Here is a 55,077-nt window from a genome sequence, read left to right as displayed (position 1 = left end):
GCGGCGCTCCTCGGCGTCGCCGTCCTGTGTGACAGAGAGGTTCAATGACGGTGTTGCCTGCCACTCAAGACGCCGGTCGAAATTTCAGCTAAAACAAAGTTGTTTACGCATGAACCGAGCCGACGGAGGTATCAGTGACGGACAGGCAGGAACGGATTCGCCAGCGAGCACACGCGATCTGGGAACAGGCAGGCAGGCCCGACGGGGCGCATCAGCAGCATTGGGATCAGGCTACCGCCGAAATCGACGCAGAAATCGCCACGAAAGAGAAGACCGCCAGCCGGCCGAAGCCGACACCACGTCAGCCTAAGCCGGCACCCGCCGCCAAGGAGGGAAGCAAACCCCAGGCGCGACCACGCAAAACGTGAACTCGAGCGGATTTGATTCCAACGCTGGATCTCGCGGTTGGTCGGGCCCATCGTCTTGGCGCTCCTGCACGTCGTTCCGTGATCGGCAGCAGAACCAGTCCTGACCGGTCCCGCCGCCGCAAGCCCACCCGCGATGGTAGGCCCGATTGGTGCGGCTAACTACTTCCCGCAATTGTTGTCGTTGACAGTCGGTGAAACCGTCCCGGCAGGTTTGTTGGACGCGTCGGGTTGGGCTCCTTGCGGGGTTGCAGGGCAGTTTTCATCCGCATTGGAGTTCATGGCACCCGTCGTACCCATCGTGCTGCTGGTCGTGCCAGGGTCAATACCGTTCGGTTTGGGCTGGACGACGATGCTCTTCTCGCTGCCAGGCGCATTGTTGTCCGACCCGGTGTTCTGGGCCATCGCCGCGGTCGCCAGACCGGTTGCAAGTATTGAGGCTGTCAGGATTTTCGTAAGCATGCTGATCTCCATCATTCGGTTGTCATCGTTTGGCACTACAGAGAAAACAACCCTGGTGATGGAAAGGTTCCGGCAAAAATGACGCAGCACGGTGAAGCAAACCCGCGCAGCGCGGACCTTCTCGGCCCATTGTTCTATTGCCGTAGGTAGGTTTGATGTTGTGGTTTGCAGATTAGGAATTCGCCTTCTTTTGGCGGCCGACCGTCGCGACGTTCGCCTGTTGCGGCGCCATCAGCTGAGTCACGCATCGCTTCAATCGGTAGAGGTCATCATAAAGTAAAACTTTCGGAAAATTTCACTACAAATTTCACGCGGCTGTTATTTCAAAATATACCATGGGGCCAGCGAGTTGATCGGCAAAGAAACCGATCATCTTCTTGCAAATTAGTAGGTATGCAACCGGCGACGTCGCGGGCTGTTCAGCGCAACTACAGCAAGGAGAGTGTTATGACCGGCATAATCAAAACAATCACCGATGCGGTGGCAGGCAGCGCAGTTATTTTCATGCTCTCGATGCCCGTGAATGCCGCGGACGGAATTGCCGTTGGTGTTGGAACATCCATCGGCGGCAACGGCGGCATCAAAGCCGGCCTCGGCGCGACGGCTGGCGGTCGCGGCGGCATCAACGCCGGTGCCGGCGCGACGGTTGGCGGCAGCGGCGGCATCAAGGCCGGCCTCGGTGCCTCTGTTGGCGGTCGCGGCGGCATCAACGCCGGTGCCGGCGCGACGATTGGCGGCAGCGGCGGCATCAAGACAGGCCTCGGTGCCGCGGTGGGCGGCAGCGGCGGCATCAACGCCGGTGCCGGCGCGACGATTGGCGGTTCCAGTGGCATCGCCGCGGCCGCCGGCGCATCGGTCGGGGGCAGAAGCGGCATCAACGCCGGTGCCGGCGCGACGATCGGTGGTCCCAGTGGCATAGCGGCGGGCGCCGGGGTAGGTATCGGCAGCGGCGTTAACGCAGGCGCCGGGGTCAGGGTCGGCAGTGGCATCAATGCCGGCGCCGGTGTCGGGATCGGTGGTGGAAGCAATCCGAGCAATCCGTCCAACCCGGGCAGCCCGTCCAATCCCAGCAATCCCAGCTTGCCCCAGGTCGTTGCCGACATGTCGGGCGACAAGTTGGCCAGGATGAAGAAGCGCTGCGTTGACGTGCTCAGCAGCGAAGGCACTTACGACAGCGATCTGCGCCAATTGTGCCTGCTGATCGCCCGCCGCTAAGGCGAATACATCGGATGAAATGTCGGACCGGGCCGAGAGGCCTTCGTCCACCAAACCTCCAGCAGTCCAAAGCCCGCCATTGCGGCGGGCTTTTTGCCGAGCACGTGTGCGGCAGCATGGCTGGCTCACAAGAGCACGCGCCTCAATGCGTTTGACGGCCAAGATCCGGCGAAGCGGACGCTCCGTCTTCCAGGGAGTCCCAGCCCACTGCGGGGCTGCTTTGCGTCAGCTGAGGGCACGCAAATTCCGCCAGATCGGTTTCCGCGAAGCCGTCGAACTCGATAGCCGCCCCGTAGAGCTGGGCTGCTTGCATGACGAGCCATTCGATGTCTTCGCGCGCAACATTCTCGGCGAGGTTCTGCAGTCGCGCGGCTTCGGCGACAGCAGTCAGATTGATAGCAATCCCGGACCGCAATGTAGCCCGAACTCGGGAACTGACGTCTTCGTGCAGACGAACCGAAAATCCGTAGCGCATGGAAAAAACCTTCCCTTCAGGAGCGGTTTGTCCCTCGAGTTCTACCATGCGCCCAGGTCCCGTGATTGGCAAGCGAAATTCCTTAAAAACTCGTTTTATGTCAAATAGTTAGAGTATTTTGTTGATTACCCATTTGATGCTTGATCCGCTTCATCGGACTTCTGCATGACTCGCTCATCTGAGGGCCTTGACGCATTCTGCTCACGTACCTACTTCTACAGAAAATTAGGAACATACTAACTCAGCTGCATTTAGGCTGGTATGATTGGAGGCCGAGATGTCCGAACTGGAACGCCCGGAACGATTGCAGATCATGCTGACCGTCGATGAACTGGCGGCATTGGAGAACTGGCGCTTCGACAAGCACATGCCGAGCCGGTCGGCCGCTGTACGTGAGCTTTTGAGGCGAGGTCTCACAGCCGATGGTTTCCTGACGGCGGCGCGTGGGACCAAGTCGCGCGACTTCGGCATTCTGCCGCATTCTGCAGATGGTGACGGGGCAGTCGAGGGGTCTTCCAGCAGCGAACAGTGACATCTCCAGCGACCCCGTTCGCCCGCCGCACCTCGTATGGCCTTCACGGCCACTGGGTATCATCAAGCAGCTTGGTCTATCTGTGTGGCCCTCCGCCGTCGGTTGACAGAGCTGGCTTTGCAGATACATTGCACAGGATTATACAGGTGCAATGAACAGGTATGCTTATGGTCCGCCGCGTGGTTCCATCGTCTCCCGGCACGGGCAAGCCCGAACAGATCGCCACCGTTCTCGAACAGGAAATCCGCTCCGGTGTCCTCGGCTTCGGCGACCGGCTGCAAAGCGAGAACGAGCTCGTCCAGCGTTTCTCCGTCAGCCGCAACACCGTCCGTAAGGGCCTCGAGGAACTGTCCAGCCGCGGGCTGATCACCACCAAGGTCGGCATCGGCTCTTTCGTCACCTTCGATGGCAAGCCCGTTGATGACTCAATCGGTTGGTCGCGGGCGCTCGCCAACGCCGGCGCAAATGCCGAGACGCGGACGCTGCGGCTCGAGGTGATCGAGGACCCTGATCTTGCCGCACTGCTTGGTATAGAAAACCCGTTTTTCATCGCTGTCGATCGGGTGCGCACCAATGCCAGCGACGGCCACGCTATCTCCATTGAGCGCAGCCGCCTGCCATTATCACCCGAACTGGAGGACGTGCCGTTACGCGGACTGCGCGAAGGCTCGCTCCACCAGACGCTCCGCGGCGCCGGTCTCATTCCAGACCATGGCGAGGAATGGGTCGGCATCGAAATGCTCAACCCAGAGGACGCCGCAATCCTCGGCTGCCCGCAAGGCACGCCGTTCCTGCGCGGTTGCCGCTTGACCCGCGCCGCCGATGACCGGCCGATCGAATATGTGACCAGCCTGCTCAACCCGGCGCATTTTGCGCTGCATATGAGGTTCTGAGTGATGCCGGACGACACCGGGAGCATAACCGATCGGGCCATGGGAGCGCTTGTGGGCGGGGCACTGGGAGATGCGCTGGGAATGCCGACGCAGCTTTTGTCGCCGGCGCGGATTGCCGAACTCTACGGTCATGTCGAGGACTTCATTGCTCCTTTCGCCGACCATCCGGTGTCGAAGGGACTCCCGGCCGGGACGATCACCGACGACACAGAACAGGCGCTTCTGCTTGGCCGTATCCTGGTCGAGTCCGGTAACCGGTTCGACCATGCGCGGTGGGTCAACGCGCTGCTCGACTGGGAACGCGATGTCAAGGCGCGCGGCAGCTACGATCTGCTGGGACCATCAACCAAACGCGCCATCGACGCCATCAATAACGGTATGCCAGCCGAGGAAGCGGGACGCAGCGGCGACACAAATGGTGCGGCCATGCGCATCGCGCCAGTCGGCATCATGATGCCGCCAGAGCCGCTTGACGCACTGGTCGGCAAAGTGGCCGAAACTTGCAGGGCGACGCACAACACGTCAATCGCAATCGCTTCGGCCGCAGCGGTCGCTGCCGCCGTCAGTCGCGGCATCGCTGGCGGTGACTGGCGCGCCGCTTCCGACAGAGCCATCGCCGGGGCGAGGCACGGGGCAACGCTCGGCTATTGGGTGACCGGCGGTGACATCGCCGCGCGCATTGGGTGGGCGCAGAAGCTCGTACGCGGCAAGGAGACGAGCGACGCGATCCGGCTGATCACCGATCTGGTCGGCACTGGCGTCGCCAGTCAGGAGTCCGTTCCGGCTGCATTCGCGGTGCTGGAAGTCGCCGGCGGCGATCCCTGGCAAGCGGCAGTCATCAGCGCCAATCTCGGTGGCGATACCGACACGATCGGCGCCATCGCGGCCGGCATGGCCGGTGCCTGCACCGGCTTTTCCCGATTGCCACAGAAACACATCGCCCGGATCAAAGGCCTAGACATTGGGCGGGTGCGCGCGCTCGCCGCCGACTTGGTCGCCCTGCGGACGGCGAAGAGCAGGTCCGGCAAGGATACGGCAGCATGAGCGGGCGTCTCGTCCATATCGGCAGCGCGGTGGTCGACTATGTCTACCGCATCGATGCCTTGCCGGCACCGGGCACCGAGAAGACCGCATCGAGCTTTGCACAAGTCGCCGGCGGCGGCTTCAACATGATGGTCGCGGCCAGCCGCACCGGCATGAAGGTGGTGTTCGGCGGCCAGCTCGGCAGCGGACCCAATGGCGACTTCCTGCGCGCGGCCTTAGCCACGGAGGGGATCGAGGCACTGACGCCGGCATCGCCGGTTCTGGACAGTGGCAATTGCGTCGCCATGATCTCGAGCGATGCCGAGCGCACCTTCGTCTCGTGGCCTGGTGCAGAGAGTTTGCTCAGCCTTGACATGATGGCGCTCATCTCGGTCGCACCGGGCGACTGGGTGTTCACCTCCGGCTATACACTTAGCTATCCGGGAAGCCGAGAGGCGCTTGTCGACTGGATCGAGGTGCTGCCGGCGGAAATTCCTTTAGTCTTCGATCCGACGCCGATCATCTCAGACATTTCGCGCACCATTCTCGACCGGGTGCTGGCGCGCACGAGCTGGCTGAGCTGCAACGCCGCCGAAGCGGCTGAGATCGCCGGCACCGGCGATGTCGAAGCTATTGCTGCCCGCCTGCTGGCCAGCCACTGCCCCAACGCGGCAGGCGTGGTCGTCCGCGCTGGCGCAAAAGGCTGCTTCGTGCGGCTGGCCGACGGCACCGCCCAAGATGTGCCCGGGTTCAAGGTCGCGGCGGTAGACACCAACGGCGCCGGCGACACTCATATCGGCGCCTTCGTCAGCGCGCTGTCGCACGGCGTGTCGCCGTTCGAAGCGGCGCGCTACGCCAATGCGGCGGCGGCGCTCTCGGTCACCCGCCATGGCGGGTCGTCGGCGCCGAACGACCAGGAGATCCAGCGATTCCTCAGCCATGACGATCGACCGACGACCGTGCATGGCCGGAAGCAAGAGGCCCATTTCTGACAGCCTAATGGGATAACAAGCCCGCCAACCGGGCAAATAATGAGAGGAACGAACATGCGCATGCCCAAACTGACTGCTTTTCTGACGGCAACCGCTGTCTTCGCTTCGGCCCTTACGCTGGCCGCCAGGGCCGACGAGGTGCACGTACTCAACTGGAAGGGCTATGGCGCCGACGAGCCCTGGGCCATAGCCGCCTTCGAAAAGGCAACCGGCAACAAGGTCGTCAACGACTTCTTCAATTCCGAACAGGAAATGCTGACCAAGCTCAGGACCAATCCCGGCCTTTACGATGTCGTCATGATCAATGCCGCCTTCAACGATCAGGCGATGGCGGAAAAGCTCATTCAGCCGATCGACACGTCCAAGCTGCCGAACTATGCCGACATCAGCAAGGACAAGGCCGGCTCATCGATGCTCGTCCATGACGGCAAGGTCTATGGGGTGCCGTGGGTTTGGGGGCTGACGGCGCTCGCCATCAACGACAAGTCATTCGACAAGCCGCCGACCAGCATCGCCGAAATGTGGGATCCCGCCCACAAGGGCCGCGTTACCATCCGTGACGATGCCGTCGAGGCCGTGCAGTTCGGCGCCATCGCTACCGGCCAGAACATCAACGACGTCAAGGACATGGAGGCGGTCAAGGCGAAGCTGACCTCGCTGATGCCGCAGATCAAGACGTTCTGGAGCTCGGAGAACGACTGGAACCAGATGGTTGCCTCCAACCAGATCGACATCGGCACCTATTGGAGCGGCTCGGCCGACCGCGCCAAGACGCATTTCAAGCTGCCGGTCTCGCTGGTCATTCCCCAGGAGGGTGCCGTCGCCTGGCTTGACGCCTTTTCCATTCCGGTCGGTTCCAAGAACGTCGCCGGGGCGCAAGCCTTCATCAACTACATGATCGACCCGAAGTTCTATGTCGAATGGGTCACCAAGGTCGGCGCGCCGGTGTCGGCCAACACCAAGGCGGTCGAAGCGCTGCCAGAGGGTTCCTTCAACCGCAAGGTGATGGGCGACCCGGCAGTCGCCAAGCGCATCCAGTTCCAGGCGCCGATTACTGACGCGCAGCGCGAGACCTATCTGGCGCTTTGGCAGCAGCTCAAGGTCGACGTGAAGTAACAGCAGAAGCCGCGATCAGCCGACCATCAATGTCGGCTGATCCTTCCTATCCTGGGAGAAGATGTCATGGCAGTACAGATCGCAGCCGCGTCGCGCAGCGGGCTGAGATCGGCCTTGCCGCTTCTGGCGCCTGCCTATCTCTGGCTGACGGTTGCAATTTTCCTGCCGCTCTCGGCCATGGTCTTCTTCTCCTTCATGACCGACCTGCCGCTATCGGGAAAGCCGTGGGCATTCACGCTCGAAAACTATGCCGCCTTCTTTTCACAAAGCCTTTACCTGACATTGCTGGTGGCCTCGCTGCGCCTCGGCCTCGAGGTGACGCTGTGGTGCATCGTCATCGGTTATCCCGCCGCTTACGTGCTGGCCAAGGTGCTGAAAGGCCGCAGCCGCGAGGCGATTTTCCTGCTCGTCATCCTGCCGTTCTGGTCGAACGGGCTGGTGCGCATCTTCTCGTGGGCGATGGTGCTGCGTGAAGGGGGCATTCTCGACACAGCGCTCAACGCCGTGCTGCCGTTCAAGATCAATATCGACCTGATGTATTCCTATCCGGCCGTCATCATCGGGCTGGTGCACTCCTACGTTCCTTACATGGTGCTGACTTGCTACCTGACCCTACAGGCCATCGATGACTCGCTGCTCGAGGCCGGGCGCTCGCTCGGCGCCTCGCGGCTGCAGATGCTGAAGCGGGTCATCATTCCGCTGTCGATGCCGGGGCTGGTGGCTGGCGCAGCCCTCATCTTCGTCCCGGTCGTTGGCTCGTTCATGGAGCCGCGCATCCTTGGCGGCCGTACCGGCACCTTTTACGGCACTGTCATCGAGGACCAGTTCGTCGCGGTGTTCAATTGGCCGCTGGGTGCTGCGCTCTCCTTTATCCTGCTGGCCGTCGTGCTGGTCATCCTGGCGGTTGCCTCACCGGTGCTGAGGAGGGCTACGTGATGGCGACGACACGGGTCCTCGAATGGCTCGGCCGCCTCTACATCTGGCTATTGCTCGCCTTCCTCTATGTGCCCATCATCATCATGGCGCTAATGTCTTTCAACGTTTCGCCCTTCTACCAGCTGCCGTTCGAATGGACGACGGAATGGTATGCCTCGCTCTGGCAGAACAATCAGCTGATCGCGGCCACGCGAAACAGCGTCGAGATCGCCGTCATCACTACCATCATCTGCACCGCGCTCGGCACCGCGGCGTCGCTAGGGCTCTATCGCTACGACTTCCGCGGTAAGAAATTCCTGCAGGCGCTGCTGTTTCCGCCGATCGCCATACCGTGGCTGATCACTGGCACGGCGATGCTGATTTTCTTTTTCGGCGTCGGCATCGGCCGCGGTCTGTTCGCCATCCTGCTCGGCCACGTGGCGTTGGCGCTGCCCTATGTCATCGTCGTCGTCTCGGCCCGGCTGCAGACATTTGCGCCGGAGCTGGAAGAGGCGGCGCGCTCGCTCGGCGCCAATCAATGGCAGGTGACGAACCGCGTCACGCTGCCCTGGATCATGCCGGGCGTCATTGCCGGTGGGCTGTTCGCCTTCGCCGTGTCCTTCGACCAGTTCGTCGTCTCCTACTTTCTGTCGACGCCCGGCCAAACGACGCTGCCGGTCGAAATCTACGCGGCGATCCGCAAGGGTTTCACGCCCGAGATCAATGCTGTCTCGACGATCATCATTGTTGTGTCGATGGCGCTGATGCTGCTGACGGCGCGCTTCTTCAAATTCGGCGGAGAGAAATAATGGCGGGCGTGCAGGTATCGAATGTGTCGCGCAGTTTTGGCGCGCACAAGGCGCTGGACGATGTCTCGATCGATTTCGCCGACGGCGGCTTCTACGCCCTGCTCGGTCCCTCCGGCAGCGGCAAGACCACGCTGCTGCGCCAGATCGCAGGCTTCGACTTTCCCGACTCTGGTCGCATCTCCATAGGCGGCAAAAGTGTTGAGCGGGTGCCGGTGGAGAAGCGGCGCATCGGCATGGTGTTCCAGAACTACGCGCTCTTTCCCAATATGAGCGTCTCCGACAATGTCGCCTTCGGACTGTCGGTGCGTGGCGAGCCCAAGGCGGTGATTGCCAGCGAGGTGCAGCGCGCACTCGACCTCGTGCAACTCGGCACGCTCGGTGGTCGCCGGCCGCACCAGCTCTCCGGCGGCCAGCGCCAACGGGTGGCGCTCGCTCGCGCGATCGTCACCACGCCGCGCGTGCTTCTCCTCGACGAGCCGCTCGGCGCGCTCGACAAGGCGCTGCGCGTGGACATGCAAATCGAATTGAAGCGTATTCAGCGCGAGATCGGCATCACCACGATCTTCGTCACCCACGACCAGGAAGAAGCGCTGACGATGAGCGACCGCATCGGCATTCTGCGCGATGGCAAGCTGGTGCAGGAAGGCCCGCCCGAGGAGATCTACGATCGGCCGAAGAGTGAGTTTGCCGCCACCTTCCTGGGCGACGCCAACATCCTTCGCGGCAACGCCACTGGTACGGGCATCCGGCTGCCTGACGGAACGGGGATTGCCGCAGGCGCGGGGGTTACGCTTGTCGCCGGCATGAAGGCGAGCTGCGCCGTGCGGCCTGAACGAATCCGCATCGCCACCAATGCCGGCGTTCCGGACCGAGCCCATGCCAACATGCTCACGGGGCGGGTTTCCAAGCGCATCTTCGCCGGCAACAACAGCACGTATTTTGTCGATCGCGATGGCCAGACAATCAAGGTCATCGTGCAGAACACCGGCATCGAAAAGCTGGCGGAAGGACAACAGGTGGTGCTGCGCTGGTCGTCGGAGAGTACGGTGCTGATCGACGCGAGCTAGCAGATCCAATCCTTCAGTCTTGCCAGGCGGTCCGCAATCGGGGAAAGCATGGTCGGGCAAAGTGTGAGCGGAATACTCGATGTCGCTTGAATTGAATGCGGGCGACCAGTCGATGCTGCAGGGCGAGCAGGGCCCGGCCGTGGCCGCTGCGATGAAGATCCTGGTTGCCTTTTCGAAGGCGGTCGGCGCGCACAAATTGTTGGATATTGCCGGCGCCCATATCGACGGCTGCCTCTATCACGGCCAGGCCAGCCTCGATTTCGTCGAAAGGCTGATCGAGGGCGGCGGCCGCGTTCGGGTGCCGACGACGCTGAATGTCGGTTCGTTCGACCTCATCCATCCCGGATTGGTGAAGATGCCGGCCGCGCAAGAAGCGCCGGCGCGACGCCTGATGAATGCGCATCTGGACCTCGGCTGCCAGGCGACCTTCACCTGCGCACCCTATCAGACTCGGTTCCGGCCAAGGTTCGGCGAGCAGATCGCCTGGGGTGAGTCCAACGCCATCGTCTTTGCCAATTCGGTGATCGGAGCGCGAACCAACCGCTATGGCGATTTCATCGATTTGTGCTGCGCAATGACCGGGCGCGCGCCGGCTTGGGGGCTGCATCTGAGTGAAAATCGACGAGGCCAGATCCTGTTTGAGCTGACCGACGCTGCTTTCGAGCCAAGCGACGCCCTGTTTGTCGGCGTCGGGCTGATCGTTGGGCACAGGGCTGGCGACCGCATCCCTGTCATATCGGGCCTGCCAAAGCCGCGCGACGAGGACCAACTGAAGGCGCTGGGGGCGGCGGCGGCAACGACGGGTGCGGTGGCGCTATTTCATGCCGTCGGCATCACGCCGGAGGCGAAAACGCTGGATGAGGCCTTGCACGGCCTGGTGCCGGAGGAAAAAATCCGGATCTCTCGGACCGACATCCACCATGCGCTGGTCAGGCTGTCGAGCGTCCCCGACGGCGTGCAGCTTGCAGCCGTGTCGTTAGGCACGCCGCATTTCTCCCATGAAGAGTGGATGCGCCTGTTGCCGCTGCTGCGCGAAGTTGCGCCGGGCAGGGGCGTCCCGATCTACGTCAACACAGGGCGTGCCACGCTGACGCGACTGCAGGACGAAGGCGCACTGGCCGGCATGGAAGAGTTCGGCCTCGTTCCGGTCACCGACACCTGCACCTATGTCACGTCGATCCTCGAGCGTCTCGATGGCGTGGTGATGACCAATTCGGGCAAATGGGCGCATTACGCACCTGGCAATATCGGTGTCTCGGTGGCCTTCGGTGACATGGAAGACTGCGTCCGCTCGGCTGCGGCCGGCCGCGTCGTGCGAGCCGCGCCATGAAGGCGCCGACCAGAACCGGTACATTCCACCTTTCCGGCTCGGCACAGGGCCCGGCGCTGGTGCTTTCGCAGGCGCTCAGCTTCTGGGGCGGGATCGACGTCGAAACGGGCGACATCATCGACTATTCGCATCCGGACCTGGGCGGCAATATCGCCGGCAAGATCCTGGTGATGCCGAGCGGGCGGGGGTCGTCGTCCTCGTCTTCGGTTCTGGCCGAAGCGATCCGCAGGGGCACGGCGCCGGCCGGCATTATCCTGGAGCGGCCGGACCCGATCCTTGCCGTTGGCGCCATCGTTGCCGAATTCCTCTACGACATCAGCATGCCGCTGGTCGTCTGCGACACATCAGGCATTGTCTCTGGCGACCGGATCGCCATCGGTCTGGGCGAACATGCGCAAGCGATGGTGAGCAAGCTCTAGCCGGCCATCAGTCCCGCCCCGCCGCCAATAGGCTGCCGCCAGTGTTTCGTTGCGGCCGAGCGCCAGTGTACCGCGCCAGTGTTCGCGCACCGTCCTGGCAGCAGCCGCTTCGGCCGCGAACCAGCCGAATGCCAAACCGGTCGGCCATGCGACCGACCGGATGGCGTGCGCCAGCCTGTCGTCAACGCCGGCCTGCACGCCATTTCTCGGCAGCCAGTGCAGTTCAATGCCGGTCGCGTTGTCGATGGCCTGCCGTTCGCCTTCGTCGGCGATCTCGACGAAAGCCACGCGGACTGCCCTTACCCGGCCGGCGCGCTCTTTTCTCAGAGGCACTTGCCCAGCCAAACAAAGTTGCCGGGCCGGCACAAACATTGGCACGATATTCTATCCCGCTAGCTTGACCGCGAACTGCCTCTCTGGCCTATAATTCTACTAAGTTCATAGACTAAAGTGAATTTGTAGCGGCCGTGGCATTCGCCCAAGCCTTACAAGGCGAGAATGCCGCAATGCCGGGCGCCCAAAGGGAGAGCATCGATGCCGAAAACTGAATCGAATCCTATCGACCTTGGAACCAGAGCTGCCGATTTCCTGCTGCCGGACGCCAGTGGCGTGCTGCACAAGCTTGCCGATTTCGATGCCAAGCAGGCGCTGTTAGTGGCTTTCATCTCAAATCGCTGCCCGTTCGTCTTGCTGATCCGCGAGCAATTCGCGGCGTTCGCCAGGGACTATGCCGACAAGGGGTTGCAGGTGGTGGCGATCAACGCCAACGACCATGAAGCACATCCCGAGGAGACGCTGGCCCGCATCGGCGAGCAGGCCGAAGAATTCGGCTATACCTTCCCCTATCTCAAGGACGCTTCGCAGCAGACGGCGAAAGCCTATGGCGCGGCTTGCACGCCCGATTTCTTCCTGTTCGGCGCCGACCGTCGGCTGGCCTATCACGGCCAGTTCGACGATTCCCGGCCAGGCAACGGCAGGCCGGTGACGGGGGTGGATCTGCGCGTCGCCGTCGACGCGGTGCTGAAGGGCGAAACGCCTGCCGCCGACCGGGTGCCGTCGATCGGCTGCAACATCAAGTGGAGCGCCGGCAACGAGCCGGTGTGGTTCTCCAGGGCGGCTTGAGCCGAACCTGCCGCCCTTAGCCCGCCGCCAACTCCCTTTCCGCGAGTGATCATGCCGAAGACCACGACAGCCATTCGATCCGCGCCCGAAAGGCTGCATCTTGCCGCCGATGTACTGGTGCTGGGAGGTGGCCCGTCAGCCGCCTGGGCGGCCATCGCAGCGGCTGAAAGCGGGGCGAGCGTGGTGCTGGCCGACAAGGGGTATCTCGGCACCAGCGGCGCCACGGCGCCCTCGAATACCGGAACGTGGTGCGTGCCGCCGGGCGACAACAGGCACGCGGTGGTCGAGCGACGCTGGCAGCGCACCGGCGAGCTCGCCGACCAGCGCTGGATGCTGCGCTGCGTCGATACCGCCTACCGCAATCTGCTGCAACTTTCCGAATGGGGCTATCCGTTTCCGAGCCAGGATGACGGGCGGCTCTACATCGCCAATCTGCGCGGACCGGATTATATGCGCTTCATGCGCCGCCGTGTGCTTTTGGCCGGCGTGACCGTGCTCGACCATCATCCGGCGCTCGAACTTCTGTCGGACGGCGATGCGGTCGTCGGTGCTGCCGGCGTCGGCCGCCAGGTCGAGCGCGACTGGCGGGTCGATGCCAAGGCGGTCGTGCTGGCGACCGGCGGCTGCGCCTTCCGCGAACGCATCCTCGGCTCGAGCGGGCTGACCGGTGACGGCTATCTGATGGCGGCGGAAGCCGGCGCCAGCCTGTCGGGCATGGAGTTCACCGGCAAGTACACGCTGGCACCGCATGGCTCGTCGCTGAACAAGGGCCTGCCGTTCCGCTGGGCGTCATTCCACCGCGAGGACGGTTCGCCGATCCTCGGCCCGACCGGTGAGCCGCTACGCAACGGCATCGGCGACCGCGAGGAGGAAGTGGCGCGTGCTCTGATCGAGGGGCCTGTCTATGCGCGGCTCGACCAGGCCGAGCTCGCGCTGCAAGGCTGGCTGCGCCAGGGCCAGCCGAACTGCTTCATGCCTTATGACCGCGCCGGTATCGACCCCTTCAACGATTTGTTCCGCGTTACGCTGCGCGCCGAAGGCACTGTGCGTGGTACTGGCGGCATCGACATCGTGTCCGACGACTGCGGCACCGGCGTGCCTGGTCTTTACGCCGCCGGCGACGCCGCCAGCCGCGAGATCATGACCGGCGCGGTTTCGGGTGGCGGCGCCGTCAATTCGTCCTGGGCTCTGGCCAGCGGCTGGTGGGCCGGCAAAGGCGCTTCGACCCATGCCAGACGCCGCGCCGGCAAGGCGTTCCGCAGCGAGGTCCAGCCGCTCGGCCAAGCCGGCCTGCGCCCGGCGGCTTCGCCGCGAGCCGATATCGCCACCAACGAGATCATCGAGACGGTGCGCGCGGAAGTCGTGCCGTTGGACAAGAATTTCTTCCGCACCAGTGCTGGTCTCGAAAAAAGCGGCGAGCGGCTGCAGAGCGTTTGGCGCGACGTGCGCGACCATCTGCAAGGCGAGGGGTTGGAGCGGATACGCACCCGCGAGGCGGCGTCGATCGCCGCTGCCGGGCGCTGGTCGGTCACTGCCGCGCTTCATCGCAGCGAGAGCCGCGGCATGCATCGCCGCACCGATCTTCCGAGCAAGAACCCGGCCTTTGCGCACCGGCTGGTGATCACCGGCGTCGATGATTTCCGCATCGCCGGAGCACCCGATCGGCTGGCGGAGTTGGCGTCATGATCGAGATCGTCTCGGCCACTCGCTGCGTCGAATGCGACATCTGCGTCAAGGTCTGCCCGGCGAATGTCTTCGACGCGACGGACGGCGTGCCGGCTATCGCGCGGCAGGAAGACTGCCAGACCTGCTTTCTCTGCGAAATCTACTGCCCGACCGATGCGCTCTATGTGGCCGAGTTCGCCGAAGGGCCGACTGGCATCAGCGAGATGGAGGTCGAAGCGCGCCATCTGTTCGGCAGCTATGCCCGCGCGCTCGGCTGGCAGCGCGGCAAGGCCGGCGGCTCTGAGTTCGACCCGACGCACCGCATCCGCGTGGCGCAGTGACAGAGAGACGACCGGAGTAGAGACATGGACCGCATCGTCGTCAGCAACATCAAGAAGACTTTTCAGCTCAAGCCGGGACAATTCGTTACCGTCGACGGCGAGGCGACCGACCGCGTTATCGTGCTAGACGGCGTCGATCTCGCCATCCGCACCGGCGAGTTCATCACCTTGGTCGGGCCGAGCGGCTCGGGCAAGTCGGTGCTGCTCGATATTATCGGCGGGCTGACGCAAGCGACCAGCGGCGGCGTCCAGCTCGACGGCAGGCGGATTACCCGACCCGACCCCAAGACCGGCTACGTGTTCCAGCAATATGCACTGTTTCCCTGGCGCACAGCGCTGGCCAACATCGAATATGCGCTGGAAGTGCGTGGCGTCGCCAAAGCCGAGCGCACCGCCACGGCCCGCCATCTGTTGTCGCTGTTCGGCCTCGCGGGCTTCGAGGATCGGTTTCCCAACCAGCTTTCAGGCGGCATGCAGCAGCGCGTGGCGATCGCCCGGGCGCTGGCCAGCAATCCCGAAGTGCTGCTGATGGACGAGCCGTTCGCCGCCCTCGACCAGCAGACCCGCGAAATCCTGCAAGGCGAACTGCTCAGGATCTGGGGCAAGATCAAGACGACGGTGATCTTCGTCACTCATTCGATAGACGAGGCGATTTTTCTGGCCGACCGGGTAGTGGTGATGACCGCGCGTCCGGGCACGGTGAAGGAGATCATCGATATCAACCTGCCGCGGCCGCGCGACGGCGACATCCGCGCAAGTGCTGCCTTCAACCATCACCGCGCCCGTGTCTGGGAGGCGCTGCGCGACGAAGTCAACAAGGCGCAGAAGGACTCGACGCTGTCGCCGGCGTTCAGCCACTGAGGAGTTAGGGCCATGGCCTATCTGACCGAAAAGTTTAGCCCCGCCGGCGGCTTTCATCCGTTTGCCGGAGCCGGTGAGGCGATGGTAGCCGCCAGGGTTCCGGCACTCAAGGCCCGCAGCGCTACGCCCGCGGTCAGGCGCAAGCGAGGAGCAAGCTTCGGCACCTTCATCTATGGCCTTCCGCTGCTCGGTCTATTCTTCCTCGCCTGGGAAATCGCGCCGCGGCTCGGCTGGCTGAACCGCATCTTCTTCCCGCCGCTGAGCGAGGTGCTGGTCGCGTGGTGGGATCTGCTCGCCTCGGGCGTGCTGGTCGAGCATATCGGCATCAGCCTGCAGCGAGCGGCCATAGGCTTCGCGCTTGGCGTGGTCGTGGCCATCCCGCTCGGGCTTTTGATGGGGCGCTATTCGCTGTTCGAGAAGGTCTCCGACCTTTTGGTGCAGACACTGCGCAACACCTCGCAGTTCGCGCTGCTGCCAGTGTTCATCCTTCTGCTCGGTATCGGTGAGGAATCGAAGGTGGCGATCACCTTCTATTCCTCGGTGTTTTTCCTCCTCGTAAACACGATCAGCGGCGTTAAGTCGGTGGATCCGCTGCTGATCAAGGCGGCGCGCTCGATGGGCACGTCCGACTTCGACCTGTTCCGGAAAATCATCCTGCCGGCCAGTATTCCCTCTATCGTCGCCGGCGCGCGGCTCGGCGTGAAATCCTCGTTGTTCGCGGTGATCGGCGCCGAGATGCTGGCCGCCAAATCCGGCCTCGGCTTCCTCATCCAAAACTCGCAACTGATGATGGAAACGGCCGATATGTATGCCGGCATCCTGACCCTCACCGTCATCGGCCTTGCCGTCAACTACCTGCTCGTCGGGTTCGAGCGCTGGGCAACTGCCTGGAAGGGCCAGTCGGAAGCTTCGCCGATTTAAACAGGCAACCAATTCACGCCAATTGGAAAGGAATTCCAGGTGTCCAAGATCTTTTTCAGTGCCTTTCGCCGCTTGCTGCTCAAGAGCGTTCTTGTCGCGGCCGCCGGTCTCGCCATTGGCTTCGTCGCCCCTGGCTTCGCGCAAGACAAGCCCGATGTCATCCGCATCGGCAGCACAGCGCCGGGGCACCTCAAATTCATCCTCGCCCAGCAGGACGGCTGGTGGGAGAAGGCATTCGCCAAGGACGGCATCAAGGTCGAATTGGTGACCTTCAATGGCGGTTCCGAGGCGACCACAGCGCTGGCGACCGGGGCGATCGAGGTCGCCTATACCGGCAACAATCCAGCGCTGCGCGTCGCTGCCTCTGGAGCCGACGTCAAGCTGATCGGCCTATCGAGCTATGTGAAGGCTGGCGGCTCCTCCATCATCGTCAAGGCCGACTCGCCACTAAAGACATTGCAGGATCTCAGGGGCAAGAAGGTCGCATATCTCACCGGCACCGTACGGCATTCGAATTTCAGCAAGGCGCTGAACAGCGTCGGCCTGACGACGGGCGACGTCGAAGGGCTGAACCTACCCTTCGAGGCGTCAGGGCCGGCACTGCTGCGCGGTGACATCGATGCCATCGTCGAGACTGACTCGACGGCGGCCAAGCTGGTCGACACCGGAGAGGCCCGCGTTCTCTACGACACCAGCACCCATCCGGAATGGAACGTGCCGAACGTCATCTCCGTTAACGGCGCCTTCGCGGCGAAATACCCGGAACTGATCAAGCGGCTGCTGAAGGTCGATATCGAGATTTCGCGCTGGGCCGACGCCCACCCCGGTGAGACGATCAAGACCTTCGTCGAGGCAACCAAGTCGTCGGAAAAATCCGTGCGCAAGACGTACAGCCAGGGCCTGTTCTACCAGGACCCGAAGCTCACCGACGATGCGATCACCGCGCTCAAGGGCGAGGAGAAGTTCATGGCCGGCGCCGGGCTGCTGAAGGGGTCGATCGACTATGGCAAATGGGTCGACAAGAGCTTTGTCGACGGCGCTTATGCGGAAGTCGCCGCCGTCCAGTAGCGTTGCTTGACGATGTAGCGGGCTGCGCCAGTCGGCGCGGCCTTTCTCATCCCTAAAGGTTCCGTTCAGATCTCCGGGATGCTCTCCCTGAAGATCACCTGCAGCCGTGGCTGGTGCAGTTCGTAAGGCAACCCCCTGACCGCGTGCGTCAAGGTGTTGAGTGCCTCGCGGGCTTCGACGCGCGGGTTCTGGTCGATGACCGCGTCGAGCGTGCCGTCGAGCAGAAGCTCCTTGGTGCCTTCCGTCACCTCATGGCCGAGAAAGACCGTCGACAGCGCGCGCCCGCGCTCCTTGAGTGCGCGGGCGATGCCGGTGTTGCCGGCGCCGACATTGTAGATGGCGGCCAGGTCCGGGTGCCGATCCAGCAGGGCGGAGGCCTCCGAATAGGCTTTTTCGCGGTCATCGAGCATTTCGCGCATCTCGACGATCTGCAGATTGGGCGATTCTTCCGTCAGTATGTGGCGGAAGCCCATCTCGCGCTCTTCGTGGCCGCGATAGGAGAGCGAACCGGCGAACAGCGCGACCTTGCCCGGACGCCCGGCGCCCATGAAGCGGTTGAGCAGGTAGCCGGCGAGCCGGCCGGCGGCGCGGTTGTCGATGCCGATATAGGCAACCCTCGGCACATGCAGGATGTCGGAAGCGATGGTGACGACCTTGACGCCGCTGGCCGAAAGCGAGCGGATCGCCTCACGCACCGTTGGATGGTCGAGCGCGATCACACCGACGCCTTGAGTCTGCCCGTGCAGTTCCTGCAGCAGACGCGCAAGCCGGTCCGGATTGAAACCTTCGATGGTAGCGACGCGGACGTCGAGGTCCGGCCGCGCCTGCGCCTGCGCCTCAATCTGGCGGTGCAGCATCTTGATGAAGGAATTGGTGCCGGCTGGCAGGGCGAAATCGAGCCTTATGACCTCACTGCGCAGCGCGTTGAGCGAGCTCGGACTATTCGAATTTTCAGCGATATAGCCAAGCCGCTGTGCCGTTTCGAGCACGACCTCGCGGGTGCGCGCCCTGACCCCGGCGCGGTTGTTGAGCACACGGTCGACCGTGGCGGCGGAAACGCCGGCTTCCCGGGCTATGTCTGTCAGGGTGGACCGCACTGTCGATCACCTCATTCCAAAATGCACCAACGGCGCATCGAGATTACGCATTTCATGGGTCCGATGTCGCAGAGCGGCTTCATCGCCGCCCATGATTCTGATGGGAAATGATGTAACCGGCCTTGGCCGATGCGCAAGCCGCTGCGCTACACCAAAATGCCGAAGCGGACCAAAGCCGGGAGGTGGGCAGCCGGGCTCCCTCAAATTCAAGCACCGGCTTCAGTGTGAGAGCCTTCACAAACGCCATTCCTCCCCTCCCATGAGATGTTATGATGTATCTTGATTATTTATGATGTTGACAGCCTTCGTATAGTGCCGTCAATATCCATCATAGGGCCGTGGAGGAACAAGGCCCTGAGGGAGGAGTTCCAATGTCGAATTTGATCCGCGTGTCGCGGCGCCGTTTGCTGGCGTCCGGTGGAAAGGCGGCAGTCCTTGTTGCCGCCGCAGGTATTGCACCGAAATTCATTCGCCCGAGCCGTGCCTATGCGGCCGATGCCCTGGCGCCCGGCATGATCGGTGGCCCAACGGGCTTCGACGGCTCGGAGCGCTATCAGTATGGCGCCGATACGCCGGAGGGCCGCGCCATCGAGGCGGCCAAGGCGATGAAGGGCGCCGGCAAGGCGCCGGCCAAGATCGTACTTGGCCTGTCCGACGGCTCGATCGGCCAGCTAACCCAGCCGTTTCCGGCCGGCGCGCCGTCGATCAAGGATCTCTGGGAGAAGGAAACCGGCATTCCGCTAGAGATCGTCGGTGTGCCGAACGGCCAGGAATTCACCAAGACGATGCAGGACATCTCCACCAAGGGTGGGGCGTATGACATCTACGCGGTCGAATGGAACCGCCTTGGCGACCTCGCCGAAACCGGCGGCATCCTCAAGCTCGACGACTTCGTCGCGCAATACAAGCCGGAATGGGACGATCCCGAGCGCGGCTATGTCGACGGCGCCAAGGGCGTCTCGCTGCTCAATCAGTATCGCGGCTCGACCTATGGCGTGTCGCTGGATGGCGACTTTCAGACCTGGGTCTACCGTACCGATCTGTTCGGCGACGCAAACGAGAAGAAGGCCTTCTCCGACAAATACGGTTATGAACTGGCGGCGCCGAAGACCTGGAAGCAGCATGACGAGATCGCGGCCTTCTTCCAGCGCCCGGATAAGGGCTTGTTCGGCTCGACCGATCTGCGCAACCAGGGTTGGGGCTACACCAACTGGTATCAGCGTTATGTCTCAATGGCTTCGCCCAATCAGTTCTTGTTCGACGATACCGGCAAGCCGCTGATCAATTCGGAGCAAGGTATCGCGGCGACCAACGAGTACATTGCGTCGCTTTCGCATCATTCGCCGGATGCGATCTCCTGGGGCTGGCCGGAGCAGTACGGCAATTTCGCCAAGGGCGGTGCGGCCATGACCTGCGCCTTCTCCAATTTGCCGAAATTCCTCGACAATGCCGGCAACAAGGATTCAGCCGTCACCGGCAAGATCGGCTCGATGCTGCCACCCGGCCGCGAGATCGACGGCAAGCTGGTCAGCCGGTCGGTGCTGTGGCTCAATTTATCGGCGTCGGTGTCCTCGCAAGCCAAGAACCCGGAGGCCTGCTACCTGTTCCTGCAGTGGCTGGGTTCAAGCCGCATCTACGCCTGGATGACTGCCAATCCGGGCGGCTACTTCGATCCGTTCCGGCTATCGGATTTCTCGGATCCGCTGGTTCGCCAGACCTATCATGCTTACCACATGGACGTGGTGCGAGAGACGGTCGCCCGCACCGTGCCCACCATCAACTATCCCGGCGCCACCGCCTTCCACAATGCGCTGGACGAGAACCTCGTCGCCGCGCTGACCAAGGCCAAGACAGCCGAGCAGGCGATGGCCGACACCGAGGCCGAGTGGAAGAAGATTGCCCGCCGCACCGGCGAGGAGAAGCTTCTCGAGGCCATCAAAACCAACAAGGAGGCCTGGCCGACCGTCCTCGACCCGATCGCCTGATCCTTGCAGGATCTTACCAAGAAGGGGAGGAGCGGTCGCCCTTCCCCTCGGCAACGAAGGACCCAGCAAAGCCGCAAGATGAAGCGTTCAGTTCCTTTCGAGATATTCCGCTATGCCGCGATCTTTGCGGCGATGGCGGTGACGCTGGTGCCGATCCTGTGGATGGTGTCGATGGCGTTCAAGCCGATCGCCGAATGGTCGGCGACCGGCGCCGACCTGACATGGTGGCCGAAGAACCCGACACTCAGCAATTTCCGCTTCGTCTTCGGTGAATCGACCAACAATCTGATCGTCGCGCTCGACCGCACAGCTTTGAAGCCGATCCTGTCGTCGCTGCTGTCGGCCACATTCGGCACGGCAATCGCCATGTCGGCGGGCACAGCGGCGGCCTATGGGCTGTCGCGCTTCGGCTCGGGCCAGAACCTGCCGCTGGCACTGATCCAGCTTCGCCTGTTTCCGCCGATGGCGGTCATGACCCCGGTGATGATCATGTGGGCCTTCCTCAACTTCACCGACAGCTGGTGGGGGCTGTCGCTGATCTATGGCATCGTCACGCTGCCTTTCGCCTTCTGGCTGATGAAGACCTTCTTCGACGACATGCCGCGCGAGATCGAGGAGGCGGCACTGGTCGAGGGCTGTTCGCGGTGGCGCGTCTTTACCCGCATCACGCTGCCGATGATGCGCGCGCCGCTGGCCAGTGCCGCGCTGTTCGTCTTCATCCTCAACTGGTCGGACTATCTGATTGCATTGCTTCTGACGACGCGCGAATGGGTGACGGTCCCCGTCTACATGGCCTCGCTGTCCTCCTCGATGACCGGACAGCTTTACGGCGCCAAGGCAGCGCTCGGCCTGATCGCCGCCGTGCCGCCTGTCATCATGGGGATCGCCATCCAGCGCCACCTGGTTCGCGGGCTGACCTTCGGGGCGCTCAAGCAATGAGCGCGGTGACAGCCACGATTTCGGAGGGCGACATGCAGGCCTCTAAAGCGACGTCGGTGTTGCCGGACGAGGGCGCACGGCTCGGCTTCCGGCTGACCCTACCGGCGCAGATCCTGGTGCTGTTCATCGCCGTCTTCCCGTTGTTGATGCAGCTCTATATCAGCCTCACCGACTGGTCGCCGCTGTCGGGCACCGGCTGGTGGAACGCCTGGTCGATGTGGAACAGTTTCGCCAACTACACCGACCTTGCCGCCGATGCGCGCTTCTGGAGTGCGCTGAAGCGCACGGCCATCGTCATGATCGTCTGCGTGCCGGCGGAGTTCCTGCTCGGCCTCGCGCTCGCGACACTGTTTGCCGACGAGTTTCCCGGCAAGCGGATATTCTACTCGATCCTCTTGATGCCGATGATGGTGGTGCCGGCGGTGGCCGGCTATATGTTCTTCATGCTGTTTCAGTCAGGCGGACCGGTCAACGACATCCTGTCGGCGATCTCAGGCTCTCCCGTCACCATCGCCTGGCTGTCGGACCCGACGCTGGCGCTCATCGCGGTCATGGTCGCCGACATCTGGCAGTGGACACCGCTGATGTTCCTGATCCTGCTTGCCGGCCTGGTCGGCGTGCCCGAGGACCAGATCAAGGCGGCGACGCTGCTCGGCGCCAACCCGTGGCAGCGCTTCGTCACCATCGTGCTGCCGAAGATGAAGACGATCATCATCATCGCGCTGGCTATCAGGGTGATCGAGAACTTCAAGATCTTCGACACGCTTTATATCATGACAGGCGGCGGTCCCGGCGTCGCTACCGAAACCATCTCCGTCTACATCTACAAGCTCACCACTCAGGACCTGATCTGGGGCTATGTGGCGGCAATCGCGCTGGCCATACTGATCGTGCTGTCCATTGCCGCGGTGTTTGCCATGAAACGCATGGCCCGGGTGCGCGAGGTGGCGGCATGAGCACCATCCATCTGCAGAACCTGGTCAAGAAATTCGGCGACTTCACCGCGCTGAAGACGATGGACCTGGCCATTGCCGACGGCGAGTTCATGGCGCTGCTCGGGCCGTCTGGCTGCGGCAAGTCGACGACGATGAACATGATCGCCGGCATGGAAGAGCCGACCAGCGGCAAGATCCTGTTTGGCGAGCGCGACATGGCCGGCGTGCCGATGGGGCGGCGCGGCGTCGGCTTCGTCTTCCAGAACTATGCGATCTTCACTCATATGAGCGTGCGGCAGAACCTCGCCTACGGGCCGAAAATGCGCGGCGCACCCAAGGCCGAGATCGACCGCCGTGTCGGCGCCATTGCCGAGATGCTGCAGCTGACGCCGCTGCTCGACCGCAAGGCGGACAGGCTGTCGGTCAACATATTGCAGCGGGTGGCGATCGGCCGCTCGGCGATCATGGAGCCGGCGATCTTCCTGCTCGACGAGCCGCTTTCCAATGTCGATGCCGCCTTCCGGGCGGTGATGCGGACCGAACTGAAGCAGCTGCAGCGGCAGTTCCGGCAGACCATGGTCTATGTCACCCACGATCAGCTCGAAGCGATGACCATGGCCGATCGCATCGCGGTGATGGACCATGGCGTGCTGCAGCAGGTCGGCACGCCACTGGAAGTCTACAACAACCCGGCCAATGTCTTCGTCGCCCGCTTCATCGGCGCGCCGGGCATGAACCTGCTCAAGGGCAGGCCGGCGGAAAGCGACCGTGGCCTGGTCATCGATCTTGGCCCACTCGGGGCGACGCCGCCGCTGCCGGTCGAGATCGCCGATGCCGCACGCCGGATGCGCGGCGAGGTGTTTTATGGCTTTCGACCGGAGCAGGTGACGCTGACTGAAGGCGGCCGTGGCCTCTCCATGCCGGTGAGTTTCGTCGAGCGGATCGGCGCGCGCACCATCATCCATCTTGGCGAGGGCGAGACTGCGGTGAAGGCGGTGTTCGACAATGATGTCGGGCTGGCGATCGGGCAGACAGCCGTCGTCGCGCCTGCGGCGGAGGCGGTGCGCGTCTTCGACGCCGCCGCTGGCGTTGCGTTGAGAGCAGCTTGAGATGGCCGATATCGTCTTTCGCAATGTCACAAAGCGCTACGGCAACACGCTGGCCGTCGACGATGCGTCGTTTGCGGTGAACGACAACGAGTTCTTCTGCTTCTTCGGGCCGCCGCTGTCTGGCAAGTCGACGATACTACGCCTGGTACTCGGCCTGGAAACGCCCGACATGGGCGAGGTCCTGATTGGCGGCAAGCCGGTCAACACGGTGTCGCCGGCGGAGCGCAATGTCGCCATGGTGTTCCAGAACCTGGCGCTGTTTCCGCATATGAGCGCGCGCGACAACATCCGCTTTCCGCTGGTCGAACGCCGGGTCGCCGAAGCCGAGATCGAAAAACGCGTCGCCGATGTCGCGGCTAAGCTGCATATCGGCCATATCCTGCACAAGCCGCCGGCGCAGCTTTCAGGCGGCGAGCGGCAGCGTGTCGCGATCGCCCGTGCGCTGGTGCGTGATCCCGTCGCGTATCTTATGGATGATCCAATCTCGGCGCTCGACGCCAGGCTGCGCGAGGAGACGCGCGTCGAGCTGAAGCGCATCCAGCGCGAGCTCGGCAAGACGCTGATCTATGTCACGCACGACCAGGAAGAGGCGATGTCGGTCGCCGACCGCATGGCCATACTGGAGAGCGGCAAGATCAGGCAGATCGGCGCGCCTGCCGAGATCTATGACCGGCCGGCCAGCACCTATGTAGCGCGGCTGCTCGGCTCGCCGATGATGAATATATTGAAATCGGTGCACGGCGCTGAAGGCGTGGAGGCGGCGGAAGGCACGATCCGCATCGCGGATACCGGCGCCCCGGCCGATGCCGTGGAAATTGGACTCAGGCCGGAAGACATCAAGGTTAGGGCCTGGGCGGAGGGGGGCGCGGGCCGCCCGGCGCGAGTGTTCGAGGTCGAGCCGCTCGGCGGCTACACCGTTGTGACGCTCGCCGCCGGGCAGGCGCGTCTGCGGGCGCTGTTGCGCGGCCAGCCGGACATCAGGCCGGACGCGATGGTGGCGATATCCTGCGAGCCGGGCAGGGTGCACTATTTCGGGCAAAGCGGGGGAGCGCTGGCAAGATGACGGCGACTGCAAGGAACGAGCTTCGGGAGGAACATATGGCAAGCGAAGAAATAGCGGGCAACGGCTTCGAGCCGGACGTTAAAGTCCGCACCAGGGAATACAGGATCGGCTGCGTCGGCGCTGGCATGATCATGGCCGAATGTCACCTTGCCGCCTACAAGGAAGCCGGTTTCCCGGTGGTGGCGATTGCCTCGCGGACCAAGGCCAGCGCCGAGAAGGTCGCCAAACGCTGGGATATCCCGACCGTCCACGACACGCCGGAACAGCTCATCGAGGACAAGAACGTCGAGATCATCGATCTTGCCTTTCCGCCCGACCAGCAGCCGGCGCTGATCCGCCATGCGCTGAAGCAGGCACATATCAGGGCGATCCTGGCGCAGAAGCCATTGGCGCTGTCCCTCGATGAAGCCGTCAAGCTTCGCGACGAGGCGGCCAACGCAGGCAAGATCCTCTCGGTCAACCAGAACATGCGCTACGACCAGTCGATGCGCGTCTTGAAGCAGATCATCGACAGCGGCGCGCTCGGCGACGTCGTCTTCGCCCAGATCGACATGCATGCGATCCCGCACTGGCAGAGCTTCCTTGAGGACTATGACCGGCTGACGCTCGCCAATATGAGCGTCCACCATCTCGACGTACTGCGCTTCCTGTTCGGCGATCCCCTGGAGATCACCACCCTGACCCGCAAGGACCCGCGCACCCGCTTCGACCATTCGGACGGCATCACCGTGTCGACGATCAAGTTCCCGTCCGGCGTGCTCGCCGTATCGCTGGAGGATGTCTGGTCCGGTCCGCGCCAGGAGGGCTACAAGGACGACCAGCACATCAACTGGCGCGTAGACGGCACCAAGGGCGTCGCCAAGGGCACCATCGGCTGGCCGACTGGCGCTGCCTCGACGCTGACCTATGCGTCGACCGAGACCACCGGCGGTGAATGGGTGACGCCAAGCTGGGACACGATGTGGTTCCCGCATGCTTTCATCGGCGTCATGGAGCAGCTCCAGCACGCGGTCAAGACGGGCGAGCCGCCGGCGCTGTCCGTCGCCGACAACGTCAAGACCATGGCGCTGGTTGAAGCGGGCTACCGCTCGATCGACAAGGGCCGGACAGTCAAACTTTCCGAAATATCAACTGACTGAATCACTTACAGGGAGGACTTCACATCATGATGCAGGCAGGTATTTTCACGGGTTATTTCCCGTATGGCCTCAAGGAAACCGCGCAGAAGATCCGTGCGCTCGATTTCAACACCGTGCAGCTTGACCTGCATTTCAGGGACATCGAACTGTCCGCCGGGCAGATCACCAGGGACAAGGCCAAGACCGTCCGCGATACGTTCCGCGACCACAATCTGCCGATCTGCTGCGTATCGGGCTACACCAACATCATCCATCCGGACCTGGGCGAGCGCGAGAGGCGCGTCGGCTATCTGAAGGAGATCATCCGCAACGCACGCCATTTCGGCACCCCTTACGTGATCTCGGAAACCGGTACCTACAACACCGAGTCCGACTGGGTGCATCACCCGAAGAACAAGACCGAGGAAGGTTTCGAGGAATGCCGCAAGGTCATCGCCGACCTTGCCCAGACCGCCTATGACCACGGCGCGGTCTTCCTGCTCGAAACCTATGTCAACAATGTCGTCGGCTCGGTCGAAGAGACGGTGAGGATGTTCGCGCAGGTCGACCACCCGGGCCTCGGCCTGTTGATGGACCCGACCAACTATTTCGAAACTCACAACATCGACAGGATGGACCAGATCCTGAACCAGGTGTTCGACACGCTGACGGACAAGATCAAGATAGCCCACGCCAAGGACGTCAAGCGTTCCGGCGGCGACAAGTCGGAGAAGCACGCCGACATCGGTGACGAGGACGCGCTGGAGAGCCACACTTTCCGCGGCGTCGGCGAGATCGAGCTGCCGGCGCCCGGCCTCGGTTCGCTGAATTACGACCTCTATCTCAAGCGGCTGGCCGAAAAGCACCCGAACATCCCGGTCATCATCGAGCATCTTTCGGAAGACGACGTGCCGCGTGCCAAGAAATTCCTCGATGGGAAATTCCGCGCCAACGGACTGTGATGGCGCGGTTCGGCTACGAAACAAGGGAGGAAGAGAAATGTTGAAATTCGCGTTGAAAATCGCGGCCGCGGCGACCGTTCTCGCCGGTGTGGCGCTGGGTACGCCGGCGCTGGCGCAGGACGCTCAGAAGACGTTCTACCTGTTGTCGCATGGCGGCCCGTCGGATGCCTTCTGGATCGACTGGAATGCCGGCGCGACCAAGGCCTGCGACCAGCTCAAGGTGACCTGCAAGATCTCGTTCAGCGGTGGCGACATGGCGGCGCAGAAGGAGGCCTTCAACTCGGCACTTGCCGCTAAGCCGGACGGCATTGCCACCACCTCGGCGCAGCCCGGCCTGTGGACCGAGGAGGTCAAGGCAGCGAAGGCGGCCGGCATCCCGATCGTGTTCTTCAATACCGACGATCCGGCAACCGGCCGGCAAGCCTATGTCGGCGCCGATCTCAAGGAAGCCGGTGTCATCTGGGCGAAATATCTGGTCGACCACAAGATGGTGAAGCAGGGCGACAAGGTGTTCCTGCCGGTCGAAGTGCCGGGCGCCAGCTACCAGCAGCTCGAGACCGAAGGCATTGCCAGCGTCTTCGATCCGCTCGGCATCAAATATGACGTGGTCGATTGCGGCACCGATCCGGCCGGCATCATCGCCAAGATGACCGACTACATGGTGGCCAACAACCCGCCGGCGATCATCGCGCTCGGCGATTCCGTTGCGGCCAGCGTCAAACGGGTGTTCGACGGCGCCGGCGTGCCGGCCGGCAAGATCCCGGTCGTCGGCTGGGGCAATTCGAAGGAAACGGCCGAGTCAGTGAAGTCTGGGTTCATCAACGCGGCTGCCTGGCAGTTCCCGTCAGCGCAGGGCTTCATGCCGGTGGCGCTGCTCGGGTTGGCCGCCGCTGGCGAACCGATCGGCTACGACATCCACACGTTCAGCCTCTACGACGCCTCGAGCGTCGAACCGATCCTGAAACTCTACAACAAGTGATTGGAACTGACGCTCGCCGCGCAGGCGGCGGGCGTCACCCTGAGATATGGTCCAAGCAGTCATGACTATTGCCGCAGAAGAGGAATTGCCTCGTGCCAAACGCAGGTCGAGCCTGATGCGCTCGCCGCAGTTCTCTTCGCTCGTCATCCTGATCGTCCTGCTTGCGGTGTTCGCGATCGCCGACGCGAATTTCCTGTCGCCGCTCAACATCTCCAACATGATGGCGTTCCTGCCCGAGCTCGGCATCATCGCGCTCGGCATGACACTGCTTTTGACGGCGGGCGAGTTCGACCTTTCGGTCGGTGCCGTATTCGGGCTGGCGCCGGTCGTGGTCATGCTGCTGGTGCAGAACGGCGGGGTTGATATTGGCGTGGCGTTGCTGGCCGGCCTGCTGCTCTGCATAGCGATCGGTGCGATCAACGGGCTGATCGTCACCAAGATCGGCATCTCGTCTTTCCTGGTGACGCTGTCGATGCTGCTGGTGGTGCGTGGGGCAGCGCTTTACATCACCCAAGGGTTTCCGCTGAAATCCTGGGACCAGCCAGGCTTCTTCGTGACGCTGCTGGCCGGCAGCTTCAATATCGGAACGTTCCGTTTCTATACCTCGCTGTGGTGGTTCATCGGCCTTTCGCTATTGGCGATCTATGTGCTGCGCTACGCCAAGCTCGGCAACTGGATCAGCGCTATCGGCTCGAACCGTAACGCTGCCGTGGCGCGCGGTGTGCCGGCCGATGTGGTCAAGATCTGGCTGTTCATCCTGACCTCGGTGCTGGCCGGTCTCGCCGGCATGATCAGCGCCTTCCGCATCTCTGCTGCCTCGCCGGTGGCCGGCACCGGCTACGAGCTCGAAGTGATCGCCATGGTGGTGGTCGGCGGCACCGCGCTGACCGGTGGGCGAGGCACCATTTTGGGCACCATCGTCGGTGCGCTGATGCTGCGCAGCATCCGCAACGGCATCGTGCTGATCGGCGTGCCCGGGCTCGCCTACAACATCTTCGTCGGCGTCATCATACTTGCCATGCTCATCCTGCACGCTTTGCTGCAGAAGAACGCCGCCAGGAGCTGACCATGGAAGTGCTTCGGCTGCAGAACCTGCAAAAGTCCTTCGGCAGCGTCCGCGCCCTGAAGAGCGCCTCCTTCACGCTCAACGAGGGCGAAGTGGTGGCCTTGCTCGGCGACAACGGCGCCGGCAAATCGACATTGATCAAAGCGATCTCCGGGGTCTTTCCCGTCGATCGCGGCGACATCTATGTGCGCGGCCAGAAGGTCTCCATCCGCTCGACGCGAGATGCGATGGATCTCGGCATCGAGACCATCCACCAGGATACCTCGCTGGCACCGGACCTCAGCATCGCGCGCAATCTTTTCCTCGGCCGCGAGCCGGTCAACCTCAAATGGCTTGGCGTGTTCGCGCCGCTCGATCTCGCCCAATTGCGCGATGCTGCCTCGGCACTTTTGAAGCGCGTCGGCATCTCGAAGAAGCTCGACGCCGATGCGCTGGTCAGCACGCTGTCGGGCGGCGAACGCCAGTCGATCGCGATTTCGCGCGCCATGCAATTTGCCGCCAAGGTCATAATCCTCGACGAGCCGACCAACAATCTCGGCGTCGAGGAAACGCACGGCGTGCTGCGCTTCGTCAAGGAGGTGCGCGATGCCGGTCACTCGGTGCTTTTGATCACCCACAACATCCATCACGTATTCCAGGTCGCCGACCGCATCATCGTTATGCGCCGCGGCGAGATCGTCGCCGAGCAGACGGTCGCCGATACCGATCTGCTGACCGTGGAAAGCATCATCACCGGCGCCGACATGTCGGCCCTGCTCAAGGAGACGAGAGCGAAGTGAAGGACAGGAGCAAAGTGAAGGACAGGAGCAAAGTGAAGGAACTGGCCGTCACATGGTAGAGCTCTACGGCAAGACGCTGTCGCGCCGGCAGGTCTCGGAGCGCTCCGGCATGTTGTCGCAATTCGCCGGCGTGCGGCTGATGACGCTTGGCGACGGGGTCGAGCGCGGCATCCGCATGCTCGAATTCCGCACCGGCTCCGGCCTGCGCTTCACCGCGCTGGTCGACCGGGCGCTCGATATCGCCGATTGCGATTTCAAGGGCCAGGCGATCGGCTGGCATTCGCCGAGCGGCTTTCGCCATCCCGGCCTGCACGAATACGAAGGCGAGGAGGGATTGGCCTGGGCGCGGTCGTTTTCCGGTCTTCTGCTGACCTGCGGCCTCGACCATATATTGTTCATGAACGAGGTACCCGCCGACACCTACAACTACCCGCCGAAGAAGACGGTGCGCCATTCGCTACATGGCCGCATCAGCACCATCCCGGCGCGGCTGACCGGCTACGGCGAGACCTGGGACGGCGACCGCTGCGTATTGTGGGCCGAAGGCATCGTCCAGCAATCGACCGTATTCGGCGAGGATCTGCATCTGCTGCGGCGGATCGAGGCCGATGTCGGCAGCAACGAGATCCGGCTTTCGGACCGTGTCGTCAATCACGGTTTCAACCGGACGCCGCATATGTATTTCTACCACATCAATGTCAGCCATCCGGTGCTCGACGAGGGTTCGCGCTACCTGGCGCCGATCCGCGACGTCGTCTGGGCCGGGCATGCCGGCGAGCGCTATGAAGCGCAGAAGGTCGGCTACCGCACGGTGCCGGCGCCGCAACCGGGATTCACGGAACAGGTCTGGCAGCACGAGCTCGGCGCCGACAGCACCGGCGAAGTCCCTGTGGCGGTGGTCAACGACAGTCTCGGTCTCGGCTTCGAGGTGATCACGCGCAAGGGCCAGTTGCCCTGCGCCTATCAATGGCAGAATTTCCAGGCCGGGCAGTACGCGCTTGGGATCGAGCCGTCGACGCATCATGTGCTTGGCAATCTGGCGGCGCGCGAACGCGGCGAGATGATCTGGCTGGAGCATGGCGAGAGCCGCTCCTACAATGCCGTTTTCCGGGTTCTCGACGGCGCTGGCGAGATCGCCGCCGCCGAAAGCCGGATCGCGGCGATTGCCAGACAGCCGCGAGAGGACTACCCGCGGCCGTCGGGCCATTTTCCTGTTCTTGGAGGCAGGTCGTGATAATGGCGAAGAGGATACGGGACACCAGTTGGGAGGCTGGCTCAGGCCGGAGCGGGGAGGGCTCGCGGTCGAGCTGGAATTGGAGGTCACAATGGCTGGCACGGTAAAGCGCGATTACAGCCTGGTCGGCGAGAGCACGCGCAGGGCGATCGAGACGGGACTGGCCTCAGCGGAGTGGTACCACACGGATGTCCCCCGCAAGGCGATCAAGGAGTTGATGCAGCGCTCAGACGGTCCGGCGATCCGCGACACGATCATCTGGATCGTCGCCATCCTCGGCTCCGCCGCCGGCGCCGTCTACTTCTGGGGCACCTGGTGGTGCGTGCCGTTCTTCTTCGTCTACGGCGTGCTCTACGGCTCGTCCAGCGACTCGCGCTGGCACGAATGCGGCCACGGCACGGCCTTCCGCACGCGCTGGATGAGCGATGTCGTCTATCAGATCGCCAGCTTCATGCTGATGCGCAATCCGGTGACCTGGCGCTGGAGCCATGCCCGGCACCATACAGACACCATCATCGTCGGCCGCGACGCCGAGATCGCCGTGATGCGCCCGCCGGATCTTTTGCGTGCCGCGCTGGCCTTCACCGGTATCCTCGATTTCCGCTATTCGCTTCCGGCGCTGGTACGCCAGGCGTTCGGTAAGCTGACGCCCGACGAGAAAAGCTACGTTCCCGAGATGGAACAGCACAAGGCCGTCATCGCGGCGCGCTGGCATATCGCCATCTACATCGCGACGGTCGCGCTCGCCGTTTTCATGCGGTCGTGGATACCGGTGGTGCTCATCGGCGTGCCGCGCCTCTACGGCACCTGGCACATGGTGCTGACCGGCCTGCTGCAACATATCGGCCTGGCCGACAATGTCGTCGACCACCGGCTCAACACCAGGACCGTGTACATGAACCCAATCAGCCGGTTCATCTACTGGAACATGAACTACCACGTCGAGCATCACATGTTTCCGATGGTGCCTTACCACGCGCTGCCCAGGCTGCATGAACTGATCAAGCACGATCTGCCGGAGCCGAATCCATCGATGTGGCATGCCTATCGCGAGGTCTGGCCTGTCCTGCTCAGGCAGCTCAAATACGAGGATTATTTCCTCAAGCGCGAACTGCCACCAACGGCGAGGCCCTATCGTGGCGAGTTCCACGAAGTGAACATGTCGGCGGCGGCTGAGTAGGTACTGCGCATCAGCGCAACGCAGAAATTTCAGGAGAGATAGAAATGGCCGATTGGGTCGAAGCGTGCGCCGTGGACGATGTCGAAGAGGAAGATGTCATCCGCTTCGACCATGGCGGCCGCACCTTCGCTATCTACCGTTCGCCGGACGATGAATTCTTCGCCACCGATGGGTTTTGTACGCATGAGAAGGCGCATCTGGCCGATGGGCTTGTGATGGACGACATCATCGAATGCCCAAAGCACAATGGCCGCTTCAATTACAAGACCGGCCAGGCCAAAGGGGCTCCCGTCTGTGTCAATCTGCAGACCTATCCGGTCAAGGTGGAAGCTGGCAAGGTGATGATCCAGATCGCCTGACCGGCCTTCTGTCACGTAGCAAAGGGGACCAAAATCCATGAGCCGGAAAAGACCGACCGTCGCAGACCTGCGCGCCATGAAGGGCAAGCGGCAGCTGACCATGCTGCGCGTGCTGACGATGGACGAGGCCGAGGCCGCCGAACGCGCCGGCGTCGATATCGTCTCGGTGCCGCCGGAGCTGGTGCTCAATCCGCAATACCGCGATGCGGCACCCAGCCTGTTTACCATGCCGGGTGAGAATTTCTTCGAGATCGGCACCGCCGATGATTTCGTCCGCTGGGCGTTCCGGCTCTACAAGGCCAGTGCCGATGCGGTCTATTGCAGCGCCGGCTACGCCACCATCAAGCGGATGGCCGACGACGCCATTCCGGTGATCGGCCATGTCGGCCTCATCCCGTCACGTGCCACCTGGACAGGCGGATTCAAGGCCGTCGGCAAGACCGCCGACACCGCCATGCAGGTGTTCGAGGCGGTGAAGCAACTGGAGGCCGCCGGCGCGATCGGCGCCGAGATCGAGGTGGTGCCGGTCGAGGTGGCCAAGGCGATTTCGGAACGCACGTCGCTGATCATGTTGTCGATGGGAGCGGGCACCGGCTGCGACGCGCAGTATCTGTTCGCCGACGACATTCTTGGCCAGAACCGTGGCCACATGCCTCGCCATTCCAAGGTCTATCGCAATTTCGCCGCCGAATACGATCGGCTGCAGGCCGAACGCATCGCCGCCTTTTCCGAATATGTCGCCGATGTAAACAGCCTGGCGTATCCCGAAGATAGGCACGTCGTGCACATGGACCCGGACCAGCTTAGCCTGTTCCTGGAGAAGATCGAAGCCGCATGAGACACGCCTGCAACAGCGCCAAGCGCCATGGCGAATCGTAGAAGGCCGGATCGGCGGCAGGGCCGGGTCATCGCGTAGCCGGCTGCGATGCCACACGAAAGTTTGTTGGTCCATGTCTGGACGGCACCGGCCAGATGCTGTTGAAACCGGTGCGTCATCGGTTTGCCGGACAATTGTGCGGTTGCCGATGGAGCGGGTGGAAATTCCCTTCGGATAGTTCTGCGCATGACCGCCATTCCCGAAAACCAAGCCTTGCCCGAAACCGCGACGGCGGCGCCGCAAGCCCGGCGGGTGGCGCTGATCGTCGCCGTCGCCTTCTTCATGCAGCTTCTGGATTCGACGATCATCTCGACCTCGCTGCCGCAGATGGGAGAATCCTTCGGCGTGCCGGCGGTGGCGATGAGCATCGGCATCACCGTTTATATGCTGACCTTGGCGGTGTTCGTGCCGCTGTCCGGCTGGCTCGCCGACCGTTTCGGCGCGCGCAACATCTTCCTTGTGGCGATTGCCCTGTTCACCCTGGCCTCGCTCGTTTGCGGCATCTCGCAGAACCTGAGCCAGTTCGTTGCGGCGCGTGCGGTGCAGGGCTTGGGCAGCGCGCTGATGACGCCGGTCGGCCGCATCCTGGTGCTGCGCAATGCGCCGAAATCCGAGCTTCTCAACGCCACGGCGCTGATCACCTGGCCGGCGCTGTTTGCGCCGGTGGTCGGGCCGGTGCTTGGCGGCTTCATCACCACTTATCTCTCCTGGCACTGGAATTTCTTCATCAACATTCCGCTTGGGGTTGCCGGTTTGGCGCTGGTCGCCCGCTTCATTCCCGGCGACCGCGAAGCCGGGGCCAAGCCGCTCGACTGGCCGGGCTTCCTGCTGACCTCGGTGGGGCTCGCCGCGATGCTCTACGGCCTCGAGCGCATCGCACATCCGCAAGAGGGTATGTTGCCGACCGTGGCACTGCTCGGCACGGGCATTTTGGTCGGCTGGCTGGCGGTGCGGCATCTGCGACGCACCAACCATCCGCTGCTCGATCTCACAGCTTTCAAGGTGCAGACCTTCGCCATTTCGACGCTGTCGGCCGGCACGATTTTCCGCATCGCCATCAACGCCACGCCATTCCTGCTGCCGCTTTTGTTCCAGGTCGGCTTCGGCCTGAGCCCGGTCGATGCGGGCATGATGATCCTGGCCTATTTCCTCGGTAATCTCGGCATGAAGGCGGTGACGACGCCGACGCTGAGGCGCTTCGGCTTCCGTTCGGTGCTGATCGTCAACGGGGTGATCGCTTCCTTGTCGATCATGGCCTGCGCGGCGCTTTCGCCGCAGACGCCGCAAGCGTTGGTGGTGGTGCTGATGCTGATCGCCGGCCTTTCGCGCTCGATGCAGTTCACCGCGCTGAACACGCTGGCCTTCGCCGATGTGGCCTCACAGCAGCGCAGCTCGGCGGCGACGTTGTCCAGCATGCTGCAGCAGGTGGCGATGCTGTTCGGCGTGGCTGTTGCGGCGGCACTGCTCAACCTGTCGCAGATCGCCAGAGGCGCGGAAGCGCTCGATCTCGTCGACTTCCGCCTTGCCTTCCTGGTGATCGGCGCAATCGGTCTCGTCGCCTCGTGCCGCTTTCTGGCGTTGCCGAACGCTGCCGGCGCCGAGGTCTCGGGCCATGTTTTGCGGATTTGACGCAGGAACTCCGCGGCGAGCGAAGACATAAATTTCTGCCGGCTCCGCTCGTCCTGGAACAAACTTTTGCCAGCGGTTCGATCGGCGCAATCAGTTGCAAAAGTGCTTGAGTTCCAGGCATTGCGCCAGCCTCGCCAATCGGTGCGTCCAACCGCAGAATTTCCTCGCAAGCCGGCCTCCAATGCACGGATTCATTTGACGAATTGGTCTTGAGCCGATTAGCTTTCGATCCGATGGCCGCAGAGGGAGCAGGGCGTAGCCATCGCGGGTGAAAGCGGGCAATGAACGCGACCGGCTGGCTAAACTGGAGAAGCCTGAACCAGGAGGGCATTGTCTTTGCCATCGCGGTTGTGCTGTTCATTGCCGCCGCCATCGGACTGCCCGGGTTTATCAACTCGAACAATCTCGTTGCCATCGTCCGCTCGGTCTCGGTGCTGGGCATATTGGCGCTCGGCATGGCGGTCGTCATAATCGGCAGGGGCATCGACCTGTCGGCGGTGGCGATCATGGCGATGTCGGTCGCCTGGTATCTGCAACTGCTGAATTCGGGAACATCCGACGGGCTGGCCTTCGCCTACGTGCTCGCCGGCGTCCTCGCCATCGGGCTGTTGAACGGAATCCTGGTCGCCTACGCCGAGGTTCCAGCGATCTTCGTGACGCTGGCGACCGCGTCCTTCGTCTTCGGTTATGTGCGTTCACAACTGATCACGCAGGACGCCGTGCCGGTGCCGCCCGGCCATTGGGTCGAGCTTCTTGGCGGGCTGCGCTTCCTCGACATCCCGGTCGAGGTTTTTGTCTTCGCCGGGCTGGCTTTCGCCTTCTTCCTATTCCTGCGCTACACCAAATGGGGCCGCTACGTCTATTTCGCCGGCGACAACCCGGTCGCGGCGCGCAATATCGGCATTCCAGTGCGCCCGATGCTGGTGCTGCGCTACGTGTTGTCGGCCCTGGTCTCGCTGGTGGCCGGCCTGCTCACCGCCGCCAGCCTGCATTCGATCAACACCCGCATCGTCAATTCCACGCTGCTCTACGACATCGTCCTGGTGGCGGTGATCGGCGGCATCGGTCTGTCGGGCGGGCGGGGCGGGGTGCGCAACGTGCTGGTGGGTGCCGCGCTAATCGGCATCCTGCTCAACGCGATGACCATCATCGACATTCCGCTGCTCTATCAGAACCTGATCAAGGCAGCGATCCTGCTGGCGGCGATCATCGTCGATGGGTTCATCAATCCGCGCGACGAGCAGACTGCGCAGCAAGGCGATATCTAGACTGACGCGAACGGTTGGGGCCGGCCGCGAACGACATACCAAACCAGAGGATGTGACATGAAAATCATCAGGACATTTATGGCTGCCGCGACAGCGCTTGCCGTCTCCGCCTTCGTGGCGCCAAGCTTCGCTGCCGAAGATCCGGGTCCGGCCGCCTATTCGCAAGCGCTCAAGGGCAAGCGGGTGATGCTGGTGCCGATGGCGATGGGCTTCGACCTGGCACAGGGCTGGGCGCATTACCTGAAGACGGAGGTCGAGGCCTGGGGCGGCGTGTTCGAGACGCGTGACCCGAACTGGGTGGTCGACGCCGGCGCGCAGGCGATAACCGACGCAATCTCGTCGGACACCAGGCCGGACGTGCTGATCATCCACTCGCCGGACCTCAACTCCTATGCCAAGCTGATGAAGAAGGCGCAGGCGGCCGGCACCTATGTGCTTTTGGTCGACAATCCGGCGAACTTCCCGGCCGATGCCTTTGTCGGCAGCGACTGGGATCGGCTCGGCCAGCTGGAAGCCGAAGCGGCGATCAAGGGTTGTGGGCCGAATTCTTCCAAGAAGATCGGGCTGGTGCAGGGCGACCAGGCCAATTCGTCGAGCCTCTACCAGTATGCCGGCATCATGAAGGTGCTGGACAAGAACCCCGACTTCAAGGTCGTGGCCAAGCCTGACTCCAACTGGGATGCGACGACCTCGCGCAATGTGACGACGACGATGCTGCAGCAGAACCCCGACATCTGCGCCATCATCGATTTCTGGGACGGCGACGCGACGGGCGCATCGGCTGCGATCCGCGATGCCAAGCTCGAGGGCAAGGTGTTCCTGGTCACCACCGGTGGCGGCGAGAAAACCGCCGACTGCGACAAGCTGCAGGACGGCACCTATGGCGCGGTGGTGATGACCGACCTTGCCCGCCAGTCCGGCGACATGAACGCCGTCATCAAGTTCCTGCTGCAGAGTGGCCAGCCGGCCGGCACCTCGCACACCTACATCTACACGCTGGAGAAGGCGACGACCAAGGCCGACCTCAAGCCAGACAGCTGCTGGGACTTGAAAGCACTGCAAGCCCAAGCTGCGGCCAAGTAAACCGCAGGTCCGTTCCAAGCATCGACGAGGTGGCCGGACCGGGTTCGGCCGCCTCTTTCTCTCTTTGAGTGGCAGCAGCAACCGATGTCCTTTCGCGAACGCCTTCAATCCTGGCGCTACAATCTCGTGCCCGACCACCTCGTCGGCGAGATCCTGAGCAAACGCTGGACTGACAACGCCATTCCGTTCCTGGCGCTAGTGGCGACGCTTGGCGTGTTCGGTTCGATCATTCCCGGCTTCTTCAAGCCGATGTCGCTGCAGGAATCGACCCGCCAGCTCGGCGAGTTCTCGCTGGTCGTCACCGGCATGACCGTGGTCATGCTTGGCGGTGGCATCGACCTTTCGGTCGGCTCGATCTTCGCGCTGTCCTGCTTTTCCGCCGTGTTCGTCTTTTTCATCCTCGAACAATCGGTGTGGCTGGCGCTGGCCGCCTCGATCGCCACCGGCCTGCTGTTCGGCGCGATCAACGGTTATCTGATCGGCTATTTCAGGCTGCGCGCTTTCCTGACGACACTGGTCACCTTCATCTTCGGTCGGGCGCTGTTCGACATTTTGGTCACCACCTATGCCGCCGACGTCCAGCTTTCCGATGCCACGTCGGATGTGCTGGACTTCATCGGCGACGACACCTTCTGGGGCCTCTCGGTTGCGGTGTGGGCGGCGATTATCCTGGCCATCATTACCCATGTCGCGCTGACACGCTCGCGGCCCGGCTGGCATGTGCAGGCGGTGGGCGGGTCGCGGCGATCGGCCCACAATGCCGGCATTCGCGTGCGCCGCACCGTGTTTATGACCTATGTGTTCTCCGGTTTCTGCGCCTCGCTCGGCGGCTTCCTCATCGCCTGCCGGCTGAGCGGGGCGGGGCCGGGCACAGGCCTCAACCTCGAGGTCATGGCACTGACAGCGGCGGTCGTCGGCGGCGTCAGCCTGGGCGGCGGCCGAGGCTCGGTGATCAAGGGGCTAATGGGCGCGATCATCGTGCTGACCATGACCAACGGGCTGATCCGGCTGGGCTATGGCACCGGCACCAACCAGATGGTGCTGGGCATCATGCTGGCCGTTGCCGTCACCATCGACATTCGCTGGCTGAAGAACCGCCACAAGGTTCTGGACGAGGTCTATGTCGCACCGGTCTATTTGAAGATGGGCGCGACACAGTCGGCTGCACCGAGCTCGGGCACCCCTTACGAACTCGACAATCGGCTATCGGAGGCTGACCATATCGGGCTCGGCGAGTTGGAAGGGCCGGAAGACGTCATCCTCGATCGCGACGACCATCTCTATTGCGGCACTAGGCATGGCGAGATCGTCCGTTTCTTGGCGCCGGACTACAAGCGCTCGGAGGTCTTTGCGCATATTGGCGGCTTTCCGCTCGGCCTGGCGTTCGACAAAACAGGCAATCTGATCAGCTGCGTCGGCGCGATGGGCCTCTATTCGGTCTCGCCGCAGCGCGAGGTGAAGCGGCTTTCCGCGGAAACGTCGCGCTCCTGGACCTCGATCGTTGACGATGCGCGGCTGCGCGATCCCAATGATTGCGACATCGCGCCGGACGGCCGCATCTACTTCACCGATTCCACCAAGCGTTATGACGCGCACGATTGGGCGCTGGACTCGATCGAGAACCGTGCCACCGGGCGGCTGCTCGTCTATGACCCCAAGGACGGTTCGACGAAGACATTGCTCGACGGCTACCGCTATACCAACGGCGTCTGCATGGCGCATGACGGCAAGTCGCTGTTCTTCGCCGAAAGCTGGGCCTGCCGCGTGCATCGCTATTGGCTGGAAGGGCCGAAAGCAGGCACCGCCGAATGCGTCATCCGCGACATGCCGGGCTACCCCGACAACATCAACCGTGCCTCCGACGGCAATTACTGGATGGCTTGGTTAGGCATGCGCACGCCGAGCTTCGACCTGTCGCTGCGGCATCCCGACATGCGCAAGCGCATGACGCGGCGGCTGCCGCAGGACGAATGGCTGTTCCCCAACATCAACACCGGCGGTGTGGTGAAATTCAACGAGAAGGGCGGCATTGTCGAAGCGATGGGCGACCTGTCGGGCGCCGCGCATCCGATGGTCACTTCGATGCGCGAGCACAAGGGTTTTCTGTTCGTCGGCGGTATCCTCAACAATCGGATCGGCCGCTACAGGATTGCCAGCGCCGACCCGAACTGGACCAGCCCCGCTTCCTACTGGGGAGCGAAGCCTTGATGCTGGATCCTATCCTCGACATCTTTCGCGGCAAGGCGGTGACCATCCCGCCGCTCGACGGTGCCTTCAGGCCGAATACCCTGCTGGACGATGTTGCGGCCTTCGCCGAACTGCCCGAGCCCGATAATCTGCTGGTCGCCGACGGCCGGCTGCTGGTTTCCAGTGCCAATGCCGTCTACGCGGTCACCGCCGGTGCCGCCCCTGTTCTGGTCGAGACATTTCCGGCCGCGGTCACCGCGCTCGCGCGCTCGCCCGCCGGCGAACTGACCGTCGGGCTCGAAAGCGGCAAGCTGTTAGTCGCGGGCAAGGAGGCCGCCCTGCCGGCCGAGATACGCTGCATAACAGCACTCGCCTACGCAGAAGATGGCACGCTTTGGCTGGCTAATGGCTCGGCCGACCACGGGCCGTCGCAATGGGCCGCCGATCTGATGAAGAAGGGTGCGTCGGGTTCGTTGTGGAAGCGCGATCCGGCAGGCAGCGAATTCCGCAAGGTCGCCGGTGACATCGCCTTTCCCTATGGGCTGCATCCAACTGGCAAGGATGTGCTGGTCAGCGAGAGCTGGCGGCACCAACTTATCCGCTTCGATGGCGCGACGGGCAGCCGCTCGACGGTGCTGGCGCATCTGCCCGGCTATCCCTCTCGCCTGTCGCCTGCCGCCGGTGGCGGTGCCTGGCTGGCGCTGTTTGCGCCCCGCAACCGGCTGATCGAATTCGTGCTGCAGGAAAAGCACTATCGAAACGACATGCTGGCGCAAGTGCCGCCGCAGCACTGGATCGCGCCGGCGCTCGCCTCGAATCGAAGCTTCCTCGAGCCGCTGCAATGCGGTGGCATCCGCACCATGGGCATCCACAAGCCGTGGTCGCCGAGCCGCTCCTACGGGCTGGTCGTCAGGCTCGATCGGGAGATGCGGCCGCAGTACAGCCTGCACAGCCGCGCCAACGGCACGCGTCATGGCATCTGCAGCGTGGCGGAGAAAGACGGTCGCCTGTTCATTGCCTCGAAAGGCGGCGATTGCCTGCTGGCCATCGACCTGGCTCCAGAAGGGCATCGCTGATGGAACCGATCGTCCGCCTGGAGAACGTAACCAAGACCTATCGCGGCGTGCCCGCGGTGAAGAAGGTCAGCTTCGAGCTGCGCAAGGGCGAGATCCACGCGCTGCTCGGCGAGAACGGCGCGGGAAAATCGACGCTGACCAAGATCATCGCCGGCGTCGTCGACGCGACATCGGGAAAGATGTTCCACAACGGGCAGGAGATCGCCTACCCCTCGCCGCACGCCGCCCTTGAAGCCGGCATCGCCATGGTATTCCAGGAGACCAGCCTGGTGCCGTCGATGACGGTGGCGCAGAACCTCTATCTCGGCACCGAGCGCTTTCTCAACCGGCTGCGCGGCACCTACATCTCGGCGCAGCAGTTCCTGCAGTCGTTGAACTTTCCGGTCGACCCGAACGCCATGGTGGCGACGCTTGGCGCGGCCAAACGGCAGATGGTCGAGATCGCGCGCGCCGTCCACCACAATGCCGAGATCATCATCTTCGACGAGCCGACGGCGACGCTGACGCCGGAGGAGAAGCGGCACTTCTTCGCACTGATCCGCCGGCTCAAGGCAAGGGGCGTGTCGATCGTCTTCATCAGCCATGCGCTCGAGGAAGCGCTTGATATCGCCGACCGCATCACCATCCTGCGCGACGGCGAACTGGTGATCACCGACGACACAGCCGCCTTCGATCGCGACAGGATCGTCGCCGCCATGGTCGGGCGCACGCTGTCGGGGCAGCTCTACAGCCAGCGCGACGAGGCCAGGCTGCGCAAGCCCGGCAAGAAGGTGCTGTCGGTGCAGGACATCTCGATGAGCAATGTCGTGCGCAACAATTCTTTCTCGATCTTCGAGGGCCAGATCACCGGCGTCTTCGGGCTGATCGGCTCGGGCCGCACCGAGACGTTCAAGATCGTCTCCGGCATCTACAAGCGCGACTTCCTGCGCGGCGGCACCATCGAGCTGGACGACCGGCCGGTGCGTTATCTCGTGCCCAGCGAGGCGGTGGCGGACGGCATCGTCTATGTCACCGAAGACCGCAAGAGCGAGGGGATTTTCGAGACGATGGACGTTGCCGAGAACCTGTTCGGCGGCTTCCTGGCGGCTGGACGGGAAAAGAGCTGGGTGATCGATGCGCAGGAGATGCGGGCGCTGTCGGCGGAGTGGACGAAGACGCTGAACGTCAAGGCGATCAACGACAATGCCCGGGTGGTCGAGCTTTCCGGCGGCAACCAGCAGAAGGTGGTGATCGGCAAGGGGCTGGTGCAGAAACCGCGCATCGTCATCTTCGACGAACCGACGCGCGGCGTCGATGTCGGCGCCATCGCCGAGATCCACCAGATCATCAACCGGCTGGCCGACGAGGGCCTGGCCGTCGTCGTCATCTCGTCGTACCTGCCGGAGATCATGAACCTGTCCGACCGCATCCTGGTCTGCCGGCAAGGCCGCATCGTCGAGGAGTTCTCGCCGGTGGAGGCGACGGAGGAGAAGATCATGTATGCGGCGGTTCATTAGGGCTTGGCTTAGAGGGTCGACATGTCCGATGGTCGTTGGTGCATACTTTGGAGATTGGCAGAAACGTCCACCGCTTCGTCATCCTGGGGCGAAGCAAGGAGCGAAGCGACGCGGCGCAGACCCCAGGATCCATGCCGTGACTTTCAAGCGTTGCGACGGTCCGGAATTCTGCTCCGCTGCACCCCTCGCGAGAGGTCACGGCATGGATCCCAGGGTCTTCGCGACGCCGCTTCGCGGCTGCTCCGCCCTGGGATGACGACGCTGAGGTGCTTCGGCCAACCTCCACGATTCTACGCTACTCCGCGGTAGAAACTGAATCGGTCGAACCGGTTAGCCGCCTTTGCTCAAAACCTGATTCAAACGAAAGGAGCCTGCCCATGGCCACCACAAGACTTCTGACCGATGCCGAGGTCGAGGCGATTCCCGCCGTGAAGGCCGTGTTCGACGACATCCGCGCGACGCGCAAATCCGATTTCGTCAACAATTTCTGGCGAGGGCTGGCCAATGATCCGGCATCGCTGAAGCGGGTGTGGGAGCAGCTCAAGGCGGTGATGGTCGCCGACAGCGCCATCGACCCGCTGACCAAGGAGATGATCTACATCGCCGTCTCCACAGCCAATGGCTGCTCCTACTGCGTCCACTCACACACGGCGGCAGCACGGGCCAAGGGCATGACCGAGGCGCAGCATGGCGAGCTGGTCGCGATCATCGGCCTGGCCGGACAGACCAACCAGATGGTCACGGCGATGCAGATCCCGGTCGATCGAGAGTTCGAGGTGAGGTGAGGCGTGGCGCCTTCCCTTCTCCCCTTGTGGGAGAAGGTGGCCGAGCGAAGCTCGGTCGGATGAGGGGTGCTGGAAGGGTCGCTACCTTGGAGACGTAAGTGCTTCAAATCGCCGAGATTTCCTCCACCGAGTTTCTTCCAGCACCCCTCATCCGTCTCGGCGCTACGCGCCGATCCACCTTCTCCCACAGGGGGAGAAGGGAAGGTCTGCGCGCCTCACACCGGCCGGTAGACCCGCTCCGCCGTGTTCCAGAAAATATCCGCCTCGGCGGTCGCGCCGTGTTTTGCCACGGCCTGCCGGTGCGTCCTGATCAGCTCGGCATGGCTGGTCCACAGCTTCTCGATCGGGAAGTTCGAGCCGAACATCAAATGGTCGCTGCCCAAAATAGCGATCGCGGCGTCGACGATATAGCTGATCAGCGCCGGGTCGTTGCGGTGGACGAAGGTGCCGAGCCCGGAGAGCTTCGCATAGAGGTTGGGTGCCGCTGACAGCGTGCGCAGGCCGGTCTTCCACGCCTCGGTGGTCTCCGGCTCCATGTCGGTCAGCATGCCGGCATGGGTGAGAACGAAATTCGTCTCGGGGTTGTCGCCGACAAGCGTCAGCCCATCCTTCATCTGGGCGGGGAAAAGCTGCAGGTCGAAGGACAGGCCGTAATCCTTCAGCCGGGCGATATTGGCCCGCACCTTTGGGTCGATGACCTGATCGGCCGAGGCGGCGAAGCGGAAGGCCGGCGTTTGGTGCCAGTGCAGCTGCATACGCACGCCGCGCAACAGCGGATATTTTTTCAGCCGGTCGATCTGGGGACGCACATCGTCGACCGTCATGTCGGCATAGCCGACGATGGCGTGCGGCCAACCGGTTTCTTCGGCGGTCTTCTGCAGGAAGGCGACCTCTTTCTCGAAATCCTCCTTGGCCCAGTTGGTCTGGACATAGACCGCCTTCTCGACGCCTGAACTTTGCTGGTCGGCGAGGAATTCCTCGATCGGATAATCGCGGCGGATCGGCTCGTAGGGGCCAAAGATGCGTGGCACCATCGGTCCGACAAGCCAGGGCTGGTCCTTTTGGCGCCAGATGTGGAAATGCGCGTCGATCGCCTTCTGCATCACGAAACCCTTTTCCAGATTGCCGCGGCCGCCGGAGCGGGGCGGGCGAGCGACAGGATGAACTCGGTGAGACTGGCAATTGAAGAGCCGTCGATCAGATCGTCGAGCACCGGCAGGATCGCGCGAAGTGCCGCCGTTGCCGGCCGGAAGCGTGGATCGCCGGCCAGCGGCGTCGCCAGCGAAAGCCGAAAGGCGCGGGCGCTCAGCCGGCGCATCGCGATTTCCAGCTCGGCATGGTCGCCGCGCTCCAGCGCATCCGACAGGATGACGATCGCCGCCCCGCGCGCAAAGGCGGAGAAGCGCGGCACCGATAGAAACGCGAGCAGCGTCGGTCCCATGCGGGTGCCGCCGTCCCAGTCGTCGACCTGGGCAGCGGCGCGGGCCAGCGCCTGGTCGCGGTCGCGAATGCGCAGCGCCGAGGTGATACGGGTCAGCCGTGTGCCGAAGGTGAAGACCTCCGCCCGGTCGGCGCCTTGCACGGCCGCATGTGCCAGCTTGAGATAGTCCGATGTGTAGAGCTTCATCGAGCCGGACACGTCGATCAGGATGAGAAGCTTGCGCGGCACTGTCTGCCGCCGGCGCAGCAGCGGCGAGGGGATATCGCCGTCGGCACTGACGATTTCGCGCAGCGAGCGGCGTAGGTCGAGCTTGCCGCGCGCATGCGTGCGCACGGTGCGGAAGGAGCGGCGGGCGGGCAAAGCGGTGGCGAGCTTGCGGCGGAAGGCGGCAAGCCTGTAGCCATCGCGCTGGAACTCGCGGACGCTCAACTGTTCGCTGGCCGAAGACAGTTCGCCGCCTTGCTCCTGGCGGACCACTTCGCTCTCCTCATCGCTCGTTCCGCCATCGTCCTTGATGCGGGTTTCCTGGTCGGCCTCGCCTTCGACCAGCGCCGCGGTGTCCCCATAGAAATGGTTCCGGAAATGCGCCTCGAATTCGTCGCGGCGGTCGGGCGGCGGCGCCAACGTGGCAAGGGCCGCTTCGCGGATGTCGGTCATCGAACGGGGACCGAGCAGCGTCACCGCTTGCATGAAGCCGGAGACCTGTTCGGGCGCCACCGCAAAGCCGTAGCGGCGCAGCAGCCGGCCGAAGCCGAGGAACGGCGTCGCCCCTCGAGGCAGAGCCGCGGGGCTCACACCAGCGCCTCCTCGACAATTTTGCCGAGCTCGGGCGCGATGCAGGATAGATCCTCCTCGTCCTTGATCAGCACGCCGATGGCGCGGCGAAACGCTTCCGGCCACGGGCTGCCGCCCTTTTCGAGGATCGTCGCGGCGTTGGCCCATTCGACCGCCTCGGCGATGCCGGGCGGCTTGGCCAGCGGACGGGCGCGAATATCGCGCACGGCGGCAGCCACCGCGCGCGCCGTGGCTTCGGCGACATCGCCGGCGCGCAGCATGATGATCTCGGCCTCGCGCCCGGCGTCGGGATAGGTGATCCAGTGGTAGACGCAGCGCCGCCGCAGCGCTTCGGCCAGCTCACGGGTGCGGTTCGAGGTCAGGATGACGATCGGCTGCGCCGTCGCGCGAATGGTGCCGCGCTCGGGAATGCTGATCTGGAAATCCGACAGGAATTCCAAGAGCAACGCTTCGAATTCATGGTCGGAACGGTCGATCTCGTCGACCAGCAGCACGCGCTTTTCCGGCGCCTTAAGCACCTGCAGCAGTGGCCGCGCGATCAGGAAACGGTCGTCGTAGATGTCAACCTCATGCTCACCGGCGTGGCGGATGGCGAGCAGCTGGCGCTGATAGTTCCACTCGTAAAGCGCATGTGCTGCGTCGATGCCTTCATAGCATTGCAGCCGCACCAGATCGCGCCCGAGCACGTCGGCAATCGCCTTCGCCGCCTCCGTCTTGCCGACGCCGGGTGCGCCTTCGAGCAGTAGCGGCTTGCCCAGCCGGATCGCCAGGAAGATGGCAGTTGCCAGGCTCTCATCGGCGAGATAGTGCGAGGCGGCGAGGCGCGACGCCACCGCCTCCGGCGAGGTCGCGACTGTCTCGGCACGTCTCTTGGCCATTTCCAGCACTCAGTTCGACGCTTGCGCCTTCAGCGCCCGCAGGATGCGCTCCGGCGTGATCGGCAGCGTGTCGATGCGCACACCGACGGCGTCGAAGACGGCATTGGCGACCGCCGGGATCTGCGGGTTGGCGCACATTTCGCCCGGCCCTTTGGCGCCGTACGGCCCGTCCGCCGAGGGTCGTTCCAGCACGATGATCTCGGTTTGCGCGAGATCGCCAGGACCCGGCATCAGATACTGGTTGAAGTCGGTGCCGCCATGGTCGCGGTTGGGATAGTAGGGCTCGGTCGTTTCGTAGAGCGCATGGCTGATGCCCATCCATGAGCCGCCGACGAGCTGCTGTTCGACCATTTTCGGATTCAGCGCGCGGCCGATCTCAAACACGTTCTTCACCGTCAGCACGGTGACCTCGCCGGTCTCGTCATCGACCTCGACCTCGGCAACCGTGCAGGCGTGCGCGTAGCAGGTCGAGGGCTTCATCGCGCCGGTTTCCTTCTCCGGATAGGAGCGCGGGATCAAAAACATGCCGCGGCCGGAAATCGAACGGCCGCGCTTGAAATGCGCCGACAGCGCGACATCGAAGATCGAGATCGACTTTTGCGGCGCCCCCTTGACCAGGATGTTGCCTTGGCCGTCGGTCTCGAGGTCCGAGGCGTTTACCTCAAGTTCCTCGGCCGCCACTTCCAGCATCACCTGGCGGGCTTCCCTGGCCGCCTGGATAACCGCATTGCCGGCGCGATGGGTGCCGCGCGAGGCGAAGGTGCCCATGCAATGCGGACCGGTGTCGGTGTCGGCGGTGTCGACGACGACGCGGTCGGTCGGCACGCCGATCGTCTCGGCGCAGATCTGCGCCATGATCTGCTTCATGCCCTGGCCGAGATCGACACTCGACAGCGTGACCATGAAATTGCCGGTAGGCGTCGAATGCACCAGCGCCTGCGTCGGGTCGCCGCCGAGATTCATGCCGGTCGGATAATTGATCGCGGCGACGCCGCGTCCGCGCCTGATCGCCATCTCAAGCTCCCTTCGCGTAAGACGACATCGCCATGAATTGTTCCGCCACGGGCCAGTTGGCGGCGCGCGAGGCTTCCTGCATACACTCGATCAGCGCCGCCCCCTCGGTCGGCTGGCGATGCGCCTTGATGTCGCCGTCACGGTAGGCGTTGATGAAGCGGAATTCGAGCGGGTCCATGCCGATCAGCCGGGCGAGCTTGTCCATCTGCACCTCCAGCGCGAAATCGCCGATGGTGACGCCGAAACCGCGCATCGCCGAGGAGGGGGTGCGGTTGGTGTAGACGCAGTAGGTGTCGATCCAGACATTCGGGATCGTATACGGGCCGGGATAATGCCCGGCGCCCTTCTGCGCTCCGTAGGGCGAATGGCGCGAATAGGCGCCGGCATCGGTGTAGCCGGTCACTTTGCGCGCGACGATGCGGCCGTCCTTCATCACGCCGTCCTTGATGACGACTTTTTCGGCGGCGCGCGGCGAGGAGATTTGCATCTCTTCCTCGCGACTGTAGATAAAACAAACCGGTCGTCCGGTTAGTTTGGCGCCGAGGATGGCGATGGGTTCGACGATCACGTCGACCTTGCCGCCAAAGCCGCCGCCGACAGTGCCGCCGACGAAATGCAGCTTGTTGCCGGGCATCTGCAGGATAATCGAGGCGTTGTCGAGGGTGAAGAACATCGCCTGCGTGTTGGTGTAGCAGGTGAAGCGGTCGTTGCCCTCGGGGGCGACGATGCAGCCTGTCGTCTCGGTCGGCGCATGCTCGATCGGTGAAGACTGGTAGGTCTGTTCGAGCACGTGGTCGGCCTCGGCAAAGCCTGCCTCGACATCGCCGAAGCGCACCTTGCGGCATTCGCCGCTGTCGTAGAGGTAATAATTCCGGCCGTGATATTCGTTGACGATCGGCGCGCCGGGCTTCAGCGCTTCGTCCATGTCGAAGACGGCCGGCAGCACCTCGTAGTCGACCTTCACCTTGGCGGCGGCCTCCTGCGCGGCGCGCTCGGTCTCGGCCAGCACCGCCACCACGGCCTCGCCCTCCCAGCGCACCTTGCCGTCGGCCAGCACTGTCTCGTCCTCCGGCCCGATCTGGATCAGGATCAGGATGGTGTAGACATTGTGCGGCACATCCTTGGCGGTCAGCACCTTGACGACACCCGGATGCCTTTCCGCCTCGGACGTATCGATGCTGCGGATGCGGGCGTGATGGTGCGGGCTGCGCACCATCTTCAAATGCAGCATGCCGGGAAAATTACGGTCGGCGAAATAGGCGGTCTTGCCGGTGACATGGCCGGGTGAATCCGAACGCGGCCGCGGCTGGCCGATCTCGTGCAGATCGTCCTTGCGCTGGTCGGCGAAATAGCTCTTGCGGAGTTCCATTTTCTTAACTCCCCTCAAGCCGGGTTCTGCGAATTGGAGCGTGCGGCGGTCAGCACCGCCTGGATGATCGGCTCGTAGCCGGTGCAGCGGCAGATATTGCCGGACAGCGCCTCGACCACATCCTCGCGGCTGGGGTTCGGGGTTTGGTCGAGAAGCACCTTGGCGGCCATGATCATGCCCGGCGTGCAGAACCCGCATTGGGTCGCGAAGGCGTCGAGGAAAGCGCGCTGCAAGGGATGCAGAACGCCGCCTTCCGCCAGTCCCGAGGTGGTGGTGATGGCGGCGCCATTGCAGGTCTCGGCCAGCGTCAGGCAGGACAGCCTAAGCTCGCCATCGATAATGACCGAGCAGGCGCCGCAGGTGCCTTGATGGCAGCCGCCCTTCGGCGAGGTGTCGCCGATCTTGTCGCGCAACGCATGAAGCAGCGTCGTGCCGCTGTCGATGAACTCGGCTTTCTCCGCACCATTGAGCGTGAACTGAATCGGGACCTTTGCCATCTTTTTACTCCTTGCGCCGCGGCCAGGGCTTTCAGGCGAGCAGCAGCCGGCCGAGATGGACCGGCAGGACTTCGTTGCGATACCAGGCACTGGCGATCGGATCGGTTGGCGGCGAAGTGCCGTCGCGGGCAACAGCCAGTGCCGGTGCGATGCCGTCTGCCGTGAGTTTCCGGCCAATCAAGGCTTTCTCTGCCGCGCTGGCACGGATCGGCCGGTCGGCCATGCAGCCGAGCGCGATCCGCGCTGACGTGACAGTGCCGTCCGGCGCCTGTTCCAGCACGGTGGCGATGCTCAGCACCGAAATGCCCTTTGGCTTGATCCGCGACACTTTCAGGAAGCGAAAGCCGCCTTCCTTCGGAAGCGTGAAGCCGACCGCAGTGACGATGGCGTGGTTGCTTTCGCGTTTTGCGAGGAAGGCTTCGATCGGCTTCTCGCCGTCTTCGGTGCTGACAATTGCCTCCAACGCCAGCAGCGCGACGGTGAAATCGCCATAGGGCGCCGGCGCGAAGAGATTGCCGCCGACTGTCGCCATGTTGCGGATCGCCGGGCCGCCGACGGCGCGCGCGGCGTGGGCCAGCAGAGCGAGATCGGGGTGACGGGCGATCGCCGCCATGGTCACTGAAGCGCCAATGCGGACCTCGCCGCCGGAAATGCGGATGACCGACAGCGCCGGTTCGGTCGACCTGACGAAACCGGAAATCGACACGTCGCCTTCATTGGCGGCGCGCACGACCAATGTGCCGCCACCGAGATAGCGGGCGCCGGCGACTTTCAGCGCCGCGCCGGCATCCTTCACCGTCGGGAAAGTCTGCAATGCAAGCGCCATGGAACGCTCCTGTTTGTCAGCTCAATTCAGCTCAACCTTGCCCGCGAAATGCGCCTTCAGGGCGTTGAAGCCGCCCTGGAAGACGTTGGCGCCCATGCCTTCGGCCAGCTTGTCGGCTTCCTCTGGGGGCGCATCGAAGCTGGCGGTCCATTCTGCATAGGTGCGGTCGCCGTCGGTTACCCGCCGCAACTGCAGCGTTGCCTTGTGGTTGGTGAGCGGTTGCGGCGTCTCCAGGATGGAGTAGCTGACGAGGAAATTCTCGTCGGAAAAATCGAGCAGCTTTTCGCGCAGGCGGGCACCGCTGACGAGCTGGAAATTGCGCACGCAGCCGATCGTGCCAGCGTCCTTGCCGTCCTCGATATGACTTTCGACCATGCGCGGGTGCCAGGTCGGCAGACCGTTGAAGTCGCGTATACGCGCCCAGACCTTTTCGACCGGCGCGTCGATGACGCTGGAGATGGTGACTTTCGCCATATGATCGTTCCCTTGCAAATCAGCTGCTTGGGAGGGTAGGGCGGCAGGCTCGGCAGCGCTTATCAATGCGTCTTGAACGCCTATCAAATAGTCTGAAAAACGGGCGCTCAGCTGATCGCCCGCGCCGCCTCGCGGTAAAGCGTCGGCGGGACGCCGACATGGTCGCGGAAGAAACGCGAGAAATTGCCCTGGGTGGTGAAGCCGAGATTGCAGGCGACCGAGATCAGCGGCTCCTGCGACCACTGCAATTGCCGCACCGCTTCCTCCATGCGCAGCGTGTTCCAATAGACGTTGGGCGTCAGATTGGTCTGTTCCTTGAACAGCGCGAAGAAATGCGGCCGCGACAGGCCGACGCTGCGCGCCACGTCGTCGAAGCAGATGCGCTCGCAGACATTGGCTTTCATCAGCTGGATCGCCTTGCGGACGCGGAAATCCTGCATGGTGTTGACGCGGGCGCGCACCGTCTGCGGTGCGGACGCGTCGGCGGCATCGAGCACGCTGTCGATGAAGCGCTCGATCTCGTAATTGGCGATGTCGTCGATGCTCTCATTGTCGCTGAGATGATCGAGGAGGTTAGCCGCTGCCTTGTGCAGCCAAGGCTCGAGCGTGATTGCCGGGCTCGAGAACAGTGGCGCAGAGGAAGGCAGCTCGCGGCGTTTTCGAGCCCAGTCCGGATCGATGTAGAAGGCGAGGAACAGGCCGGGCGTGCCGTCGCGGGACAGAGCGTGGCTGTGCGGCTGGAAGGAATTGATGCCGGCGGCGGTGCCCGGTCCAAGCCGCACCGTCTCGCGGCCGATAGTCATCTCGCCGGCCGTGCCTTCCAGCCAGATGATGATATGCGCCTCGACATGGGCATGGGTGACGAAGTCGCTGGCGACGTTCAGGACAGAAACATGTCCGAACCGGCCCCAGTAGAGCCTGATCGCTTCCGTCATGGGTATATCCTCCCGCAGGCGACTGGCCTCCCTTCGCCTGCTGCGAGCGATTGTGCGGCTCAGTTTGGGCTTGCGTCAAGACGGATGTGCACGTCGGGGCGCCGGCCATGCGCCGCAGCGGCGGATTTTCAGACTCGGCGATAGGAGGAAGGCGAGCGTTTCCAGGCCGGTATGGCAAGACCGTCGCGGTCGGCCGGCGACCAGCGCCAGCGAGGCCTCGAGGCCGGCAATTCGACCGGCGAACGATCTATGATTCAGCGCCGAGATCCGGCCGAAAATTCAGTCGTTGCGCCTGAAATTGCGGATGCGATCGAACAGCACGGCGAGCAGGATGGCGCCGCCGATGAACACGCCTTGCCAGAAGGCATTGATGCCGAGCAGGCCGAGGCTGTTGCGGATGACCTCGATCAGCGCAGCGCCAACGACCGCGCCGAAGGCTGTGCCCATGCCGCCGGCTAGGTTGGCACCGCCGATGACGGTGGCGGCGATCACCTGAAGCTCCATGCCGTTGCCGAGATTGGTGGTGACCGCGCCCAGCCAGCCGGTCTGGATGATGCCGGCAAGGCCAGCCGCCAGTGCCGAGATCATGTAGACGACAACCTTGATCTGGCGCACCGGAACGCCGGTCAGCGTTGCTGCATGCTCGTTGCCGCCGATGGCGAAGATGTGCCGGCCGAATTTCGTCCAGCGCAGCACAAAGCCGGTGATCAACGCCAGCACGATCATGTAAAGCACCGGATTAGCGATGCCGAACACCCAGGCGCCGCCGCCCAGCGCCAGCAGCTTGTCGTGGTCGGGCCCGAACTGGAAGACGACTGTGTTGTTGGAGGCGACCATGGCAAGGCTGCGCGCAATCGACAGCATGCCGAGCGTCACCACGAAGGGCGGAAAGCCGAGATAGGCGATCAGAACCCCGTTGAAGGCGCCGATGATCAGCGCTGTCGCGATTGCAGCGCCAATGCCGATCTCGATGCCGTAGCCGGCATGCATGGTCACGGCCAGCACCATCGAGCACAGGCAAAGCACCGAGCCGACCGACAGGTCGATACCGCCGGTGATGATGACGAAGGTCATGCCGAGCGCCACGATGGCGACGAAGGTGACGTTACGGGTGATGTTGTAGAGGTTCTTGGTCGTGGCGAAGGAATCCGTGGCCACCGACAGGAACAGGCAGGCGAGGATGACCGCGATTACCACCCAGAAGGTCTGGCTGGCAAACACCTTGCTCAGCAAGGTGTGCTGCTTGTGCGCGATCGTCTGATCAAGGGTGACTGCCATTATCGACCTTTTTTACTCTGGTTGAGGCGTCAATCATACCTGTTCGATGGCGCCGGTGATGAGTCCGGTGACTTCTTCCGGCGAACTCGATGCGATCGTCTTGTCGGCGACCTTGCGGCCGCGCCGCATGACGATGACGCGGTCGGCAACGTCAAAGACGTCGGGCATGCGGTGGCTGATCAGCACGACGGCGATGCCCTGGTCGCGCAAATGGCGGATCAGGTTCAGCACCTCGGCGACCTGGCGGACCGAGATCGCCGCGGTCGGCTCGTCCATCAGCACGATCTTGGCCTGCGAAAGCATGGTGCGGGCGATCGCCACCGCCTGCCGCTGGCCACCCGACATTTGTTTGACCAGGTCGCGCGGGCGCGTTTCGGATTTCAGCTCGGCGAAGATCTGGCCGGCACGCTTGTACATGGCGGCATAGTCGAGGATGCGAAGCGGCCCGAGGCCGCGGCGCAATTCACGGCCGAGATAGACGTTGGCGGCGGCCGTCAGATTGTTGCACAGCGCCAGGTCCTGATGGACGATTTCGATGCCGTGCTGGCGCGCCTCGACCGGCTTGTGCAGGATCAGCTCCTTGCCGTCCATCTGCATCGTGCCATGGCTCGGCGGGAAATTGCCGGCGATCATCTTGACCAGCGTCGACTTGCCGGCGCCGTTGTCGCCCATCAGGCCGACAACCTGTCCGGCCTCGATCGACAACGACACGTCGTTGACCGCCTGAATGGCGCCAAAATGCTTCGAGATGTTGGTGAGTTCGAGAACCGCCACCAGCCTTCTTGCCTCCCCGTGCTTTGCGGCCTGCGGTTCTGCCGCGGCCTTTCGCTCTCCCCAGTTCCTCCCGGAAGCAGCGATTTCGCCCATTTACGCATAAGCCTTCTTGGCGTCAACCACGGCTTCTTTCGAAAAATCAGTTTTGTAGGACAAATAGCATTGACGTCGGTGACAAGGCGATATTAGCTAAGTGTCGGAGGAGCTTGCACCGATGTCCCGGGTTGCCGGAAGGAATCGGTGAAGGTTTGTCGGTCAGGGATTTGGTAACCAGCAGTATCTGTCGGTGCCGGTCTGAGACTGAATATGAAAATGCTTATCGACCTGGCTTGGCGACACGAGTGCGACGTCCTCTGTCATCTTGCTCCGGGTCGATCTGTGTGTGGCGGGCACGCGGTGTCCGTTTGTTTCAAAAGGGAGGACTGACATGAGGAAATCACTATTGCTCGCTGCCGCCGCCGTCATGGCGTTGGGTGCCGGGCCGGCCATGGCCAAGAAACAGCTCGTCATCGTCGTGAAGGGTCTCGACAATCCATTCTTCGAGGCCATCCACCAGGGTTGCGAGAAATGGAACAAGGAAAACGCCAGCTCGGAATATGAGTGCTTCTACACCGGACCGGCATCGACCTCGGACGAGGCCGGTGAAGCCCAGATCGTCCAGGACATGCTGAGCAAGCCCGACACGGTGGCGATGGCAATTTCGCCGTCCAACGCGCCATTGATCGCGCAGACGATCAAAAGCGCCAATCCGTCGATCCCGATCATGACCCTCGACGCCGACCTCAGCAAGGAAGACGCGGCGCTGCGCAAGACCTATCTCGGCACCGACAACTACCTGATGGGTCACAAGATCGGCGAATACATCAAGAAGGCCAAGCCGAATGGCGGCAAGATCTGCACCATCGAAGGCAATCCGGCGGCCGACAACATCCTGCGCCGCGCGCAGGGCATGCGTGACGCGCTTTCGGGCAAGGACGGCCTCGCGGCGCTGGCGGGCGAAGGCGGCTGGACGGAAGTTGCCGGCTGCCCGGTGTTCACCAATGACGACGGTGCCAAGGGCGTGCAGGCGATGACCGACATCCTCGCTGCCAATCCCGACCTCGACGCCTTCGGCATCATGGGCGGCTGGCCGCTGTTCGGCGCTCCGCAGCCCTACCGCGACCTGTTCAAGCCGATGGCCGACAAGATCGCCAGCAACGCCTTTGTCATCGGCGCCGCCGACACCATCGGCGACGAGGTGGCGATTGCTCGTGACGGGCTGGTGACCGCACTGGTTGGCCAGCGGCCGTTCGAGATGGGCTACAAGGCGCCCTCGGTGATGATCGACCTGGTCGACGGCAAGCCGGTCGCCGATCCGGTGTTCACCGGCCTCGACGAATGCACCAAGGACACCGTCGACACCTGCATCCAGAAGTAGGTTCGCAGTTTCGGGGCGCCCGTTCAGCGGGCGCCCCGTTACGCATCGTCCATACAAAACGCACGAGGCGACGCTGCTTTGGAGCGTAGGCCGTTGCTTTGTCGTGTCCTGAGTTCAGGCTTTCGACAAGCAGCTGCCGGGGAATACGAATGCCGGACGCGACATCAAAAAAGCGACCCGCCAAGTTGAAGGCCGAGGCTGCGCGGCCGGCCGGCGTTCGGCGTGCCGACGCCGCACACTTTCCCGGCTCGAGCGTGCATGCGTCGCTCGCCAACGAAATCGGGCTGAGGATCGTGCGCGGCGACTATCCGCCGGGAACCATCCTGCCCAACGAAGCCAAATGGTCCGAGACCTTCGACGTCAGCCGCTCGGCGGTGCGCGAAGCCATCAAAATGCTGATGGCGAAAAGCCTGCTTGCGTCGCGCCCGAAGATCGGCAGCTGGGTCGAGCCGAAGGAGCGCTGGAACCTGCTCGATCGCGATGTGCTGGCCTGGTACGCGACCTCGCCGGACCGCGAGGTGTTCCTGAGAACCGTGCAGGAATTCCGCCACATCATCGAGCCGGAGGCCAGCGCTTTTGCCG

Annotated in this window: 57 protein-coding genes (1 of these 57 only partly in view); 42 read left to right on the top strand and 15 right to left on the bottom strand. The window is 63.2% G+C overall.

Annotated elements, in window-relative coordinates; all coding sequences use genetic code 11:
• A protein-coding gene (locus NKJ46_RS25240; protein WP_352452715.1) for a hypothetical protein crosses the window boundary here: on the top strand, nucleotides 1-48 show its 3' portion. 165 nt of this gene lie to the left of the window's left edge; 48 of the gene's 213 nt are visible here — the last part of the coding sequence; its start codon lies beyond the left edge, outside the window; the stop codon is at nucleotides 46-48.
• A gap of 86 nt (nucleotides 49-134) precedes the next feature.
• Nucleotides 135-368 carry a DUF2934 domain-containing protein gene (locus NKJ46_RS25235; RefSeq protein ID WP_352668457.1) on the top strand — a complete coding sequence of 78 codons (234 nt, stop codon included), beginning with the start codon at nucleotides 135-137 and terminating at the stop codon, nucleotides 366-368.
• Between the two features lie 159 nt (nucleotides 369-527).
• Here the strand turns inward: NKJ46_RS25235 and NKJ46_RS25230 are convergent, their stop codons facing one another.
• The gene (locus NKJ46_RS25230; RefSeq protein ID WP_352668454.1) at nucleotides 528-827 is read right to left on the bottom strand and encodes a hypothetical protein; all 300 of its coding nucleotides are present in this window, start codon (nucleotides 825-827) and stop codon (nucleotides 528-530) included.
• Between the two features lie 447 nt (nucleotides 828-1,274).
• Between NKJ46_RS25230 and NKJ46_RS25225 the strand changes: the two genes are divergently transcribed.
• The gene (locus NKJ46_RS25225) at nucleotides 1,275-2,042 is read left to right on the top strand and encodes a hypothetical protein (protein ID WP_352668453.1); all 768 of its coding nucleotides are present in this window, start codon (nucleotides 1,275-1,277) and stop codon (nucleotides 2,040-2,042) included.
• 142 nt (nucleotides 2,043-2,184) lie between these two features.
• Here the strand turns inward: NKJ46_RS25225 and NKJ46_RS25220 are convergent, their stop codons facing one another.
• A complete protein-coding gene (locus tag NKJ46_RS25220; RefSeq protein WP_352668452.1) occupies nucleotides 2,185-2,565 on the bottom strand; it encodes a hypothetical protein in 381 nt (126 codons plus the stop codon).
• A gap of 229 nt (nucleotides 2,566-2,794) precedes the next feature.
• Between NKJ46_RS25220 and NKJ46_RS25215 the strand changes: the two genes are divergently transcribed.
• The 10 genes from NKJ46_RS25215 to NKJ46_RS25170 all read left to right on the top strand — a co-directional run bounded on the left by NKJ46_RS25215 (nucleotide 2,795) and on the right by NKJ46_RS25170 (nucleotide 11,613).
• Nucleotides 2,795-3,049, top strand: a complete 255-nt coding sequence (locus NKJ46_RS25215) for a hypothetical protein (RefSeq protein WP_352668488.1) — start codon at nucleotides 2,795-2,797, stop codon at nucleotides 3,047-3,049.
• A 167-nt stretch (nucleotides 3,050-3,216) separates the two neighbouring features.
• Nucleotides 3,217-3,942, top strand: a complete 726-nt coding sequence (locus NKJ46_RS25210; protein WP_352491121.1) for a GntR family transcriptional regulator — start codon at nucleotides 3,217-3,219, stop codon at nucleotides 3,940-3,942.
• Nucleotides 3,943-3,945: 3 nt separating this feature from the next.
• Nucleotides 3,946-4,986 carry an ADP-ribosylglycohydrolase family protein gene (locus NKJ46_RS25205; RefSeq protein ID WP_352668451.1) on the top strand — a complete coding sequence of 347 codons (1,041 nt, stop codon included), beginning with the start codon at nucleotides 3,946-3,948 and terminating at the stop codon, nucleotides 4,984-4,986.
• The gene (locus tag NKJ46_RS25200; protein ID WP_352668448.1) at nucleotides 4,983-5,957 is read left to right on the top strand and encodes a PfkB family carbohydrate kinase; all 975 of its coding nucleotides are present in this window, start codon (nucleotides 4,983-4,985) and stop codon (nucleotides 5,955-5,957) included. Before NKJ46_RS25205 ends, NKJ46_RS25200 begins: the two co-directional genes overlap by 4 nt.
• 54 nt (nucleotides 5,958-6,011) lie before the next feature.
• Nucleotides 6,012-7,073, top strand: coding sequence for an ABC transporter substrate-binding protein (locus NKJ46_RS25195; RefSeq protein ID WP_352668447.1), 1,062 nt, complete (start codon nucleotides 6,012-6,014; stop codon nucleotides 7,071-7,073).
• A gap of 66 nt (nucleotides 7,074-7,139) precedes the next feature.
• Nucleotides 7,140-8,009 (top strand): ABC transporter permease, encoded by an 870-nt coding sequence (locus tag NKJ46_RS25190; protein ID WP_352668445.1) that lies wholly within the window; start codon nucleotides 7,140-7,142, stop codon nucleotides 8,007-8,009.
• Nucleotides 8,009-8,797 carry an ABC transporter permease gene (locus NKJ46_RS25185; RefSeq protein WP_352668444.1) on the top strand — a complete coding sequence of 263 codons (789 nt, stop codon included), beginning with the start codon at nucleotides 8,009-8,011 and terminating at the stop codon, nucleotides 8,795-8,797. Before NKJ46_RS25190 ends, NKJ46_RS25185 begins: the two co-directional genes overlap by 1 nt.
• On the top strand, nucleotides 8,797-9,864 hold the full coding sequence (locus NKJ46_RS25180) for an ABC transporter ATP-binding protein (protein WP_352668441.1): 1,068 nt from the start codon (nucleotides 8,797-8,799) through the stop codon (nucleotides 9,862-9,864). The genes NKJ46_RS25185 and NKJ46_RS25180 overlap by 1 nt, the downstream gene beginning before the upstream one ends.
• Before the next feature lie 79 nt (nucleotides 9,865-9,943).
• The gene (locus NKJ46_RS25175; protein WP_352668440.1) at nucleotides 9,944-11,194 is read left to right on the top strand and encodes an aconitase X; all 1,251 of its coding nucleotides are present in this window, start codon (nucleotides 9,944-9,946) and stop codon (nucleotides 11,192-11,194) included.
• On the top strand, nucleotides 11,191-11,613 hold the full coding sequence (locus tag NKJ46_RS25170) for an aconitase X swivel domain-containing protein (RefSeq protein WP_352668439.1): 423 nt from the start codon (nucleotides 11,191-11,193) through the stop codon (nucleotides 11,611-11,613). The genes NKJ46_RS25175 and NKJ46_RS25170 overlap by 4 nt, the downstream gene beginning before the upstream one ends.
• Here the strand turns inward: NKJ46_RS25170 and NKJ46_RS25165 are convergent.
• On the bottom strand, nucleotides 11,539-11,946 hold the full coding sequence (locus NKJ46_RS25165) for an SIP domain-containing protein (RefSeq protein ID WP_352668437.1): 408 nt from the start codon (nucleotides 11,944-11,946) through the stop codon (nucleotides 11,539-11,541). The two genes, NKJ46_RS25170 and NKJ46_RS25165, sit on opposite strands and share 75 nt — an antisense overlap.
• Nucleotides 11,947-12,147: 201 nt before the next feature.
• Between NKJ46_RS25165 and NKJ46_RS25160 the strand changes: the two genes are divergently transcribed.
• The 6 genes from NKJ46_RS25160 to NKJ46_RS25135 are packed head-to-tail and all read left to right on the top strand — an operon-like array spanning nucleotide 12,148 to nucleotide 17,591.
• Nucleotides 12,148-12,735, top strand: coding sequence for a thioredoxin family protein (locus NKJ46_RS25160; RefSeq protein WP_352668435.1), 588 nt, complete (start codon nucleotides 12,148-12,150; stop codon nucleotides 12,733-12,735).
• A 51-nt stretch (nucleotides 12,736-12,786) separates the two neighbouring features.
• On the top strand, nucleotides 12,787-14,421 hold the full coding sequence (locus NKJ46_RS25155) for an FAD-binding protein (RefSeq protein ID WP_352668433.1): 1,635 nt from the start codon (nucleotides 12,787-12,789) through the stop codon (nucleotides 14,419-14,421).
• A complete protein-coding gene (locus NKJ46_RS25150) occupies nucleotides 14,418-14,741 on the top strand; it encodes a 4Fe-4S binding protein (RefSeq protein ID WP_352668431.1) in 324 nt (107 codons plus the stop codon). Before NKJ46_RS25155 ends, NKJ46_RS25150 begins: the two co-directional genes overlap by 4 nt.
• A 24-nt stretch (nucleotides 14,742-14,765) precedes the next feature.
• On the top strand, nucleotides 14,766-15,602 hold the full coding sequence (locus NKJ46_RS25145) for an ABC transporter ATP-binding protein (RefSeq protein WP_352668429.1): 837 nt from the start codon (nucleotides 14,766-14,768) through the stop codon (nucleotides 15,600-15,602).
• Between the two features lie 12 nt (nucleotides 15,603-15,614).
• Nucleotides 15,615-16,523: an ABC transporter permease gene (locus NKJ46_RS25140; RefSeq protein WP_352668427.1), complete on the top strand. Its 909-nt coding sequence runs from the start codon at nucleotides 15,615-15,617 to the stop codon at nucleotides 16,521-16,523.
• 39 nt (nucleotides 16,524-16,562) lie between these two features.
• Nucleotides 16,563-17,591, top strand: a complete 1,029-nt coding sequence (locus NKJ46_RS25135; protein WP_352668425.1) for an aliphatic sulfonate ABC transporter substrate-binding protein — start codon at nucleotides 16,563-16,565, stop codon at nucleotides 17,589-17,591.
• Nucleotides 17,592-17,656: 65 nt separating this feature from the next.
• On the opposite strand, the gene NKJ46_RS25130 is transcribed toward NKJ46_RS25135, so the two are convergent.
• On the bottom strand, nucleotides 17,657-18,688 hold the full coding sequence (locus tag NKJ46_RS25130) for a LacI family DNA-binding transcriptional regulator (RefSeq protein ID WP_352668423.1): 1,032 nt from the start codon (nucleotides 18,686-18,688) through the stop codon (nucleotides 17,657-17,659).
• Nucleotides 18,689-19,059: 371 nt separating this feature from the next.
• Here NKJ46_RS25130 and NKJ46_RS25125 point away from each other — a divergent pair, with 371 nt between their 5' ends.
• From NKJ46_RS25125 to NKJ46_RS25025, 21 genes are all read left to right on the top strand, one after another.
• On the top strand, nucleotides 19,060-20,673 hold the full coding sequence (locus NKJ46_RS25125) for an extracellular solute-binding protein (protein WP_352564290.1): 1,614 nt from the start codon (nucleotides 19,060-19,062) through the stop codon (nucleotides 20,671-20,673).
• A 78-nt stretch (nucleotides 20,674-20,751) separates the two neighbouring features.
• Nucleotides 20,752-21,612, top strand: a complete 861-nt coding sequence (locus tag NKJ46_RS25120) for a carbohydrate ABC transporter permease (RefSeq protein ID WP_292661980.1) — start codon at nucleotides 20,752-20,754, stop codon at nucleotides 21,610-21,612.
• Nucleotides 21,609-22,568 (top strand): carbohydrate ABC transporter permease, encoded by a 960-nt coding sequence (locus NKJ46_RS25115; protein WP_352564292.1) that lies wholly within the window; start codon nucleotides 21,609-21,611, stop codon nucleotides 22,566-22,568. The genes NKJ46_RS25120 and NKJ46_RS25115 overlap by 4 nt, the downstream gene beginning before the upstream one ends.
• A complete protein-coding gene (locus NKJ46_RS25110) occupies nucleotides 22,565-23,656 on the top strand; it encodes an ABC transporter ATP-binding protein (RefSeq protein WP_352668420.1) in 1,092 nt (363 codons plus the stop codon). Before NKJ46_RS25115 ends, NKJ46_RS25110 begins: the two co-directional genes overlap by 4 nt.
• A gap of 1 nt (nucleotide 23,657) precedes the next feature.
• Complete coding sequence (locus NKJ46_RS25105) at nucleotides 23,658-24,719, top strand: ABC transporter ATP-binding protein (RefSeq protein ID WP_352668418.1); 1,062 nt, start codon at nucleotides 23,658-23,660, stop codon at nucleotides 24,717-24,719.
• A 35-nt stretch (nucleotides 24,720-24,754) separates the two neighbouring features.
• Entirely contained in the window at nucleotides 24,755-25,858 is a 1,104-nt protein-coding gene (locus tag NKJ46_RS25100) for a Gfo/Idh/MocA family protein (protein WP_352668417.1), read from the top strand.
• Between the two features lie 26 nt (nucleotides 25,859-25,884).
• Nucleotides 25,885-26,799 (top strand): sugar phosphate isomerase/epimerase family protein, encoded by a 915-nt coding sequence (locus tag NKJ46_RS25095; protein ID WP_352668416.1) that lies wholly within the window; start codon nucleotides 25,885-25,887, stop codon nucleotides 26,797-26,799.
• A gap of 37 nt (nucleotides 26,800-26,836) precedes the next feature.
• Nucleotides 26,837-27,778: a sugar ABC transporter substrate-binding protein gene (locus tag NKJ46_RS25090; RefSeq protein WP_023675781.1), complete on the top strand. Its 942-nt coding sequence runs from the start codon at nucleotides 26,837-26,839 to the stop codon at nucleotides 27,776-27,778.
• 61 nt (nucleotides 27,779-27,839) lie between these two features.
• Nucleotides 27,840-28,844 carry an ABC transporter permease gene (locus NKJ46_RS25085; protein ID WP_352668413.1) on the top strand — a complete coding sequence of 335 codons (1,005 nt, stop codon included), beginning with the start codon at nucleotides 27,840-27,842 and terminating at the stop codon, nucleotides 28,842-28,844.
• Nucleotides 28,841-29,623 (top strand): ATP-binding cassette domain-containing protein, encoded by a 783-nt coding sequence (locus NKJ46_RS25080; RefSeq protein WP_352668485.1) that lies wholly within the window; start codon nucleotides 28,841-28,843, stop codon nucleotides 29,621-29,623. The genes NKJ46_RS25085 and NKJ46_RS25080 overlap by 4 nt, the downstream gene beginning before the upstream one ends.
• Before the next feature lie 52 nt (nucleotides 29,624-29,675).
• Nucleotides 29,676-30,857, top strand: coding sequence for an aldose 1-epimerase family protein (locus tag NKJ46_RS25075; protein ID WP_352668412.1), 1,182 nt, complete (start codon nucleotides 29,676-29,678; stop codon nucleotides 30,855-30,857).
• A 91-nt stretch (nucleotides 30,858-30,948) separates the two neighbouring features.
• A complete protein-coding gene (locus NKJ46_RS25070; protein WP_352564298.1) occupies nucleotides 30,949-32,037 on the top strand; it encodes a fatty acid desaturase family protein in 1,089 nt (362 codons plus the stop codon).
• A gap of 44 nt (nucleotides 32,038-32,081) precedes the next feature.
• A complete protein-coding gene (locus NKJ46_RS25065; RefSeq protein WP_292167569.1) occupies nucleotides 32,082-32,396 on the top strand; it encodes a MocE family 2Fe-2S type ferredoxin in 315 nt (104 codons plus the stop codon).
• Nucleotides 32,397-32,433: 37 nt separating this feature from the next.
• Nucleotides 32,434-33,234 carry a 3-methyl-2-oxobutanoate hydroxymethyltransferase gene (locus NKJ46_RS25060; RefSeq protein ID WP_023675787.1) on the top strand — a complete coding sequence of 267 codons (801 nt, stop codon included), beginning with the start codon at nucleotides 32,434-32,436 and terminating at the stop codon, nucleotides 33,232-33,234.
• Between the two features lie 225 nt (nucleotides 33,235-33,459).
• Entirely contained in the window at nucleotides 33,460-34,902 is a 1,443-nt protein-coding gene (locus NKJ46_RS25055; RefSeq protein ID WP_352564300.1) for a DHA2 family efflux MFS transporter permease subunit, read from the top strand.
• 281 nt (nucleotides 34,903-35,183) lie between these two features.
• On the top strand, nucleotides 35,184-36,170 hold the full coding sequence (locus NKJ46_RS25050; RefSeq protein WP_023675789.1) for an ABC transporter permease: 987 nt from the start codon (nucleotides 35,184-35,186) through the stop codon (nucleotides 36,168-36,170).
• 57 nt (nucleotides 36,171-36,227) lie between these two features.
• Nucleotides 36,228-37,253 (top strand): sugar ABC transporter substrate-binding protein, encoded by a 1,026-nt coding sequence (locus NKJ46_RS25045; RefSeq protein ID WP_352564301.1) that lies wholly within the window; start codon nucleotides 36,228-36,230, stop codon nucleotides 37,251-37,253.
• A gap of 84 nt (nucleotides 37,254-37,337) precedes the next feature.
• Nucleotides 37,338-39,461, top strand: a complete 2,124-nt coding sequence (locus NKJ46_RS25040) for an ABC transporter permease (protein ID WP_352564303.1) — start codon at nucleotides 37,338-37,340, stop codon at nucleotides 39,459-39,461.
• A complete protein-coding gene (locus NKJ46_RS25035) occupies nucleotides 39,458-40,516 on the top strand; it encodes an SMP-30/gluconolactonase/LRE family protein (RefSeq protein ID WP_352564305.1) in 1,059 nt (352 codons plus the stop codon). Before NKJ46_RS25040 ends, NKJ46_RS25035 begins: the two co-directional genes overlap by 4 nt.
• Nucleotides 40,516-42,012, top strand: coding sequence for a sugar ABC transporter ATP-binding protein (locus NKJ46_RS25030; protein WP_352564306.1), 1,497 nt, complete (start codon nucleotides 40,516-40,518; stop codon nucleotides 42,010-42,012). The genes NKJ46_RS25035 and NKJ46_RS25030 overlap by 1 nt, the downstream gene beginning before the upstream one ends.
• Before the next feature lie 377 nt (nucleotides 42,013-42,389).
• Nucleotides 42,390-42,797: a carboxymuconolactone decarboxylase family protein gene (locus NKJ46_RS25025; protein WP_352564307.1), complete on the top strand. Its 408-nt coding sequence runs from the start codon at nucleotides 42,390-42,392 to the stop codon at nucleotides 42,795-42,797.
• Between the two features lie 215 nt (nucleotides 42,798-43,012).
• Here NKJ46_RS25025 and NKJ46_RS25020 read toward each other — a convergent pair whose 3' ends face one another.
• From NKJ46_RS25020 to NKJ46_RS24970, 11 genes are all read right to left on the bottom strand, one after another.
• Entirely contained in the window at nucleotides 43,013-43,900 is an 888-nt protein-coding gene (locus NKJ46_RS25020; RefSeq protein ID WP_352564534.1) for an amidohydrolase family protein, read from the bottom strand.
• Entirely contained in the window at nucleotides 43,900-45,033 is a 1,134-nt protein-coding gene (locus NKJ46_RS25015) for a vWA domain-containing protein (protein ID WP_352564309.1), read from the bottom strand. The genes NKJ46_RS25020 and NKJ46_RS25015 overlap by 1 nt, the downstream gene beginning before the upstream one ends.
• Nucleotides 45,030-45,911: an AAA family ATPase gene (locus NKJ46_RS25010; RefSeq protein ID WP_352668407.1), complete on the bottom strand. Its 882-nt coding sequence runs from the start codon at nucleotides 45,909-45,911 to the stop codon at nucleotides 45,030-45,032. Before NKJ46_RS25010 ends, NKJ46_RS25015 begins: the two co-directional genes overlap by 4 nt.
• 9 nt (nucleotides 45,912-45,920) lie before the next feature.
• The gene (locus NKJ46_RS25005) at nucleotides 45,921-46,925 is read right to left on the bottom strand and encodes a xanthine dehydrogenase family protein molybdopterin-binding subunit (protein ID WP_254820526.1); all 1,005 of its coding nucleotides are present in this window, start codon (nucleotides 46,923-46,925) and stop codon (nucleotides 45,921-45,923) included.
• A gap of 1 nt (nucleotide 46,926) precedes the next feature.
• A complete protein-coding gene (locus tag NKJ46_RS25000) occupies nucleotides 46,927-48,294 on the bottom strand; it encodes a xanthine dehydrogenase family protein molybdopterin-binding subunit (protein WP_352564312.1) in 1,368 nt (455 codons plus the stop codon).
• A gap of 14 nt (nucleotides 48,295-48,308) precedes the next feature.
• On the bottom strand, nucleotides 48,309-48,791 hold the full coding sequence (locus NKJ46_RS24995) for a (2Fe-2S)-binding protein (protein WP_352564314.1): 483 nt from the start codon (nucleotides 48,789-48,791) through the stop codon (nucleotides 48,309-48,311).
• Nucleotides 48,792-48,822: 31 nt separating this feature from the next.
• A complete protein-coding gene (locus NKJ46_RS24990) occupies nucleotides 48,823-49,617 on the bottom strand; it encodes an FAD binding domain-containing protein (RefSeq protein ID WP_352668406.1) in 795 nt (264 codons plus the stop codon).
• Between the two features lie 21 nt (nucleotides 49,618-49,638).
• Complete coding sequence (locus tag NKJ46_RS24985; protein ID WP_352564317.1) at nucleotides 49,639-50,091, bottom strand: SRPBCC family protein; 453 nt, start codon at nucleotides 50,089-50,091, stop codon at nucleotides 49,639-49,641.
• A 107-nt stretch (nucleotides 50,092-50,198) separates the two neighbouring features.
• A complete protein-coding gene (locus NKJ46_RS24980; protein ID WP_352564319.1) occupies nucleotides 50,199-51,026 on the bottom strand; it encodes a helix-turn-helix domain-containing protein in 828 nt (275 codons plus the stop codon).
• Nucleotides 51,027-51,305: 279 nt separating this feature from the next.
• Entirely contained in the window at nucleotides 51,306-52,304 is a 999-nt protein-coding gene (locus NKJ46_RS24975) for an ABC transporter permease (protein WP_254820532.1), read from the bottom strand.
• A 33-nt stretch (nucleotides 52,305-52,337) separates the two neighbouring features.
• A complete protein-coding gene (locus NKJ46_RS24970; protein WP_023675804.1) occupies nucleotides 52,338-53,078 on the bottom strand; it encodes an ATP-binding cassette domain-containing protein in 741 nt (246 codons plus the stop codon).
• A gap of 427 nt (nucleotides 53,079-53,505) precedes the next feature.
• Here NKJ46_RS24970 and NKJ46_RS24965 point away from each other — a divergent pair, with 427 nt between their 5' ends.
• Together NKJ46_RS24965 and NKJ46_RS24960 are read left to right on the top strand one after the other, a co-directional pair.
• Nucleotides 53,506-54,495, top strand: coding sequence for a sugar-binding protein (locus NKJ46_RS24965; RefSeq protein ID WP_023675805.1), 990 nt, complete (start codon nucleotides 53,506-53,508; stop codon nucleotides 54,493-54,495).
• A 149-nt stretch (nucleotides 54,496-54,644) separates the two neighbouring features.
• Nucleotides 54,645-55,077: FadR/GntR family transcriptional regulator (locus NKJ46_RS24960; RefSeq protein WP_352668404.1), on the top strand; the 433-nt coding region annotated here is incomplete at its 3' end.

Source organism: Mesorhizobium sp. M0166, assembly GCF_040322255.1.
In the GTDB taxonomy this organism is placed as follows: Bacteria; Pseudomonadota; Alphaproteobacteria; order Rhizobiales; family Rhizobiaceae; genus Mesorhizobium.
The sequence above is the reverse complement of the archived record's forward strand: the minus strand, read 5'-3'. Positions and strand labels throughout refer to the sequence as shown.

Excerpts from the sequence above, each read along its gene's own strand:
- NKJ46_RS25230 (WP_352668454.1), bottom strand. The coding sequence starts at position 827 with ATGCTTACGAAAATCCTGACAGCCTCAATACTTGCAACCGGTCTGGCG.
- NKJ46_RS25225 (WP_352668453.1), top strand. The coding sequence starts at position 1,275 with ATGACCGGCATAATCAAAACAATCACCGATGCGGTGGCAGGCAGCGCA.
- NKJ46_RS25220 (WP_352668452.1), bottom strand. The coding sequence starts at position 2,565 with ATGGTAGAACTCGAGGGACAAACCGCTCCTGAAGGGAAGGTTTTTTCC.
- NKJ46_RS25215 (WP_352668488.1), top strand. The coding sequence starts at position 2,795 with ATGTCCGAACTGGAACGCCCGGAACGATTGCAGATCATGCTGACCGTC.
- NKJ46_RS25210 (WP_352491121.1), top strand. The coding sequence starts at position 3,217 with ATGGTCCGCCGCGTGGTTCCATCGTCTCCCGGCACGGGCAAGCCCGAA.
- NKJ46_RS25205 (WP_352668451.1), top strand. The coding sequence starts at position 3,946 with ATGCCGGACGACACCGGGAGCATAACCGATCGGGCCATGGGAGCGCTT.
- NKJ46_RS25200 (WP_352668448.1), top strand. The coding sequence starts at position 4,983 with ATGAGCGGGCGTCTCGTCCATATCGGCAGCGCGGTGGTCGACTATGTC.
- NKJ46_RS25195 (WP_352668447.1), top strand. The coding sequence starts at position 6,012 with ATGCGCATGCCCAAACTGACTGCTTTTCTGACGGCAACCGCTGTCTTC.
- NKJ46_RS25190 (WP_352668445.1), top strand. The coding sequence starts at position 7,140 with ATGGCAGTACAGATCGCAGCCGCGTCGCGCAGCGGGCTGAGATCGGCC.
- NKJ46_RS25185 (WP_352668444.1), top strand. The coding sequence starts at position 8,009 with ATGGCGACGACACGGGTCCTCGAATGGCTCGGCCGCCTCTACATCTGG.
- NKJ46_RS25180 (WP_352668441.1), top strand. The coding sequence starts at position 8,797 with ATGGCGGGCGTGCAGGTATCGAATGTGTCGCGCAGTTTTGGCGCGCAC.
- NKJ46_RS25175 (WP_352668440.1), top strand. The coding sequence starts at position 9,944 with ATGTCGCTTGAATTGAATGCGGGCGACCAGTCGATGCTGCAGGGCGAG.
- NKJ46_RS25170 (WP_352668439.1), top strand. The coding sequence starts at position 11,191 with ATGAAGGCGCCGACCAGAACCGGTACATTCCACCTTTCCGGCTCGGCA.
- NKJ46_RS25160 (WP_352668435.1), top strand. The coding sequence starts at position 12,148 with ATGCCGAAAACTGAATCGAATCCTATCGACCTTGGAACCAGAGCTGCC.
- NKJ46_RS25155 (WP_352668433.1), top strand. The coding sequence starts at position 12,787 with ATGCCGAAGACCACGACAGCCATTCGATCCGCGCCCGAAAGGCTGCAT.
- NKJ46_RS25150 (WP_352668431.1), top strand. The coding sequence starts at position 14,418 with ATGATCGAGATCGTCTCGGCCACTCGCTGCGTCGAATGCGACATCTGC.
- NKJ46_RS25145 (WP_352668429.1), top strand. The coding sequence starts at position 14,766 with ATGGACCGCATCGTCGTCAGCAACATCAAGAAGACTTTTCAGCTCAAG.
- NKJ46_RS25140 (WP_352668427.1), top strand. The coding sequence starts at position 15,615 with ATGGCCTATCTGACCGAAAAGTTTAGCCCCGCCGGCGGCTTTCATCCG.
- NKJ46_RS25125 (WP_352564290.1), top strand. The coding sequence starts at position 19,060 with ATGTCGAATTTGATCCGCGTGTCGCGGCGCCGTTTGCTGGCGTCCGGT.
- NKJ46_RS25120 (WP_292661980.1), top strand. The coding sequence starts at position 20,752 with ATGAAGCGTTCAGTTCCTTTCGAGATATTCCGCTATGCCGCGATCTTT.
- NKJ46_RS25115 (WP_352564292.1), top strand. The coding sequence starts at position 21,609 with ATGAGCGCGGTGACAGCCACGATTTCGGAGGGCGACATGCAGGCCTCT.
- NKJ46_RS25110 (WP_352668420.1), top strand. The coding sequence starts at position 22,565 with ATGAGCACCATCCATCTGCAGAACCTGGTCAAGAAATTCGGCGACTTC.
- NKJ46_RS25105 (WP_352668418.1), top strand. The coding sequence starts at position 23,658 with ATGGCCGATATCGTCTTTCGCAATGTCACAAAGCGCTACGGCAACACG.
- NKJ46_RS25100 (WP_352668417.1), top strand. The coding sequence starts at position 24,755 with ATGGCAAGCGAAGAAATAGCGGGCAACGGCTTCGAGCCGGACGTTAAA.
- NKJ46_RS25095 (WP_352668416.1), top strand. The coding sequence starts at position 25,885 with ATGATGCAGGCAGGTATTTTCACGGGTTATTTCCCGTATGGCCTCAAG.
- NKJ46_RS25090 (WP_023675781.1), top strand. The coding sequence starts at position 26,837 with ATGTTGAAATTCGCGTTGAAAATCGCGGCCGCGGCGACCGTTCTCGCC.
- NKJ46_RS25085 (WP_352668413.1), top strand. The coding sequence starts at position 27,840 with ATGACTATTGCCGCAGAAGAGGAATTGCCTCGTGCCAAACGCAGGTCG.
- NKJ46_RS25075 (WP_352668412.1), top strand. The coding sequence starts at position 29,676 with ATGGTAGAGCTCTACGGCAAGACGCTGTCGCGCCGGCAGGTCTCGGAG.
- NKJ46_RS25070 (WP_352564298.1), top strand. The coding sequence starts at position 30,949 with ATGGCTGGCACGGTAAAGCGCGATTACAGCCTGGTCGGCGAGAGCACG.
- NKJ46_RS25065 (WP_292167569.1), top strand. The coding sequence starts at position 32,082 with ATGGCCGATTGGGTCGAAGCGTGCGCCGTGGACGATGTCGAAGAGGAA.
- NKJ46_RS25060 (WP_023675787.1), top strand. The coding sequence starts at position 32,434 with ATGAGCCGGAAAAGACCGACCGTCGCAGACCTGCGCGCCATGAAGGGC.
- NKJ46_RS25055 (WP_352564300.1), top strand. The coding sequence starts at position 33,460 with ATGACCGCCATTCCCGAAAACCAAGCCTTGCCCGAAACCGCGACGGCG.
- NKJ46_RS25050 (WP_023675789.1), top strand. The coding sequence starts at position 35,184 with ATGAACGCGACCGGCTGGCTAAACTGGAGAAGCCTGAACCAGGAGGGC.
- NKJ46_RS25045 (WP_352564301.1), top strand. The coding sequence starts at position 36,228 with ATGAAAATCATCAGGACATTTATGGCTGCCGCGACAGCGCTTGCCGTC.
- NKJ46_RS25040 (WP_352564303.1), top strand. The coding sequence starts at position 37,338 with ATGTCCTTTCGCGAACGCCTTCAATCCTGGCGCTACAATCTCGTGCCC.
- NKJ46_RS25030 (WP_352564306.1), top strand. The coding sequence starts at position 40,516 with ATGGAACCGATCGTCCGCCTGGAGAACGTAACCAAGACCTATCGCGGC.
- NKJ46_RS25025 (WP_352564307.1), top strand. The coding sequence starts at position 42,390 with ATGGCCACCACAAGACTTCTGACCGATGCCGAGGTCGAGGCGATTCCC.
- NKJ46_RS25020 (WP_352564534.1), bottom strand. The coding sequence starts at position 43,900 with ATGCAGAAGGCGATCGACGCGCATTTCCACATCTGGCGCCAAAAGGAC.
- NKJ46_RS25010 (WP_352668407.1), bottom strand. The coding sequence starts at position 45,911 with ATGGCCAAGAGACGTGCCGAGACAGTCGCGACCTCGCCGGAGGCGGTG.
- NKJ46_RS25005 (WP_254820526.1), bottom strand. The coding sequence starts at position 46,925 with ATGGCGATCAGGCGCGGACGCGGCGTCGCCGCGATCAATTATCCGACC.
- NKJ46_RS25000 (WP_352564312.1), bottom strand. The coding sequence starts at position 48,294 with ATGGAACTCCGCAAGAGCTATTTCGCCGACCAGCGCAAGGACGATCTG.
- NKJ46_RS24995 (WP_352564314.1), bottom strand. The coding sequence starts at position 48,791 with ATGGCAAAGGTCCCGATTCAGTTCACGCTCAATGGTGCGGAGAAAGCC.
- NKJ46_RS24990 (WP_352668406.1), bottom strand. The coding sequence starts at position 49,617 with ATGGCGCTTGCATTGCAGACTTTCCCGACGGTGAAGGATGCCGGCGCG.
- NKJ46_RS24985 (WP_352564317.1), bottom strand. The coding sequence starts at position 50,091 with ATGGCGAAAGTCACCATCTCCAGCGTCATCGACGCGCCGGTCGAAAAG.
- NKJ46_RS24980 (WP_352564319.1), bottom strand. The coding sequence starts at position 51,026 with ATGACGGAAGCGATCAGGCTCTACTGGGGCCGGTTCGGACATGTTTCT.
- NKJ46_RS24975 (WP_254820532.1), bottom strand. The coding sequence starts at position 52,304 with ATGGCAGTCACCCTTGATCAGACGATCGCGCACAAGCAGCACACCTTG.
- NKJ46_RS24965 (WP_023675805.1), top strand. The coding sequence starts at position 53,506 with ATGAGGAAATCACTATTGCTCGCTGCCGCCGCCGTCATGGCGTTGGGT.